Consider the following 52591-nt stretch of genomic DNA (forward strand, 5'->3'; position numbering starts at 1 on the left):
GCCGACTCGATCAAGGACATCTCGATGCGCCTGGGCCCGGCGCAGTTTCAGGCCGCGTCCTTGTGCGGTGCCTCTGCGATGACCTCGCGCTCGACGCGGCCGTCATCGATATCCGTGGCGTCCGCGAGCAAGGTCTGGGCCACCGACAGTTCCTCGGGTGGGCAGCGGACCTCGAAGTGGGTTGGTACGACCTCGGTCGTGATCGCGTCGGGCCGGTTCCGGACGAGTCCCCGGAACAACCCCCACAGCCCGCCGATCAGAACGCCGTACACGAAGCCCCACACGACGACGGCCAGGCCGGTCAGCGTGGTCTCGGCCACGAGCGTGATGAAGACCGCCGCCAGTACGCCGAGCAGCGCGCCCTGGAGCGCCCCGACGCCGGTGAGTCGCGCGACCGGGATGACCTGATGTCTCTCCGCCTGCCGGAGTTCGGCGCCGACCACCTCCAGGCTCCCAGCGTCCATCCCGTAACTTCGCAGGTACCCGACCGTCCGCTGAGCATCCTCGAAGCTGCTCACCGAAGCGATCACACTGCTGGGGACAACGGGCACCTGGCCGGTCCGCATACCAATCTCCTCCTCTGGTCGTCATGGGGTTCTCCCCACAAGTACCAGACGGCCGAAGCTTCTAAACGGTTGGCACTCAGCGGCTGATCGTCACGCGCAGGATCCGGTCGTCGCCATCCCGGGTGTCACCGCGGCCGTCGGTGTTCGACGTGGTCAGCCACAGCGAGCCGTCCGGCGCCACCTCGACGGTGCGCAATCGCCCGTACTGGTTGGTGAAGAACGCCTGCGGCTCACCGACTCGCTTGCCATTGGCAACGGGAATGGCCCAGAGCCGCTGCCCCCGCAGCGACGCCATGAAGACGTGCCCCTGGGCGAACGCGATCCCGGACGGCGAGGCGTCGGAGGTGTGCCACTGGGCGATCGGGTCGGTCATCCCGTCCAGCTCGCTGATCCCCTCGGCGGCCGGCCAGCCGTAGTTCGCGCCGGGCGTGATCGCGTTCAGCTCGTCCCACGTGTTCTGGCCGAACTCGGCGGCGTACAACTGGTTGCCGTCGAACGCGAGGCCCTGCACGTTCCGGTGGCCCTTGGTGATCCAGACACGTCCGTCCGGGTTGCCCGGCGCGGCCTTCCCGTCCGTGGTGATGCGCAGGATCTTCCCGCCCAGCGACCCGTCGTCCTGCGAGTTGGGCCGATCCGCGCCGTCGCCGGTACCGGCGTACAGATAGCCGTCAGGCCCGAACCGCAGCCGGCCGCCGTTGTGGATCGCGGCGGCCGGGATCCCCTCGAGGATCACCTGCTGGTCGGACAACCGACCGTCCTGGTACGTGATCCGGGCGATCCGGTTGTCGTCGCCGCCGGAGTAGTACGCGTAGATGTACGGCCGCCCCGGATACCCAGGATCGACGGCCAACCCCAGCAGCCCACCCTCGGAGGATGCGTTCACGTCATCCACCTCGCCGACGTCACTCACCTGCCCGTCGGCGATCCGCTTCACCTTCCCCGAGTCCCGCTCCGCCACCAGAGCAGTCTTGTCAGGCAGAAACGCCAGCCCCCATGGCACCTCGATCCCCGTCGCCACAGTCGAAGCCACCGCCAGCTTCACCGACACCTGCCCGCCGGCCGTCGTAGAGCTGGCCGGCGCGGACGTAGTCTGCGAAGCCGGCGCGTCGTCGGAGCACCCGGCCACCAACGCCAACGCCGTCAACACGACCGCGGCGCCACCCCGTTGCCTGACCTTGGTCCCGCCCACGCCGTCTCCTCCGGTAGTCCTGTAGGTACTACTACACCGCGGACCGCCAAATGGTTCAGCCGAGCCAGGTGGGGCGGAGGGGGATGTGGGCGTTGGCCTGGTCGTCGAGTTTTACGGCGAGGATCTGGTGAAGTTGGGTGTTGTTGCGTTCGAAGCCGACGCGGCAGGCGGCCAGGTAGAGGCCCCAGATCTTGGCGGTGGCGTGGCCGACCTCGGCGACGGCCTCGTCCCAGTGGGCGACGAGGTTGTCGGACCAGGCGGCCAGGGTGAGGGCGTAGTGCTCGCGAAGGTTCTCCTCGTGGCGGACCTCGAAGCCGGCGTCCTGCGCCTCGGCGATGATGCGGCCGGAGCCGATCAGTTCGCCGTCGGGGAAGATGTAGCGGTCGATGAACGCGCCGGTCGAGCGGTACCGGTTGTCGGGCCGCGTGATGCTGTGGTTCAGCAGCCGGCCGCCGGGCTTCAGCCGGTCGAGCAGGAAACCGAAGTACGACGGGTAGTTGCGGACGCCGATGTGTTCGGTCAGGCCGATCGAGCTGATCGCGTCGAAGTCCCGCTCCGCCACGTCGCGGTAGTCGAGGAACCGCACCTCGGCCCGGTCCTCCAGCCCTTCCCGCCTGATCGCGGCGGCAGCCCACTCGGCCTGCGCCGCCGACAACGTGACGCCGAGCGCGGTCACGCCGTACTCGCGGGCCGCGTGCCGGACCATGCCACCCCAGCCGCAGCCGACGTCGAGCAACCGCATCCCCGGCTTGAGGTCCAGCTTCCGCGCGACCAGGTCGTACTTCTCGTACTGCGCCTGCTCCAGCGACGCGTCCGTGGACGTGTAGACGGCGCAGGTGTAGGTCATCGACGGCCCGAGGATCCACTCGTAGAACGCGTTCGACACGTCGTAGTGGTGGTGGATCGCCGCCTTGTCCCGCGACTTCGAGTGCCGCAGCCCTTCGAACGTACGACGCCACTTCGGCAGGTGCTCCTGCGGCGGGGGAGGCGGGGGCTTCAGGTGACTCCAGCCGAGCCCGCGGACGATCCGGAGCGCCTCCGACGGCGTCGGGCGCTCGAAGTGCAGCTGGTTGAGCATCATCCGCATCAGGTTGTACGGGTTGCCCGGGTGGGCACCGGTGATCTCCAGGTCGCCCATCACGTACGCGCGGACCAGCCCGAGGTCACCGGGCGCCGTGAGTACGTAGGACAGACCACGCTCGGAGGCCAGATGCATGTGGATCGGCGAGTCCTCCGGGCCGGTCGCGCTGCCGTCGTACGCCGTGAACCGGAACGGGAGACCGCCGGGAGTCACGGTCGTCAGTGCGTCAGCGATAGAAACCTGGGTCGCGAGCGTCGTCATCGGCGCGTCACCGCCTTCTCGTAGAGCCCGGTCAGCCGGGCGTTCGGGTCGTAGCGTTTCTTCACCTCGGTCAGGGCCGGGACGTTGTAGAGCCGGTCGAAGGTGGCTCGGTCGTAGTAAGCGTCGGAGTACAGCGATTTGTGCCCGCCGAAATCGGTCACCGCCGTCTCGATGTGCCGGTTCACATCACCGTCCGCGGCGCCGGGAGCGATCGGCACAGTGCCCCAGAAGCCCACATTCACGTAGGTCCGGCCGGGCTGGAGCGGGTACAGCGGCCAGGCTGCCGACCCGCGCAGCCGCAGGGGACACAGCCACACCGGCCGCATTCCCACGTGCGCGTCGAACCAGCGCAGGAACCCCGCCAACCGGTCGACCGGGATCTCCACATCCTGGACAACGCGTTCACGATCCGGCTGGCCGCGGCGCCGGTTGATCCGCGCCGCGAACTGGTGCCGGTTCTCGAAGCCCACGATCTTGTGGAACACGTCACTGCGCCGCCAGCGGCGCGGCCACAGCCGTCGTACCAACGGCTTCTGGGCGCCGAACGCGGCCGAGCACCAGAACCAGTCGGTGTCCCAGCGCCACAGGTAGTCGTGCGCGGTGAGGAAATCCTTCTGCCGGTGCTGGATCGAGCGGTAGTAGATCTGCTGCCCGGTGTAGTCGCTGGTCCGGACGGCGGCGTCGCTGTTGCGGCCGAGGGTCAGGTAGGCCTCCGTCGGGCTGAACGCGACCCCGTCGACGAAGTGCACCGGCTCCCCGTCGTACGTGCCGGAGGCAACGATCTCGTCGATCGCCGGCGCCAGCTGGTCCAGGCCCAGGCGGACGTGCCGCAGAGCGACGTACGGCGAGATGCGGTCGAGCTCGATCTTCAGCCGGGTCGCGTAGCCGAGGGTGCCGTAGGAGTTCGGGAACATCCGGAACAGGTCCGCGTGCTCGCCCTCGGGCCGCGCGGTGACGACGTCGCCCGCGCCGGTGAGGATGTCGAGCTCGAGCACGGACTCGTGCGGCAGGCCGGCCCGGAACGACGACGACTCGATACCGAGCCCGGTCACCGCGCCGCCGAGGGTGATCGTCTTCAGCTGTGGCACGACCATCGGAGTCAGCCCGTGCGGGAGGGTCGCCGCGACCAGGTCCTCGTACGTGCACATGCCCTGCACGTCCGCGGTCCGGGCGGCCGGATCGACGCTGATCACCCCGGTCAGCTTCGACACGTCCAAGCCCGGGCGCTCGACCTCGGCCCGCGGCCGGAAGAGATTCGAACTGCGCTTCGCCAGCCGAACGGGCTCGCCTGCGGGAATGCGCTGATACGACTCCCGCAACCCCCCTACGGCTTGATCATGCTCGAGTGTCGCCGCCAGATCCGATGTCGAAGGCACCAATCCAGAGTACGACGACGCCCACCGTCTGGCACGGGAGTTCAAACTGTCCGCCCAGCCGAGTAGGTTCGGGGCATGGCTGATGTGGTGAAGGCATGGCTGCCCTGGGAGGACCCCGGTACCTTCCTCGACGGGTTGCCCGCGGGCTTCGACGTCGACTTCTTCGACGGTGGCGAGCTGCCGGCGTCGATCGGCGAGGTGGAGTTCTACGTGCCCGGCTACATGGGCGGCCAGAAGGTCGCCGAGGTGGTTCGGGAGATGCCCGCGCTGAAAGTGGTGCAGCTCCAAACAGCCGGCTTCGAGAATGTGCTGCCATACCTGGCCGAGGGCGTGACCTTGTGCAATGCCCGCGGGGTGCACGACGCTTCCACGGCCGAGCTCGCGGTCGGCCTGATCCTCGCGTCGTACCGTCGCCTGCCGCGAGCCGTGCGCAACCAGGAGCGGCAGACCTGGCCCTCGTCGTACGACGAGATCGACGACTCGCTCGCGGATCGCACGGTGCTGATCCTCGGGTACGGGTCGATCGGGGAGGCGCTGGAGCGGCGGCTGAGCGGGTTCGAGTGTGACGTGATCCGGGTCGCGCGGCGGGCGCGGGACGGCGTGCATCCGATCTCTGAGCTGCCGGAGCTGCTGCCGCGGGCGGATGTCGTCGTACTGCTGACGCCGGCGACGCCGGAGACCACGGGGATGGTGGACGCGAAGTTCCTGGCCCGGCTGAAGGACGGCGCCCTGCTGGTGAACGTCGCGCGCGGTGTCGTGGTGGATACCGAGGCGTTGCTGGCCGAGCTGGGCACGGGCCGGATCAGCGCCGCGCTGGATGTGACCGACCCCGAGCCGTTGCCTGCCGGACATCCGCTGTGGTCAGCTCCGAACGTGCTGATCAATCCGCACCGCGGGGGTGCCTCGACGGCGTTCGCGCCGCGGGTGGCCCGGCTGGTGCGCGCACAGCTGGAGCGCTACTCGGCAGGAGAACCGTTGATCAATGTGGTGGCGGGACCGCCACGCTAGGAGGAGGACAAGGATGTCCGAGGCCGTACTGCTGATCGGAACCAAGAAGGGGCTCTGGATCGGCCGGAGCGATGCCGCCCGGCAGAAGTGGGCGCTGGACGGCCCGGTGCCGGAGTTCGAGATGCAGGGTGTGTACGCCGTCGGGATCGACACCCGCGGTGAGCGGCCGCGGGTGTTCGCCGGCGGGACCAGCGAGCACTGGGGTCCGGCGGTCTTCCACTCCGACGACCTCGGGGCGACCTGGGCCGAGCCGCCGGAAGGGTCCATCGGCTTCCCCTCCGACGCCGAAGCCTCGCTCGAGCGGGTCTGGCAGATCCAGCCCGGTCCGGCTGGGCAGCCTGGCGTCGTGTACGCCGGGACCGAGCCGTCGGCGCTGTGGAAGTCGACCGACGGGGGAGTGACGTTCGAGCTGGTCCGCGGGCTGTGGGACCACCCGCACCGCAAGGAGTGGGGCGCCGGGTTCGGCGGGCAGGCGATCCACACCGTGCTGCCGCACCCGACCGATCCCGATCGGGTCAATGTCGCGATGTCGACCGGTGGGGTCTACCGGACCACCGACGGCGGTACGTCGTGGTCGCCGGCGAACCAGGGGATCCAGGCGAAGTTCTTCCCCGACCCGTATCCGGAGTTCGGCCAGTGTGTGCACAAGCTGGCGGCGCATCCCGACCTACCGGAGCGGATGTTCGCGCAGAACCACCACGGCGTCTATCGATCCGACGACGGCGGGGCGATCTGGAAGTCGATCGCGGACGGATTGCCGTCGGACTTCGGATTCCCGATTGCGGTGCATCCGCACGAGCCCGACACCGTGTACGTGTTCCCGCTGGTCGCGGACGCGAACCGGATCCCCACCGAGGGCAAAAGCCGGGTCTACCGTTCCCGTGACGCCGGGGCGACGTGGGAGCCACTGACCACGGGCCTGCCGGACGTGTCGTACGTACCGGTCCTGCGCGACGCCCTCACCACGGACACGGCCGACCCGGCCGGTGTGTACGTCGGCACCCGCGACGGCTGCGTCTACGCCAGTGCGGACGCGGGCGACACCTGGGTCGAGGTCGCGCGCCACCTGCCCGACGTACTCACGGTTCGCGCCGCGGTGGTCGGATGATCGCCGTCCGCCTGCCGACCGTGCTCCAGCCGTTCGCGTCCGGAGCCGATCGGGTGGAGGTCGACGGCACCACGGTCGGCGAGGTCTTCGCCGCCCTGGAACCCGTCCTGCGGCGCCGACTGACCGACGAACAAGGCGGCCTTCGCCGGCACGTCAACATCTACCTGGGCAACGACAACATCCGCGACCTGAACGGCCTGGACACCAAGCTGACCGACGGCGACGAGCTCCTCATCCTTCCCAGCGTCGCCGGCGGCTGACGACCGGCGAAAAGAAAAGACTGCAGTTTGCCGGCGCGCTTGGTTAGCGTTCGGCGGCATGAGCGAAGTACTTCTCCTGACCGGTGCACCCGGCTCGGGCAAGACGACCGTGGCCGCACTCGTCGCCGCAGCCGCGGCCCGCCCGCCGCACGCGCTCGACACCAGCCGGTTGGACGCCGCGAGTACGGCGGAGGCCGTCCGGGAGACGGTGCGGTCCGGGCGGGTTCGCCTGTGAGGACAGGGGGTTGGGCAAACGTTTGAGGGCCGTTGGCAACTGAGTGCGATGGGCCGGTGGCGGAGGGCGTGCACCGGGATCGAAGGGTTGTGACGGGGTCAGGCCCGGCTTACTGTCGGGCGGAGGAGCCGACGGCTCGGCCGTCGCCTGGGGGGCGCCTGGCGGAGGGGGCGCCTTCATGCATGCGTTTCTCGATCGGCTCGGCCGGGGGGCCGCTCGCCATCACTGGTTCGTGATCGCGGGCTGGCTGGTTCTGGTCGTCGGGCTGTTCGTGCTCCGGTCGGCCTTCGGCGGCACCTACGTCAACAACTACACGGTGCCGGGCAGCGAGTCCTCGGCCGGTCTGAACCTGCTGAACAAGGACTTCGCCAAGGCAGGCGGCTACTCGGGCTCGATCGTCTTCCACTCGACGTCCGGAACGGTGTCCGCGCAGGCCGACGCGGTCAAGACCACGATGGCCGATGTCGGCAAACTGCCCGACGTCGTCTCGGCCACCGACCCGCTCGCGACCAACCAGACGGCGTACATCTCCAAGGACGGGACGATCGTCAACGCACCGGTCTCGTTCTCCGTGGTGCCGGCCTCGCTCGACAAGAGCTACCTCGACTCGCTGAACGCCGCGGTCCAGCCGGCCCGGTCCGCCGGGCTCCAGGTCGAGTTCGGTGGCGGCGCGGGCCAGATCGGCAAACAGGCCGACGATGCGCTCTCGGAGGCGATCGGCCTCGCGCTCGCGTTGCTGTTGCTGTTCTTGATGTTCCGCTCGATCGTGGCTTCGGGACTGCCGCTGGTCGCCGCGGTCTTCAGCGTGGGCGGCGGTTTGGCAATCCTCGGCCTGCTCGCGGCCGTGAAGGACTTCCCGGTCTCGGCGCCGACTGTCGCCACCCTGCTCGGCCTCGGCGTGGCGATCGACTACGGCTTGTTCCTGGTGTCGCGCCATCGCGAACAGCTGGACGACGGCATGGGCGTCGAGCAATCGGTCGGCCGCGCCGAGTCGACGTCCGGCGCGGCGATCCTGGTCGCGGGCGGGACGGTCGTCATCGCGATCCTCGGCCTCTACGTCTCCGGCGTACCGTTCGTCGGTGCCCTCGGTCTCTCGTCGGCCATCGTCGTCGCGTTCACCGTCCTCGCCGCCCTGACGCTCATTCCGGCCCTGCTCGGCCTGGCGAAGCTCCTTGTCCTGAACCGGAAGGACCGCCACCACCTGGCCGAGGAGCGCGAGCTCGAGGCCGGACTCCCGGACGAGCAGGCCGTCGCGGAGCACCGAGCCGACGAGCGCGAGCGGCGCGATCTCAAGCACGAGCAGAGCGCCTTCGCCCGGTGGGGACGCAAGGTGAGCGACCGGCCCTGGCCGTACGGCATCGTCGCCACCCTGGTGCTGCTGATTCTCGCCATCCCGCTGTTCTCGATGAATCTGGGCCAGCTCGATGCGGGCACCGATCCGGCCGGGGACTCGAGCCGGAAGGCGTACGACCTGGTCGCGCAAGGGTTCGGACCGGGCGCCAACGGTCCGCTGACGGTCGTCGTACAGCTCCCGTCCGGCAGCGCGAGCGACAACCAGACCCTGCTGACCGGACTCACCTCCACGCTGCAGAAGACCCCCGGCGTTGCGGCCGTACAGCCCGCGAGCACGAACCAAGCCGGTACGACGGCGATCATCACCGTCATTCCGACCACCTCGCCGTCGTCGGCGGACACCGAGGATCTGGTCAACCGGATCCGCGACGACGTACTCGCGGGGCAGAACGAGCCCACGTACGTCGTCGGCACCACCGCCGGGTACGTCGACTTCACCGAGAAGGTGGCCGGCCGGATGCTGTGGCTGATCGGCGCGGTCGTCCTGCTGGCCTTCCTGCTGCTCACGGTCGCCTTCCGCTCGCTGCTGATCGGGGTCAAGGCCGCGGTCCTCAACCTGCTGTCGGTCGGCGCCGCGTACGGCGTGATCGTCGCGGTCTTCCAGTGGGGCTGGGGATCCTCCCTGGTCGGCATCGACGAGAAGGTGCCGATCCCGTCGTTCGTCCCGATGCTGATGTTCGCGATCGTGTTCGGGCTGTCGATGGACTACGAGGTCTTCCTGCTGTCCCGCGTCCACGAGGCCTGGCTGGTGACGAAGGACAGCCATCGCGCCGTGGCCATCGGGATCGGCGCGACGGCCCGGGTGATCACGACCGCGGCGGCGATCATGATCGTGGTGTTCCTGAGCTTCGTCCTCGACGACGACCCGACCGTGAAGATGCTCGCGGTCGGCATGGCCGTCGCGGTCCTGATCGACGCCAGCATCGTCCGGATGATCCTCGTCCCGTCGGTGATGACGCTGCTCGGCGACCGGGCCTGGTGGCTGCCGAAGTGGCTCGACCGGATCGTCCCGGACATCCAACTCGAAGGCGGTCCGGCCCCCGAAGCCAAGCCCCGCGAGACCTCCCCGGTCTAGTGACGAAACAGGCGTACGCCGGTCGGTGACCAGCTGATCCCACGCTCGGCGCACGCCGCCGCGACCTCGTCCGACCGGATCGAGCCGCCGGGCTCGGCGATGTGCGTGACGCCGTGCCGGTGCGCTTCCTCGATGTTGTCGACGAACGGAAGCGCGCCGTCGGACGCCATCGAGACGCCGGTCAACGGTTCCGTCGAGTGCCGGGCCCACCACGCCTGAGCCTTCTCGCCGGCCAGTCGTGTGCAGTCCACGCGCGACTGCTGCCCGGCACCGACGCCAATCGTCATGCCGTCCTTCACCATCACCACAGTGTTCGACTGGGTGTAACGGGCGACGATCAACCCCAGCACCAAGTCCCGCCCCGCGGCCTCCGGCACCGCCGGATCCAGCAGCTCACGAGTCAGCGGTACGTCGTCCCGCCGCTGCGTCAGCCGCAGTCCGTAGAACTCGCGGACCTCCGCCGCCGGCGGCTCGAACGCCGGGTCGGCCTCCAGCACCAGGAAGCTCCCACGCTTCTTCGCCGCCAAGGTCCCGACCACGCCTTCGTCGTACCCAGGCGCGATGATCCCGTCCGACACGACGCGCTTGAGCACCCCGGCGAGCTCCGCGTCGACCGGATGCGAGACCGCGACAAAGTCGCCGTACGACGACTTCGGATCGGGATCGCGAGCGCGGAGATAGGCCGCGCTCACCGACGAGCCCAACGCCGCCCCAGCCGGCGACACATGCTTGTACGACGCAGCCGCCGGCATCCCGAACGCCTCCGCACCCTCGCGCACGAGCTGCCACCCGGTGAGCGCATCCAGCACGTTGATGTACGACGGCTGGCCAGAGACCACCGTGAACGGAGCGCGCGGCCCAGTCGCCACCATGTCCGCGGTCTGATGTGGATTCATCCCATAACGCATCAAGCACCTCCGAGATCGGAGGCGCCCAGGCGGACGACGCCTTGCTGGTTGATTCCGCTCCCCGGTGGTACTCCACCCTCGCCAGTCGCGGTGATCCCAGCCTAGTCCCGCCAGCTGCCGGTCCAGTCGTAGAGCGGTGCGGTGGTCGCGTACTCACGCAGATACACGATCCGATCCCCGTCGAGCCGCGCGACAGTCGAGCCGTCGAACGCCCCCGGCGAGCCCTTCCACGTGCACTCGAAATGCCACTCGACGACCAGCACCTCACCTGCGGTCGCCGACGAGGTGATCTGCCACCCGTCGACCGTCCCGCCGGCTCCGAACCAAGCCTTCATCCACTGCTCGACCCGCGCTCGGCCGCGATAGACAGGTCCGTAGCACTCGATCACAACGCAGTCGTCGGTCAACGTCTCCAGCACGGCCGGGATGTCATGCCGCCGCCATCCGTCGATGTAAGCCTCGAGTCGGTTCACCTGGCACAGCGTAGGCAACCGAATAGAGTGAGCGGCATGGTCGATGTGAAGCCTCGTAGCCGGACAGTGACCGATGGCCTGGAAGCCACCGCCAGCCGAGGGATGCTCCGGGCGGTGGGGATGGGGGACGACGACTGGGCGAAGCCGCAGGTCGGGGTCGCCTCGAGCTGGAACGAGATCACCCCGTGCAACCTGTCCCTGGACCGGCTCGCGAAGGCGGTCAAGGAAGGCGTGCACGCGGCCGGCGGCTATCCGCTCGAGTTCGGCACGATCAGCGTGTCCGACGGCATCTCGATGGGCCACGTCGGCATGCACTACTCACTCGTCAGCCGCGAGATCATCGCCGACTCGGTCGAGACCGTGATGGAGGCCGAGCGACTCGACGGCTCGGTGCTGCTGGCCGGTTGCGACAAGTCGCTGCCCGGCATGCTGATGGCCGCGGCCCGGCTCGACCTGGCGTCGGTGTTCCTGTACGCCGGGTCGATCATGCCGGGCAAGCTCGGCGACAAGGACGTCACGATCATCGACGCGTTCGAGGCGGTCGGCGCGTGTGTTCGCGGCCTGATCACCCAGGACGAGGTCGACGCGGTCGAGCGCGCGATCTGCCCCGGTGAGGGCGCCTGCGGCGGGATGTACACCGCCAACACGATGGCCGCTTCCGCCGAAGCACTCGGGATGTCGCTGCCGGGCTCGGCCGCCCCGCCCGCGGTCGACCGTCGCCGCGATGGCTACGCCCGCAAGTCCGGCGAGGCCGCGGTCGGCCTGCTGCGGAAGGGGATCACGGCCCGCCAGATCCTCACCAAGGAGGCCTTCGAGAACGCCATCGCCGTCGTGATGGCGCTCGGCGGCTCGACGAACGCCGTACTGCATCTGCTCGCGATCGCCCGCGAGGCCGAGGTCGACCTGACGCTGGCCGACTTCAACCGGATCGGCGACCGGGTCCCGCACCTCGGCGACCTGAAACCGTTCGGCCGCTACGTGATGACCGACGTCGACCGCGTCGGCGGTATCCCGGTGGTCATGCGGGCACTCCTCGACGCCGGCCTGCTGCACGGCGACTGCCTGACGGTCACCGGCAAGACGATGGCCGAGAACCTCGCCGACATCGCACCGCCCGACGTCGACGGCACGATCATCCGCGCGCTCGACAAGCCGATCCACGGCACCGGCGGCATCACGATCCTGCACGGCTCGCTCGCGCCGGAGGGCGCGGTGGTGAAGAGCGCCGGCTTCGACTCGGACGTGTTCGAGGGTACGGCGCGAGTCTTCGACGGCGAACGCGCCGCGATGGACGCAGTCCCCGAGTTGAACCCCGGCGACGTCGTCGTGATCCGGTACGAAGGCCCCAAGGGCGGCCCCGGCATGCGCGAGATGCTCGCGGTGACCGGCGCGATCAAGGGCGCGGGCCTCGGCAAGGACGTCCTGCTCCTCACCGACGGCCGCTTCTCCGGCGGTACGACGGGACTCTGCGTGGGACACGTGGCCCCCGAAGCGGTCGACGGCGGCCCGATCGCGTTCGTCCGGGACGGCGACCGGATCACCCTCGACGTGAAGAACCGGACCCTCGATCTCCACGTCACCGAAGAGGAACTCGAACGCCGCAAGCAGGGCTGGACCCCGAAGGCCCCGGCGATCACCAAGGGGGTCCTCGGCAAGTACACCCGCCTGGTCCGTTCGGCCTCCGAAGGTGCGGTCTGCATCTAAAGACAGTCATCTCATCAAATGAGACAGCTTGGTGCTGAACTTGACCCGGTCGCGGGCCGGAGGCGAATAATGCCTACATGCGATCGATTCTCCTCGTACTTGTGCGGCGCGCCGACTGACGCGACCACCGAGTCGAGCGCGCCCCTTCAGCCAACCGGCGGAAGGGGTTTTTTGTTGCCAGGGCGACTATCTGAGACCCAGAGAAGACCTGAAGACAACCACAAGCGAGGATGGATCGGTCGCGACAGTCAAATCGTGACAGGACATAGGGAAGGCACTCATGAGTGAGCAGCTGACCGGGGCACAGGCTCTGATCCGTGCACTGGAACATGCCGGAGTGGACACCGTCTTCGGCATTCCGGGTGGCGCGATCCTCCCGGCGTACGACCCGATGCTCGACTCGACCCAGATCCGCCACATCCTGGTACGTCACGAGCAGGGCGCCGGCCACGCCGCCCAGGGGTATGCCTCCGCGTCCGGCAAGACCGGCGTGTGTATGGCGACCTCCGGCCCCGGCGCGACGAACCTGGTGACGCCGATCGCCGACGCGTACATGGACTCGGTCCCGCTGGTCGCGATCACCGGGCAGGTCGCCAGCGCCGCGATCGGTACGGACGCCTTCCAGGAGGCCGACATCCGCGGCATCACGATGCCGATCACCAAGCACAACTTCCTGGTCAACGACCCGAACGACATCGCCACCACGGTGGCCGAGGCGTTCCACATCGCCTCCACCGGCCGGCCCGGCCCGGTGCTCGTCGACGTGACCAAGGACGCGATGCAGGCCAAGGTCGACTTCCAGTGGCCGACCGAGCTCTCGCTGCCCGGCTACCGGCCGGTGACCCGCCCGCACCCCAAGCAGGTGCGCGAGGCGGCCCGGCTGATCGCGGCCGCCGAGAAGCCGGTGCTGTACGTCGGCGGCGGCGTGATCCGGGCCCGGGCCACCGCCGAGTTGAAGGAGCTCGCGGAACTCCTCGGCATCCCCGTGGTCACCACGCTGATGGCCCGCGGCGCGCTGCCCGACACCCACGAGTTGCACTTCGGCATGCCAGGTATGCACGGCACGGTGTCCGCCGTCGGCGCCCTCCAGAGGTCTGATCTCCTGATTTGTCTCGGTGCCCGCTTCGACGACCGGGTGACCGGCCGCCTCGACTCGTTCGCCCCTGACGCGAAGGTCATCCACGCCGACATCGACCCGGCCGAGATCGGCAAGAACCGCGCCGCCGACGTGCCGATCGTCGGTGACTGCAAGGAGGTCATCACCGACCTGGTCGCCGCAATGCGCACCGAGATCGCGAACGCCGGCCGGACCCCGTCGTACGACGCCTGGCGGCACCAGTTGGAGGCGGTCCGCGCCAAGTACCCGGTCGCGTACGACGAACCCGAGGACGGCACGCTGTCCCCGCAGTACGTGATCGAGCGGATCGGCAAGATCGCCGGCCCGGACGCCGTCTACACCGCGGGCGTCGGCCAGCACCAGATGTGGGCCGCGCACTACCTGCCGTTCGAGAAGCCGGGCCACTGGCTGAACTCCGGCGGCCTCGGCACCATGGGGTACGCCGTGCCGGCCGCGATGGGAGCCAAGGTCGCGCGCCCGGACAAGACCGTGTGGGCGATCGACGGTGACGGCTGCTTCCAGATGACCAACCAGGAGCTGGTCACCTGCGCGCTCGAGGGCATCCCGATCAAGGTCGCCGTGATCAACAACCAGTCGCTGGGAATGGTCCGGCAGTGGCAGACGCTGTTCTACGACAAGCGCTACTCCAACACCGACCTGCACTCGACCCAGATCCCGGACTTCGCCAAGCTGGCCGAGGCGATGGGCGGCGTCGGGCTGCGCTGCTCCGACAAGGATTCGGTCGACGCCACCATCGACAAGGCGATGTCGGTCACCGACCAGCCGGTCGTGGTCGACTTCGTCGTGCACCGCGACGCGATGGTCTGGCCGATGGTCGCGGCCGGCACCAGCAACGACGACATCCAGATCGCCCGCGACATGGCGCCCAAGTGGGACAGCGAGGAACTCTGATGAGCAAGCACACATTGTCGATCTTGGTCGAGAACAAGCATGGTGTGCTGGCCCGCGTCGCGGCGCTGATCTCGCGCCGGGGGTTCAACATCGACTCCCTCGCGGTCGGTCCGACCGAGCACCCCGAGGTTTCCCGGATGACCATCGCGGTCAGCGTGGACGAGCAGCCTTTGGAGCAGATCACCAAGCAGCTCAACAAGCTGGTGAACGTGATCAAGATCGTCGAGCTCGAGCCCAGCCAGACCGTTCAGCGGGAATTGCTGCTGGTGAAGGTCAAGGCCGACACCCTGACCAGGGGACAGGTGCTGGAAACCGTCCAGCTGTTCCGTGCGAAGGTGGTGGACGTGGCTCCGGACGCGATCACGATCGAGGCGACCGGCAATCCCGAGAAACTCGAGGCCATGCTCCGGGTGCTGGAACCCTTCGGCGTCCGCGAGCTGGTGCAGTCCGGCATGGTGGCGATCGGCCGGGGCAGTCGCTCCATCTCCGACCGCACCCTGCGGCCGGTCCCGGTGCCACCGCCGCATGTCGCCTCGGGCACCCCGAACGTGCAGGCGCAACCCGCCGACCGAGCGCACCACCCGGTCCCGGCACCACCGCCGGGCCGACCCGTGGCACCGGCCCGCCACGCCTGAACGCCGTACCGACAACACACAGAATCCGAGGAGAAGAGCCCCAGTGGCAGCAGAAATGTTCTACGACGACAACGCCGACCTGTCGGTGATCCAGGGCCGCCACGTGGCCGTGCTCGGCTACGGCTCCCAGGGCCACGCCCACGCGCTGTCGCTGCGTGACTCCGGCGTCGACGTCCGGGTCGGCCTGCCCGAGGGCTCGAAGAGCCGGGCCAAGGCCGAGGCCCAGGGCCTGCGGGTCCTCACCCCGGCCGAGGCGGTCGAGGAGGCCGACGTCATCGTCGTCCTCGCGCCGGACCCGGCCCAGCGCAAGCTCTACACCGAGGCCATCGAGCCGAACCTGGTCGACGGCGACGCGCTCGTCTTCGGTCACGGCTTCAACATCCGGTTCGGCTACATCAAGCCGCCGGCCGGTGTGGACGTGTTCATGGTCGCCCCGAAGGGCCCGGGCCACCTGGTCCGCCGTGAGTACACCGAGGGTCGCGGCGTACCCGTGCTGGTAGCGGTCGAGCAGGACGCCACCGGCAAGGCGTGGGACCTGGCGCTCTCGTACGCCAAGGGCATCGGTGGCCTGCGGGCCGGCGGGATCAAGACCACCTTCACCGAGGAGACCGAGACCGACCTGTTCGGTGAGCAGGCCGTCCTCTGTGGTGGCGTCTCCGCGCTGATCCAGAACGGGTTCGAGGTGCTGACCGAGGCCGGCTACCAGCCCGAGGTCGCGTACTTCGAGTGCCTGCACGAGCTCAAGCTGATCGTCGACCTGATCTACGAAGGCGGCATCGCCAAGCAGCGCTGGTCGGTCTCCGACACCGCCGAGTACGGCGACTACGTGTCCGGCCCGCGGATCATCGACGCGTCGGTCAAGCAGCGCATGAAGGAGGTCCTCGGCGACATCACCGACGGCACCTTCGCGGCCCGCTTCATCGCCGACCAGGACGCCGGAGCGCCGGAGTTCGCCGAGTTCCGCAAGCAGAGCGAGTCCCACCCGATCGAGGCCGTGGGTAAGGAACTGCGCGGCCTGATGGCGTGGGTCAAGTCCCACGACGACGACTACGTCGAGGGCACCTCAGCCCGCTGACGCGGCAGCACCAGAGGTCCGGGGCACCCAGGTGGGTGGCCCGGACCTCTTCTTTTGGCACAATCGATAACGGTTCCGGTCTGCACTGGGATGGGGGAGGTGGCCGATGGACGGGCGCGACTTGCCCCGGCCGCCCCGGCGCGTCCCTGCGGACGCCGGCACGCTCACCCAGCTCCAGACCACGACACCCCGCACCCCGGACCTCCCGCCCCGGCAACCGTGGGTCTACGGCCGCTTCCTGGCCGGTTTCCTCGTCGTCCTCCTGATCATCGCCGCCGGCGCCACCGCGGGCTGGTTGTTCCGCGCCGAGAGTCTCCGGATCAACACCGGCCAGGTCCTCGAATCGATCGGCCACGGTGTCGTCCGGGTGCTGGCCACGACGTGTGAGGGGTCGGGCGAGGCGTCCGGTGTACTCCTGGAGAACGGGATCGTCCTGACCGCGGCCTCCGCGGTCAAGACGCCGCTGTCGATCGTGATCGTGACGCCGGACAACCAGATCCGGCAGGCGAACCTGCTGGGCACCAGCGCGGACGGCGTCGCCGTACTGCGGATGATCGGGCAACTCGAGGACGAACCGATCCCGCTCGCCACCGCCGATCCCGACCCGAAGTCGGAGCTGGCCCAGATCGGCTACACCGCGGCCGGCCAACAACGCATCCAGCCGGTCGGTACGACTGAGCGCCCGCGCGCACTCAGTGAGGTGATGAACGCGGCCAAACTCGGCGGCCCGGTCGTCGACAAGTATGGCCAGGTGGTCGGCCTCGTCGCCGGCGACACGGTCCAGGCCGCCACGATCATCGGGCTCGCCAAGTTGCGCGCGTACACCGCACCGAAGCCCGTCGGCCTGACCGTCGAAGTCGGCGGTAAATGTGCGCGGTCGCGGGGGCCGCAGAGCCCGGTCGTTCCAGAATTGCAGGTCGCGAGCACCCCTCTGGCGGTCGAAGCCCAGAGGATGCTCGGCGACTATCTGACGCTGGAGAACCGGCACGACTTCACCGCGCTGCAGGCGGTGTACTCCAAGTACCGGAAGAAGTCGATGAGCCCGACCCGGGACCGGGACAGCCACCAGACGTCGTACTTCTTCGATCCCAAGATCACCGGGGTGAGCGCCTACGGTGCGGACGGGGCGTACGCGCGGATGACGTTCAACGTGCTGTTCTCGCCGGACGTCAAGGGTGCGGGCGGGCTGAACTGCCGCCGGTTCGACCAGCGCTACCGCCTGGTCCGGGAAGGCGGAAAGCTTGTGATGGACGGGGTCGAGATGGTGTTGCCGGGGCAGGTCTGCGACTGACCGGCATTCGGGTCCGCGCGCAGGGTCCGGAGGCGACGGGGTACCATCGGAGCAGCGGGCACAGCGCGGTGCTCTGTTCACACGAGCCCCTACCGCTTCTGCAGGAGATTCCTCCATGACTGACGTAACCCGGCCCGTCGTCCTGATTGCCGAAGAGCTCAGCCCGGCCACCGTCGAGGCGCTCGGCCCCGACTTCGAGATCCGGCACACCAACGGCGCCGACCGCGCCGAGCTGATCCCGGCCATCGCCGACGTCGACGCCATCCTGATCCGCAGCGCCACCAAGGTGGACGCCGAAGCCCTTGCCGCCGCCAAGCGGCTGAAGGTCGTCGCCCGGGCCGGTGTCGGCCTGGACAACGTGGACGTGAAGGCCGCCACCCAGGCCGGCGTGATGGTCGTGAACGCGCCGACCTCCAACATCGTCAGCGCCGCCGAGCTGGCGGTCGCGCTGCTGCTGGCCGCCGCGCGCCGCGTCCCGGCCGCCGACCTGTCGCTGAAGAACGGCGAGTGGAAGCGCAGCAAGTACTCCGGGGTCGAGCTGTTCGAGAAGACCGTCGGCATCGTCGGCCTCGGCAAGATCGGCGTCCTGGTCGCGCAGCGGCTGGCCGCCTTCGGCATGAACGTGATCGCCTACGACCCGTACGTGCAGGCCGGCCGGGCCGCGCAGATGGGTGTCCGGCTCGCCTCCCTGGACGAGCTGCTCGGCGCCAGCGACTTCATCTCGGTGCACCTGCCAAAGACCCCGGAGACGATCGGTCTGATCGGCGACGAGGAGCTGCACAAGGTCAAGCCCGAGGTCATCATCGTGAACGCGGCCCGCGGCGGCATCGTCGACGAGCAGGCGCTCTACACCGCGCTCAAGGAGGGCCGCGTCGCCGGCGCCGGCCTCGACGTGTTCGCGAGCGAGCCGTGCACCGACTCGCCGCTGTTCGAGTTCGAGAACGTGGTCGCCACCCCGCACCTCGGTGCGTCGACCGACGAGGCGCAGGAGAAGGCCGGGATCGCGGTCGCCAAGTCGGTCCGGCTCGCGCTGTCCGGCGAACTGGTGCCGGACGCGGTCAACGTCCAGGGCGGCGTGATCGCCGAGGACGTCCGGCCGGGGATCGCCCTGACCGAGAAGCTCGGCCGGATCTTCACCGCGCTGGCCGGCGGCGTCGCGCAGCAGCTCGACGTCGAGGTCCGCGGCGAGATCACGCAGTACGACGTCAAGGTGCTCGAGCTGGCCGCCCTCAAGGGCGTGTTCGCGGATGTCGTCGAGGACAACGTCTCGTACGTGAACGCGCCGCTGCTCGCGGCCGAGCGGGGCCTCGAGGTCCGGCTCGTCACCGACCACGACAGCCCCGAGCACCGCAACCTGATCACCCTGCGCGGCACGCTCGCCGACGGTGCCCAGGTGTCGGTGTCCGGCACGCTGGTCGGCGTCCGGCAGTCGGAGCGGCTCGTCGAGATCGACGGGTTCGACCTCGAGGTCGAGCTGTCGGCGCACCTGGCCTTCCTCACCTACGAGGACCGGCCGGGCATCGTCGGGCAGATCGGCCGCATCCTCGGCGAGGCGGACGTGAACATCGCCGGCATGCAGGTCAGCCGTGACCGCAAGGGCGGCAAGGCGCTGGTCGCGCTGTCGGTCGACTCGGCGATCGCGCCGGCCGTGCTGGACGACATCGCCGGGGCGGTCCAGGCCGACACCGCTCGTACCGTGGACCTGGAGGCGTGAGTCAGTCCAACGACTGATTTACTGGAGGCGGTCAGCCGCCCGCAGGCGCATGGCGGCTGGCAAGGGCCCGAGCTCAATAGCTCGGGCCCGCTCCATGTCCGGGGTCAGTGCCGCGTGGCGAGGAGTACGGCGGCGTCCGGGGCGACCATCACCTCGACGGTGGTGAAGCGCTTGTCCATCAGCCACTCCTGCCGCAGCGTGTCGACGCGCCCCTCGTACATCGGCGGCCACACCGCCGACGGCGTGAAGTCGTCCAGTACGACGAAGCCGCCGGGCTCGATCACGTCCGCGATGATGTCGCGGGCCGACAGCTTGGCCTCGCGCGCGTCGACGAACAGGAGCGCGAACGGGCCGCGTTCGATCAGTGCGGTCCAGTCGGCCGAGACGACCTCGATCCGCTCGTCATCGGCGAACAGCTCCGCCACCACCTGTGCCAGTTGCGGGTCGCTCTCCGCGGTGACGATCCGGGTGCCCTCGCCGGCGCCGCTGCGCAGCCAGGCCGAACCGACACCGCAGCCGGTCCCGAGCTCACCGAGCAGGCCGGTCTTCGACGCCGCGAGCGTGGCGAGCAGCCGGCCGGTCTCGTTCCTGGTGGAGCTGACGAATCCACGCCGGCCGGACAGGCTGAGGGCCGCTGACACCAGCGGCGGCAGTTCTGGAAGAGCACTCACCGGTTGAGAGTTGCACAGCTCTGGTCCAGTACCAGCACCGGCATCTCATATTCCGGGACAACCTGCCCGCATAGTGGTGAAATAGTCGCACGTCAGAGTAAATTCGGGCACACCCTGCCGCCCGCGACCCGTTTCGGGAGGAGCAGCATGTACGAGATGTATCCAGCCAACTGGCCCGCGATCGACGCCCAGGAACGGAAGGCGACGCGCCGTCGCCGCCCGGCCCGCCCGGCGAGTGCGACCGCGTCCGAGGCCAGGGCTGTCCAAGAGGCCATGAACCGCCGCGACAATGGGGGAGAACCCGAGAAGTGAGCGACAAGAAGAACTTCACGCTGGCCGTCGTTCCCGGGGACGGGATCGGACCCGAGGTGACCACCGAGGCCCTGAAGGTGCTCGACGCGGTCGCCGCCCAGCACGGCGTGACGTTCGACCGGACCGAGTACGACCTCGGCGCGCGGCGCTGGCACGCCACGGGGGAGACGCTGCCGGACGCGGAGCTGGAGGAGATTCGCAAGCACGACGCGATCCTGCTCGGCGCGATCGGTGACCCGTCGGTCCCGTCCGGCACGCTGGAGCGCGGCCTGCTGCTGAAGCTCCGCTTCACCCTCGACCACTACGTGAACCTGCGCCCCTCGAAGATCTACCCGTCCGTCGGCTCCCCCCTGGCGAACCCGGGCGACGTCGACTTCGTCGTCGTCCGTGAAGGCACCGAGGGTCCGTACGTCGGCAACGGCGGCGCACTGCGGGTTGGTACGCCGGCCGAGATCGCTACCGAGGTTTCTGTCAACACGGCGTACGGCGTGGAGCGGGTGGTCCGGGACGCGTTCGCCCGGGCCCAGGCGCGCCCGCGCAAGAAGCTGACGCTCGTCCACAAGAACAACGTGCTCGTGTACTCCGGTCACCTGTGGAAGCGCACCGTCGACAAGGTCGCCGAGGAGTTCCCGGAGATCGCGGTCGACTACCTGCACGTGGACGCCGCGACGATCTTCCTGGTCACCGACCCGGCGCGGTTCGACGTGATCGTCACCGACAACCTGTTCGGCGACATCATCACCGACCTGGCGGCCGCGATCAGCGGTGGCATCGGGCTGGCCGCGAGCGCCAACATCAACCCGGACAATACCGCGCCGAGCATGTTCGAGCCGGTGCACGGCTCCGCGCCGGACATCGCCGGCCAGCAGAAGGCCGATCCGACCGCGGCGATCCTGTCCGCCGCGCTGCTGTGCGACCACCTCGGCCTGACCGAGGCCGCGGCCGCGATCGAGGCGGCCGTGACCGCCGATATCGAGGAGCGCACGGGCGCTGCACGGACCACGGCCGAGATCGGCGACGCGATCGCCAAGCGCGCTGCCGGCTGAAAGGCGACACTCGCATGACCACTTGGCCAAGAGGTACGGTGCGGCTATGAGCGCCGATCTGCAGTTCACCGTTGAGCCAACCACCCAACCGGCCAGCGACGACCAGCGCGCCACGATCCTGGCGAACCCGGGATTCGGGCAGTATTTCTCCGACCACATGGCGATCGCCACGTGGACCAAGGAGAACGGCTGGCACGACGCGAGGATCACCGCCTTCGGTCCGCTGGAGCTGTCTCCGGCCACCGCGGTGTTCCACTACGCCCAGACCATCTTCGAGGGGATGAAGGCCTACCGGCATCCCGACGACTCGATCCACATGTTCCGCCCCGAGGCGAACGCGGCCCGCTTCGCGCGTTCCGCCCGCCGGCTGGCTCTTCCGGAGCTGCCCGAGGCGGCCTTCCTGGACTCGCTGCGCAAGCTGGTCGAGCTGGACAAGGCCTGGGTGCCCGGCGGTGGCGAGACGTCGCTCTACCTGCGGCCGTTCATGTTCGGCTCGGATCCGTTCCTCGGCGTCCGCCCGTCGGCGCAGGTCACGTACTGCGCGATCGCGTCGCCGGCCGGGTCGTACTTCTCCGGCGGTGTGAAGCCGGTCCGGATCTGGCTGAGCGAGGAGTACACCCGGGCTGCCCCCGGTGGCACCGGCGCGGCCAAGACCGGCGGCAACTACGCCTCCTCGCTGCTCGCGCAGGCCGAGGCGATCGAGCAGGGCTGCGACCAGGTCGCCTTCCTCGACGCGGTCGAGAAGAAGTGGGTCGAGGAGCTCGGCGGGATGAACCTGTACTTCGTTCTCGACGACAACTCCGTGGTCACCCCGGAGCTGTCCGGCACCATCCTCGAGGGCGTCACCCGGGACTCGATCCTGAAGCTCGTCACCGACCTCGGCTACACCGTCACCGAGCGCAAGATCTCGATCGACGAGTGGCGTGACGGTGCGGCGTCCGGCAAGGTCCGCGAGGTCTTCGCCTGCGGCACCGCCGCGGTGGTCACCCCGGTCGCGTCCCTGAAGTGGAAGGACGGCGAGACCCAGGTCGGCGACGGCAACGGCGGCCCGGTCACCGCCGCGGTCCGCAGCGCCCTCCTCGACGTCCAGTACGGCCGCACTCCCGACACCCACAACTGGATGACCCGCATCTCCTGAACTAGTTGCCCATGACGACGACCCGCTCCGTTCGGAGCGGGTCGTTTTCATAGGATCTTTTCAGGTCTGGGGTGTGGACGGACGGTCGCTGTTCGCGGCCGGGGTTCGATAGGGTCGGGCGGCATGAGCAGCTTCCCGGACGATGTCGAGGCCTACTACGCGGAGCTGGCCGAGCGGCGCTCATGGTCGCCCGAGACGGCCGGCGCGATCCGTGCCACCGTCGAGCTGATCCGGGATCTGGACCGGGGCACCGCGCCACGCACCTACGGCGCGCTGGCTGACGAGGAAGGCACCGACTGGCTGTACGAGGCGGTCTGGCACGAGCGCGAGTGGGTCGTGGTCCGCCAGCTCGGCGCGGCCGAGGACGGCACCATCACCCGGTACTGGTGGCAGCGCCTCGAGGACGACGAGGGCATCCTCACCGACCAGGCCCTGGACCGCGACGAATGGGGCCTGCGGCCCCTGTCCCGCGAAGACTTCTACACCGCCTGGGACGACCCCGGCTGGTCCCTCACCAGCCTCACCGCCTGAACTCCTTCGTACGCCGTAGTACTGCTGTGCGTACTGGATGTTCGTGATGCGAGACGGTCTCGCCACGCTGTGGACTTTGTGTGGCAGACTGCAAACGTCATGAAGATCAGCCGGGTCATTATTACCTAGGCGCGCTCAGCCAGCTGTACCTGAGCGCGCAGACCTCTCGCACCTTGCGGGAGGTTTTTTGTTTGCCCCGCCACCCCCTCGGAAGGCCGATCATGAGCATCTCGGACGAGTTCCACGTCTACGACACGACTCTGCGCGACGGCGCGCAGCAAGAGGGACTGGCGCTGTCCGTGGCCGACAAGATCGCCATTGCGCAGCATCTGGACGACCTGGGGGTGGGCTTCATCGAGGGCGGCTGGCCGGGAGCCGTGCCCAAGGACACCGAGTTCTTCGAGCGCGCCCGGACCGAGCTGCACCTCAAGAACGCGACCTTCGCCGCGTTCGGCGCGACCCGCAAGCCCGAGACCACCGCGGCCGACGACCCGCAGGTCGCCGCGCTCCGCGAGTCCGGCGCCGGCGTGGTCACACTCGTTGCCAAGAGCCACGACGCGCACGTCGAGCGCGCCTTGCGTACGACGCTCGACGAGAACCTCCGCATGGTCGCCGACACCGTCCGCCACCTGCACGAGAACGGCCAGCGGGTGTTCCTCGACACCGAGCACTTCTTCGACGGCTACCGCGCCAACCGCGCGTACGCCCTGGAAGTCGTCCGGGTAGCGGTCGAGGCCGGCGCCGACGTGGTCGCGTTGTGCGACACCAACGGCGGGACGCTGCCGAGAGAACTGCAGGACATCGTCCGCGACGTCCTCGACTCCACCGGCGCCCGGCTCGGCATCCACTGTCACAACGACGCCGGCTGCGCGGTGGCGAACTCGATCGCCGCCGTCGAGGCCGGCGTCACGCACGTCCAGGGCACCATCAACGGGTACGGCGAACGCACCGGCAACGCCGACCTGCTCGCGATCGTGGCCAACCTCGAGCTCAAGCGGGAGATGGAACTGCTCCCGGCCGGCAAGCTCGCCGAGTCGTTCCGGATCGCCCACGCGATCGCCGAAGTGACGAACGTGCCGCCGTCGACCCGGCAGCCGTACGTCGGTGTGTCCGCGTTCGCCCACAAGGCGGGCCTGCACGCCAGTGCCATCAAGGTGGATCCGGATCTCTACCAGCACACGGATCCGGCCCAGGTGGGCAACGACATGCGGATGCTCGTCTCCGAGATGGCCGGCCGCGCGAGCATCGAGCTGAAGGGCCGCGAGCTCGGCTTCGACCTCGGCAACGACCGCGACCTGGTCAGCCGGGTCGCCGACCGGGTGAAGGAGATGGAGGCCCGCGGGTACACGTTCGAGGCCGCGGACGCGTCGTTCGAGCTGCTGCTGACCGAGGAGGTCACCGGGAAGCGGCCGAGCTTCTTCGACGTCGAGTCGTGGCGCGTGATCACCGAGTCCCGGGCCGACGGCGAGGCGGTCTCGGAGTCGACGGTGAAGCTGGTCGCGGGCGGCGAACGGGAGATCGTCACCGGCGAGGGCAACGGCCCGGTGAACGCTCTCGACCATGCGCTCCGCACCGCGATCGAACGCGCGTACCCGGTGGTGAACAAGTTCGAGCTGGTCGACTACAAGGTCCGGATCCTCGACCAAGGGCACGGGACGGACGCGGTGATCAGAGTGCTGATCGAGACCGCCGACGGCGAGGGCTCGTGGGTGACGGTCGGTGTCGGTCACAACATCGTCGAGGCGTCGTGGGAGGCACTCGTCGACGGCTTCACGTTCGGGCTGCTGCGGCACAAGGAGGTCGTGCGATGACCCTGCTCGCGGTCGAACGCACCGTCACCGTCTTCACCGCCGAGGTGGTCGAGACCGAGGGGATGCTCGCGCGGATCGCCGTCCAGCTGAATCCGTACGACGTCCGCGAGCTCGCGCTGTCGCTGGACAAGGGCGAGCTGCGGGTGGTCGTCGAGGGTGAGGGCTTCGACGCCGGCCGGGTCGCGGCCCGGCTCGCGAAGGTCATCGGCGTGCTCGAGGTCACCGTCGCCTGAGATAGTCAGTCCAAACTGTTCAGTTGCTACTGACCAGTCTATGCTGGCGATATGGGTCAGCAGATCTCCGCGTCGGCGGTGCGGGCGGCCGGTGAGGTGCGGGTCGTGTTCGGGCGGGTCAAGCGGCGGCTGAAGGAGCTCGCGACGCAGGACGACCTGACCCCGTCACAGTCCTCGGTGCTCAGCCGGCTCGACAAGGACGGACCGGCGTCGGCCAGCGAACTCGCGGCCGCGGAGCGGGTTCGGCCGCAGTCGATGGCTGCAATTCTGGCAGCTCTCCGTGCGGCCGATCTGATCGAGCGCCACCCCGACCCCGGGGACGGTCGCCGTCAGGTCGTCTCGCTGACCACGGCCGGTCGGCACCGGATCCAGGGCGACCGGAAGGTCCGGCAGGAGTGGCTGGCCGACACCCTGGAGGAGCGCTGCACCGAGTCCGAACGCCAAACCATCCTCAAGGCCCTCGCCCTGCTCGACCACGCCATCGAGGCGGCGACCACCCGGTGACCCCCGACCCGGCCGCCTGGCCGAACTCTTCGGTCCCCGCCCGCTCTACCTGATCAGCCGGACCGCGGAGCTCGCCGACGCCTTCCGCAAGCACGGCCTTCCGGTGGTCCTGGTCCGCGTCAGCTTCAGCGCCGACGGTTCGGACCGCCCGACCCGCCGCGTCGAGCTGCAGCGGCACTCAACCCGGTACGCCGCCCGCCGGTGCCGACCAGATCGTCGACCGGTTGGCCGGGCACCCGGAAGACATCATCGTCACCAAGCGGAACTGGGGCGCATTCCACGGCACCGACCTCGACGTGCACCTGCGACGTCGCGGCGTCACCCAGGTCGTACTGACCGGGGTCGCGACCAGCATCGGCGTCGAGTCGACCGCCCGCGCCTCCTACGAACACGGCTACCACGTCACCCTCGCCATCGACGCGATGACTGACCTCGCCGCCGAATCTCACCAGCACGCCCTCACCCGCATCTTCCCCCGCCTAGGCGAAACCGGCACCACCGCCGAGATCCTCACCCTGCTCGGCTGACCAAAGGACCGCGGGGGAGTACACGCCTGCTCGGGTGACCGAAGCACCGCGGGGAGTACACCCCCGCGGTGCTTGCGCCGGCTCAGTCCCAGCTCAGGCCGCTGGAGGACTGGTACTCGATGACGCGGGTTTCGAAGAAGTTCTTCTCCTTCTTCAGGTCCATCACCTCCGACATCCAGCCGAACGGGTTGCGGGTCTCGCCGAAGATGGGGGCGAGGCCGATCTGCTCGGCGCGGCGGTCGGTGATGAAGTGCATGTACTGCTCGCACAACTCCGCGGTCAGCCCGAGTATGCCGTTCGGCATCGTGGAACGCCCGTACGCGACTTCCAGCTCACACGCGTCGGTGAGCATCTGCCGGACCTCGGCCTGGAACTCGGCCGTCCAGAGGTGCGGGTTCTCCTGCTTGATCTGGTTGATGCAGTCGATGCCGAAGTTCAGGTGGATCGACTCGTCCCGCAGGATGTACTGGTACTGCTCGGCGATGCCGACCATCTTGTTCCGCCGGCCGAGCGACAGGATCTGCGCGAAGCCGGTGTAGAACCACATCCCCTCGAACACCACGTAGAACGCGATCAGGTCGCGCAGGAACGCGGTGTCGGCCTCCGGCGTCCCGGTCCGGAAGTCCGGGTCCTCCAGGTGCTGGGTGTACTTGAGCGCCCAGGCGTCCTTGTCCGAGATCGACGGCACCTCGCGGTACATGTTGAACAGCTCGCCCTCGTCCAGGCCGAGCGACGTACAGATGTACTGGAAGGTGTGCGTGTGCACGGCCTCCTCGAACGCCTGGCGCAGCAGGTACTGCCGGCACTCGGGGTTGGTCAGCTGCCGGTAGACGGCCAGGACGATGTTGTTCGCGACCAGCGACTCCGCGGTCGCGAAGAAGCCGAGGTTGCGCTTCAGCATCAGCCGCTCGTCCTCGGTCAGGCCGTCCTTGGACTTCCAGAGTGAGATGTCGGCCTGCATCGAGACCTCGGTCGGCATCCAGTGGTTGTTGCACGCGGCAAGGTATTTATCCCAGGCCCACTGATATTTCAACGGCAGCAACTGGTTGACGTCGGCCCGCGCGTTGATCATCGCCTTGTCGGCAACCTCGACCCGGGATGCCCCGACGGCGACCGCGCCCAGCCCGGTGGAGTTGTTCGTGGTGGTCACTGGCAGGCCTCGCAGTCGGGGTCGTCGATGGAGCAGACGGCTCCGGTGGGTTCAGGAATGGCAACAGGCACTGCGTTGAGACGCCCGTCGGTGCCCTTCAGCGTGGACTTCTCCACGTGGGTCGCTGACTGGGAACGCAGGTAATAAGTCGTCTTGAGGCCATAGCGCCAAGCCGACCTGTACAACTCGTCCAGCGCTCGACCCGACGGCGCGGCCATGTAGAGATTCAGCGACTGTGCCTGGTCGATCCACTTCTGCCGACGGGAGGCGGCCTTGATCAGCCACAGCGGCTCGATCTCGAACGCGGTCGCATACAGCTCGCGCAGGTCGGCCGGGATCCGCTCGATCCCGGTCAGGATGCCGTCGTGGTACTTGAGGTCCGACACCATCACCTGGTCCCACAGACCCCGTGCCTTCAGGTCGGCGACGAGGTAGGGGTTTGCGACGGTGAACTCACCGGACATGTTCGACTTCACGAACAGGTTGCTGTACACCGGCTCGATCGACTGGCTCACGCCACAGATGTTGGAGATCGTCGCGGTCGGCGCGATCGCCATCACGTTCGAGTTGCGCATCCCGTCGCGCAGCACCTTCTGGCGCAACGCGTCCCAGTCCAGCTGCTTGCTCTCGTCAACGATCACGTCGCCGTCACGAGCGGTCTTGAGCAGCTCGAGCGAGTCGATCGGCAGGATTCCCTTGCTCCACAGAGATCCGTCGTACGTCGAGTAGCGGCCACGCTCGGCGGCCAGATCGCTGGACGCCTCGATCGCGTGGTAGCTGATCTGCTCCATCGAGCTGTCGGCGAACGCGACCGCGGCCTCGGAGGAGTACGGGATCCGCAGCGAGAACAGTGCGTCGGCGAAGCCCATCAGGCCGAGACCGACCGGACGGTGCCGCTGGTTGGCCCGCTCCGACTCCGGGGTCGTGTAGAAGTTCACGTCGATGACGTTGTCGAGCATCCGGACCGCCGTCTTCACGGTGTCGCGGAGCAGGTCGGCGTCCAGGCCGTCAGGGGTCAGGTGCGCGACCAGGTTGACCGAGCCGAGGTTGCAGACCGCGGTCTCCTCGACGGTCGTGTTGAGCGTGATCTCGGTGCACAGGTTCGACGAGTGGACGACGCCGTCATGCTGCTGCGGCGAGCGCAGGTTGCAGGCGTCCTTGAACGTGATCCACGGGTGACCGGTCTCGAACAGCACGGTCAGCATCCGGCGCCACAGGTCGACGGCCTTGACCCGCTTGAACACGTGGATCTCACCACGGTCGGCGGCTTCCTCGTACCCGACGTAGGCCTCGGCGAACGCGGCGCCGTACAGGTCGTGCAGATCCGGGACCTCGTTGGGGGAGAACAACGTCCACTCGCCACCCGCCTCGACGCGCTGCAGGAACAGGTCCGGCACCCAGTTCGCCGTGTTCATGTCGTGCGTACGCCGACGCTCGTCACCGGTGTTCTTCCGGAGATCGAGGAACTCCTCGACATCGATGTGCCACGTCTCCAGATACGCACACACCGCGCCCTTCCGTTTTCCGCCCTGATTCACGGCTACGGCGGTGTCGTTGGCGATCTTCAGGAACGGTACGACGCCTTGCGACTCACCGTTGGTGCCGCGGATCTTGGCGCCGATGCCGCGTATCGGGGTCCAGTCGTTGCCGAGACCGCCGGAGTACTTCGCGAGCAGCGCGTTGTTGCGGATGCCGTGGAAGATGCCGGCCAGGTCGTCGTCGACCGTGGTCAGGAAGCACGACGACAGCTGCGGCCGGGTGGTGCCGGAGTTGAACAGGGTCGGCGTGGACGACATGAAGCGGAACGAGCTGAGCAGCTCGTAGAACTGGATCGCGCGCGCCTCCCGGTCGTCCTCGCGCAGCGCCATCCCCATCGCAACCCGGAGGAAGAACGCCTGCGGCAGCTCGAAGCGGGCCTTGTCGATGTGCAGCAGATACCGGTCGTACAGCGTCTGCAGGCCGAGGAAGGTGAAGTCCAGATCGCGCTCGGGCTGGATCGCGGCGGCGAGCCGGGCCAGGTCGAAGGTGGCCAGCGCGGGGTCGAGCTGTCCGGCCTCGATGCCGACCTGGATGTAGCGCGGGAAATAGTCCGCGTACGCCTCGGTCATGTCGGCCTGGCTGGCCTGCCGGGGCTCGCCGTGGACGCGGCCGAGTGCCTCGCGCCGGATCTGGTCCAGCAGCAGCCGGGACGCGGCGAAGCTGTACTGCGGCTCGGTCTCGACGTAGGACCGGGCGGCCATCACCAGCGCGAGCTCGACCTCGTGCTGCGCGATGCCGTCGTAGCAGGAGCCGAGGGTTTCGTCGAGGATCAACTCGGGGTCGACCGCGTCGAGCCCCTCGGCCGCCTCGGCGACGACCACCCGCAGTCGGTCGGTGTCGAGCGGCGCCCGGCTGCCGTCGGCCGCGCGGACCGTCAGAGTGGGCTTCTCGGTGACCCCGGCCGGGTCCGCGGGCGTGCGGGCCTTGGTCCGTTCCTCCCGATAGAGGACGTACGCGCGGGCGACCTGGTGCTCACCGGCGCGCATCAGCGCCAGCTCGACCTGGTCCTGGATGTCTTCGACCTGGACGCTGCGCCGGGCGTCACCGCGGCTGGTCAGGGCGCCTACGACCCGGCCGGTCAGGTCGGCCACCAGGTCACGGACCCGGTGGGTGGCGCCGGCCTCGGCGCCCTCGACCGCGAGGAAGGCCTTGCTCACGGCAACCGAGATCTTGCTGGGGTCGAAGGCGGTGCTACTCCCGTCGCGGCGGACGACGGTGAGTTGGTGGTGCTGATCGGCCGAGCCGTCCGGTCCGGTCTGATCAGCGGTCCGGGATGAGGAAGCGATAGTCACAGATGCTCTCTCCACGCGAGAATCGGAGGCCCTCGACCATTGCGCGGGCAGGCGCACGACGACACGGCCGCACCGGCCGGGAACACTGCCGTCACGCCCTGCGACCCACCCGCGAGGTCTCGGACCGCGTGCACCGGCGGTGCACGCGCCGGTGGCAGGTATCCGGACTCGCGGAAGGTCTCCGCTCACCGTTGCGGGGCAGCTCCGGACTTGCACCGGATTCCCCTGTTGCCTCGGCGTGACCCACATCTTGTGGTGCCGACCACTCCGAACCACCAGCAGTAGTGATGCTAGGCGGCGGGATCTAGATCTTGTGGTAGCGCCACGCCGCGTGTCGCACATCTTGTGGTTCTCAGGCCGCGACCGCATACAGATCCTGAAGCGTCATGATCTCCGAGCCGTGGTGGATGAGCTCGCGGTTGAGCCGGAGCACGACGTGGCCGAACGGCTCACCCGCGTCCAGCTCGGTCGCCTGGCTCAGGCCGACCGTCATCACCTGCTCCTCGTCCAGCGCGGCGATCGACTCCTGCCAGGCGTCCACCCAATGCGTCAGCCAGGCCACCGCATCCCGCGCGTTGCCGTGCAGCGTGATGTCGGCCCGGCCTTGCCGGCTCTCGCCGAACGTCCACTCCCAACGCTCGAAGAAGGTCTCGGTCAGATGGGCGATCAGCCAGGCGATCGTGCGTGGGCCGCGATGGTCCGGCTCGTCCTGCCACTGCGCCACCCACTCCCCGGATCCGAGTGATCGGAACCGGCCGGCGTAGTGCCGCCGGACGACGGTCAGGGCCTCGCTGCTCGGTCGCCAGAAGTACTGCTCGTCGGTCAGCTGGGCGAGCCGGCCGGACAACACCATCCAGCTGAAGCCGAGCTGGCCTCGCACCATCGCCATCGCTGATGGGCGGTGCAGGATGTCCCAGTCGAACGGCTCCGGCATCACGGTTCTCACGCTCCCCGTCAGGCGCCTCGATTTGAGACGCGATCGAACATGTGTTCGAATTGTGTCTCGACGGGGAGGAGAAAGTCAATGCGGATGGTGTGTTGGTTCTGGCCTCGACGGAACGGGTCTGCTAGGCGGTTCGATCCGGGTATCGGCCGCCGGGCTGGCGAAGCGCCGCTCGAGCAACGTGAAGGCGTCGATCAGTTCCGGGGCTTCGTAGACACGGTTCCGGCGGCCGTCGGTGACCTCGCGGAGGACCTTCGCCTCGACCAGCTTCGCCAGTCCCTGGTTGGCGGCCTGCTGAGACCGATCGATGAGCTGCGCGGCCGCGGCGAGGGTGAGGACCGGGGCCGCCGGCAGTGCTTCGATCAACAGGTCGGTCGCAGATCCCGCGCGGACGGGTGTCGCCCGCTCGCGCCACGCGGTCTTGAGGTCCGTGGCGGTCTGCTCGAAGCGAGCAGCCTCCGCGGTCGCATGACTGCACGCCATCGCGAACATGCTCAGCCATGGGTTCGCCGCCGACCGCGCCTTGGCGGTGGTCGCCCGCCCGACGTAGCGGAAGTCGGTCAGGGCCTCGATGTACTGCCCCGCGTGCGTGGCGAGCGACAACGACACCGGTGGCACGGTCCGCGAGACCAGGCCGTCGGCCCGCAGGATCAAGTGAATCAATGCACGGCCGGTCCGACCGTTGCCATCGGCAAATGGATGGATGGTCTCGAACTGGGCGTGGGCGATCGCGGTCTTGGCCAGCACCGGCAGGCGGGACTCGCGGACGAACGTCATGAGGTCGGCGAGGAGGTCAGGGATCAGATGGGCCGGCGGCGGGACGTAGTACGCCTCGGCGGGGGAGCGGCCGCCGATCCAGTTCTGCAGGTAGCGGATCTCCCCGCCGACGTCGGGGGTGGGGGACTGGGCCATCAGTCGCCGGTGTGCTTGCAGCAGGTGGTCGACCTCGAGATTGTCGCCGGCCTGGACGGATTCGGTCACCCAGGTCATCGCGTCGACTGCCCCGAGCACCTCCTCGGCGGTGACGTCACCGGGTCCGCTGCCGGCGCGATCACGGAGTACGTCGGCCTTGAGCAGGCGGCGCGCGCCGACCACCAGTCCTTCGATCTGGGAGGACCCGACAGCTTCGGCCCGCAGCAGCAGCCGGGCGAGCGCCTCACTGTTGGTGAGCACGGCGGCCGTTGCGTCGAGCCGGGCGAGGTCGCCGGCGGCGTCCTCGAGGACGGCGAGCACGTCGTCGCTCAGGTCGAACTCGCGCCCGACCAGCGGATCCGGGAAGTACAACTCGTAGGACCCGCCCAACCGCTCCGCCCGGGTGAACCCGTCCGGGTGCCCAGGCCACCGATGCAACTCGACCCGTGCCATACCTCTTATTCAAGCTTATCCACAAACCTTGAACAAGAGTCCACAGCCTGTGGATGGTGGTGACTTTGAGTGGCGAGGTGTGGACCCGGTTGTGGGCAGACTGGACGGCGGCCGAACGGAGACGGACGGAGACGCCGGTGACGTTGGACGTGGAGACTCAGGAGATGGTGGCCGCCAACGAGGCGGACTGGGACGCGCGGGCGCCGCTGCATGCGGCCAGCCAGTTCTACAGTCAGCCCGCGGAGGACTGGTTCGCCGACTACGAGTGGGACGACCTCGGTTCACTGCGCGGGCGCGACGTACTCCATCTGCAGTGCCACCTCGGGACCGAGACCATCGCGTTCGCCCAGCGCGGCGCGCGGACCACCGGTCTCGACCTGTCGGCGAAGTCGCTGGAGGAAGCACGCCGGATCGCTGCCAACGCCGATCAGGACGTCGAGTACGTGCACGCCGATGTCTACGACGCGGTCGATGCGGTCCAGGGTCGTCGATTCGACGTCGTCTACACCGGCAAGGGCGCGCTCTGCTATCTCCCGGATCTGCAGCACTGGGCGAAGGTCGTCCACGCGCTCCTGAAACCCGGCGGCGCGTTGTACGTCGTCGAGTTCCACCCACTGCTGAACGCGCTCCGCGAGGTGTCGCTGCCGGGTGAGACCGATGAGCTGGTCCTCCGCGCCGACTACCTCGAAGGTCGCGGGGCGATCGCTCACGATTCCACCGTCACGTACACGGGCGACGAGGTTCCCGGTCGGCAGCGCAGCTACGAATGGCGGCACGGGATCGGCGAGCTCGTGACCACTCTCGCCGGCGCCGGCTTCCGCCTCACCTCTCTCCGTGAGTCCGGGGTCCTGCCGTGGCCGCGGTGGCCCTCGATGCAGCAAACGCCGGAAGGCTGGTGGCGGCTGCCGGACGAGGCGCCCCGCATTCCTTTGCTCTTCGCGCTGAAGGCCATTCGGACGGATTGACTCAACCTTTCGTCGCCGGGATCGTCATTCAGGTATGGGGCTGATCCTGGGAGACGCGGTGAGCGGCGACGAGGCGGGGCCCACGCCGGGGCGTCCGGCGGGGTCAACGCCCACGCTGACGTCTGGGTTCGAGGCGTTGTTCCGGGCGCAGGCGGCGCGGCTGGTTAGGTTGGCGCATCTGCTCGGCGCGGAGGATGCGGAGGACGTGGTCCAGGAGGCGTTCTGCCGGCTGTACGCCGTCCGCCGGCACCGCGAGATCGCGAACCTCCCCGGGTACCTGAACCGGATCGTGGTCAACGAGGTGCGGTCGCGACGCCGGCGCAAGCTCATCGCCGACCGCAAGATCCTGCATCCCGTCACGGCCGCCCCGGCCGACGAGCAGGTCGAGCTGGCCGAGTCGGTGCTCGGGCTGCTGCGGGCGCTCGACCGCCTGGCGCCGCGGCAGCGCGAGGCGCTCGTGCTGCGCTACTGGCTCGATCTACCCCTGGCCGACATCGCCGACGCGATGCAAGTGCGCGTCGGCACGGTCAAATCACTCGTCAGCCGCGGCCTGGCCAGGCTCGCGGTAGAACTCGAGGAACACCGATGAACGAACCCGAGCGCCGGCTGACGCAAGACCTCGATCGGGCCGCCACACAGGTGCAGGTCGACGTCGACCAGCTGTGGCAGGCCTTCCACGAGCGCTCTGCGGAGTCACCAACCGGCGCCCCGGTCAGCCACCCAGCAGGCTGGCGCCGGCGACTCACGCCGTACCTGGCTGCTGCCTCGGTGGCTAGCGTCCTGGTCGTCGCCGCGCTATTTGCCAACGGCAACAAGCCGTCGGCGATCACGACGACACCGGAACCCGTGATCTCGACGAGCACTCCGTCGAGCGGACCGCTGCCGAGCGCGATCGGCGCCTGGGCGTGCAAGAACCGGAGGGTGATCGAACCGGGCATCAACTCCGTCACGGGCAACCGGGTTCGCGCCGTCCTCGATCCCACCGAGACACCACCGGAAGCGATCGTGTACGGCGTACCGCGGTATCAGTTCACGCTCAACGGCACGACCGGTGTGCTCGATTACGGTGATTCCTCCGGCCGGCGCATCGCCCGGACCGAGCTGACGTACACGATGAACGGTTGGCTGGTCGGCCGGCGCACAACCTGCTCGGGGCCGGCGGGACGACAGTCACCGGACCCGGCCGCGCTCGGCCAGTACACGTCGTCGCCGTTGCCGCTGGATCCGCAGTCGGCGCAGGTCAAGGCGACCCCGCCGATCGGAGATCCGGTCCTGCTCGACGACCGCACGTACTACGACTCGACGGGGATGCCGCACCATCGGACCCTGTATGCCTTCGCGGTCGAGGGTGGCTACCAGTTCGCCAGCGTGCCGGCCGACGGCTCGTACCGGACCGGTGCGGAGACCGAGGACACCATTGGAGCGGCCGGCATGTCGCCACCGGTAGTAACCAGTGACACCTACATTTTCGGCGGCAGCGACAGCCTGGGTCTGGTCCTCACACTCCTCACCACGAACAAGACCGTGGAAGGTCTCACCTCACGCGACGCCACAACCGGAGCCGCCGGCGCAGCCCAGCAGTTCACGTTCCCGAACGGACGCACGCTCTACACGGTCGTCCCCGCCCCTGCCCGCCAAGGCGCAACCCTCGTCACCATCCACCGCACCACCGGCAACGACCCGCCCCGACGCTTCTAGGGCTGAGTATTCAGTCGAAGCCCGAGCCCGATCCTTCTACCATCGGCCTGTGACGGACGATGGGCGGACACAGCGCGAGAGCGACCTGATCGCGTACTACAACAACGAGGTCGAGGCTCGCGTTGGCCGGGATCTCCCCGACGCACGCGTCGTACGGCGTACGGCGTACATCGAGCAACTGGAGCGTGAGGGGCGCCGGACCGTTCTGGAGATCGGCTGCGGTCCTGGGCGCGACGGACAGGCGATCGCCGATGCTGGGTTCGACTACACCGGCGTCGATCTCGCGCCGGCGAGCGTCGAGACGTGCCGCTCGCTCGGCCTGAAAGCACAGGTTGCCTCGGTGCTGGACCTTCCGTTCGAGGACGCGACCTTCGACGCGGGCTGGACGATGAGCACCCTCCTGCACGTGGCCGACGAGGATCTCGACCAGGCGCTCGCGGAGATCGTGCGAGTCCTCCGGCCCGGCGCGCCACTCGCGATCGGCCTCTGGGGCGACACCACCGGCGGCGAGCACGTCTGGCAAGACGACTCCGGCTTCGGCCCGGGCCGCTTCTTCAGCATCCGCACCGACGCCGGCCTCCGTGAAACCCTCCACCGCCACGCAACCGTCGAGGAATGGCTCACCTGGGACGACGGCCGCAACATGCACTACCAATGGGCAGTCGTCCGCAAGGCGACCTGAATCCGTCAGCGTTTCCGGGGCCCTCGGAGGGCGACGTACACCAGGGACACTCCGGCGGCAGCCACGACGGGGCCGACGATGGCCCAGAACGAGCTGCCTGTCATCGAGCTGCCCTTGAGGTAGCCGAGGCCTTGGAGGGTCCAGATCGCGCCGATGGCTAGGAGTAGGGCACCCAAGGCGATGGCGACGATCTTTCCCATGGAGTGAGGTTAGCGGAGGAGCGCGTCGCAGAGGTCGACGAGTTGCCGGCGGAGCGGGCGGGCGCGGTCGGCGAAGCCGCGTTGGGCGGCGGCGTACTCGGCTTTGCCCGCCGGGGTTTCGATGAGCACGGGCTCGTAATCCAAGGCGGACAGGTCGTACGGCGACGCGCGCATGTCGAGGGTGCGGATGTCGCGGGCCAGCTCGAAGCAGTCCAGCAACAACGCGCTCGGCGTGAAGGGCATGAGCTTGGAGGCCCATTTGTAGAGGTCCATGTTGGCGTGGAGACAGCCGCCTTGTTCGAGCGAAGGCTGGGACTCGCGGGTCGGCTGCAGCACGTTCAGCGGTCGTGCGGGCGACGTGAAGAAGCGGAACGCGTCGAAGTGCGAGCAGGCGATCTTGTGGGACTCGACCACCTGGTCGGTGCCGGCGGCGCCCAGCCGGAGCGGCCATTTCTCATGACGTACGGCGGATGTCCGATAGACCATCGCCCATTCGTGCAGCCCGAAACAGCCGAACTGTGGTTGCCGATCGAGAGTCGCGGCGAGCAGCCGGCGGATCCACCGGATGCTGTCCGAGCGGCGCGAGATCTCCGCCGGATCCAGGCCGGCGGCGCCGTCGACGTACGTGTACCCGCGGCGCCCGTCGTACTCGGACGCCTCGAGCAACCGGATGCCGGGGCCGGGGTGCCAGACGCGGAGCTGGTTCGGCCGCGTGGGGTAGTAGGTGAAGAGGAAGTCCTCGACCGGGTGGGGTTCGCGGCGGCGCCGGCGTTCGAGGTGATCCGCGACCAGGCAGTCGACCCGGCGATGGTGGGCCGCCTCAAGAGGCGTCCACTCGGCAAACGTCAGCGTGGCAGTCACAGGTCCAGGGCGAACGCCCACAGGTCCACACCGGCGATGGGGGACCAGTCGCGGTCCGGCAGCCGGACGAAGCCGAGGCGCTCGTACACGCGGTGCGCGGTGGTCATGTAGATGGCGCTGCACATCACCAGCCGGGCCAGGCACAGCTCTCGGGTGCGTTCGACGCAGCGCTCGGTCAGAGCGGTCCCGATGCCCAGTCCACGCGCCCGACCCGCCACTCCGAGCATCCGGAACTCGCCCTCGCCGTCCTGGCCGATCTCCCGGTAGACCGAGCCCGGCGGACAGTAAGTCACCGTGCCGAGCAGCCCGGTGGCGTCCGTCGCGACCCACAGCTCCGCCTTGGCCGCCCGGTCGGCGGCCGCACGCAGCGTCATCGCGTAGTCGCCCCGGACGAAACCGTCGTGCGTGTAGGCCTCCACGGTCAGCTCGCCGACCGCGTCGTACTCGCCCGGAAGCGCCGGGCGGATATCAACAGTCACCGGATAACTGTCTCATTCCGTTGCGACGGTAGGCTCAGGCCGTGCGTATCGCCAGATTCTCCGTCGACGACGAACCGAAGTACGGCGTCGTCGAGACCGACGACCCCGAAGGACTCGTGGGCACCGTTGCGGTGCTCGACTCGGACCCGCTCTACCGGCCGGTCCAGTTCACCGGGGAGAAGCTGCAACTGGCCGACGTCCGGCTGCTCGCGCCGGTGATCCCGCGGAGCAAGGTGGTGTGTGTCGGGCGCAACTACGCCGCGCACGCGCAGGAGCTCGGCAACGAGGTGCCCAAGGAGCCGCTGATCTTCCTGAAGCCGAACACGAGTGTGATCGGCCCGCGGGACGGCATCATCTACCCCGAGCAGACCAACGACCTGCACTTCGAGGGCGAGCTGGCGATCGTGATCGGCCGGATCTGCCGGGACCTGCCCAAGGAGCGGGTCAACGAGGTGATCTTCGGCTACACGGTGGCCAACGACGTCACCGCCCGCGACCTGCAGAAGTCCGACGGGCAGTGGGCCCGGGCGAAGGGGTACGACACGTTCTGCCCGCTCGGCCCGTGGATCACCACCGAGCTGGACGTCTCCGACGTACGCGTCACGACGGAGGTGAACGGCGAGCCCAAGCAGGACGGGCGGACCTCGCAGTTCATCTTCGACATCCCGGAGGTGCTGGCCTACATCACCTCCTTCACCACGCTGCTGCCCGGCGACGTGGTGCTCACGGGCACCCCGGCGGGGGTCGGCCCGATGCTGCCCGGCGACGAGGTCTCGATCAGCATCGAAGGAATCGGAACTCTGACGAACAAGGTGATCGTGCGTGACTGACCGGCCTGCCGCTGCTTCCTTTGCCGACGACGGCGATGTCCTGGGCGGCCTGGAACCGAACCAGGTCCGGGTGCGGTTCCCACCGTCGCCGACCGGACTGCTGACGGTCGGCAACATCCGCAGCGCGCTGTTCAACTGGGCCTTCGCCCGGCACTACGGCGGCACGCTGGTGCTCCGGATCGAGGACACCGACCAGGCGCGGAACACCCCCGAAGCCTTGGGCTACACGCTCGAGTCGCTCCGCTGGCTCGGCCTGACCTGGGACGAAGGCCCCGAGGTCGGCGGCGAGTACGGCCCCTACAAGCAGTCCGAGCGGATGGACATCTACGCCGATGTCGTCGCCAAGCTGCTCGCGGCGGGCAGGGCATACCACTGCTACTGCTCGCAGGAGGAGCTCGACCAGCGCCGCGAGGCCGCCCGCACCGCCGGCCAGCACAGCGGGTACGACGGCCACTGCCGCGTCCTGACCGACGAGCAGGTCAAGGCGTACGTCGACGAAGGCCGCCGGCCCGTGGTCCGGCTCCGGATGCCCGACCGGCCGATCGTGTTCGACGACCTGGTCCGCGGCGAGATCACCTTCCTGCCGGAGAACCTGGGCGACTACGTCCTGGTCCGGGCGAACGGTTACCCGCTCTACCCGCTGGTGAACCCGGTCGACGACGCGCTGATGGAGATCACCCACGTCCTGCGTGGCGAGGACCTGCTCCCGTCGACGCCGCGGCAGATCGCCCTCTACGAGGCGCTCGCCGAGATCGGTATCGGCGGCGGCCGGACGCCGCGGTTCGGGCACCTGCCGTTCGTGATGGGCACCGAGGGCAACAAGAAGCTGTCCAAGCGCGACCCGGGCGCGGGGCTCGGCGAGTACATGGAGCGCGGCTTCCTGCCCGAGGGCCTGCTCAACTACCTGGCCCTGCTCGGCTGGTCGATCGCCGATGACCGTGACGTGTTCACGATGGCGGAGATGATCGAGGCGTTCGACATCCGCAAGGTGAACGCGAACGCGGCCCGGTTCGACCCGAAGAAGTGCGAGGCGATCAACGCCGCGCACATGCGGATGCTGTCGCCCGACGACTTCGGGGCCAGGATGATCCCGTTCCTGGCCAAGGCGGGGGTGCTCCCGGCCGAGCCGTCGGCGGACCAGCTCGCCTTGCTGCAGGCCGCCGTACCGCTGGTGCAGGAGCGGATGAACTCGCTGTCGGAGTCCGTCGACATGCTCGGGTTCCTGTTCGTCGACGAGGAGGCGTTCACGATCGACCCGGATGCCGCCGCGAAGGTGCTCACCGGTGACGCGGGCGCGGTCCTGGAAGCGTCGGCCAAGGCGCTCGCAGATGTCGACTGGACCACCGAGGCGATCGAGGCGGCGCTGCGCGCATCGCTGATCGAAGGGCTCGGGTTGAAGCCGAAGAACGCGTTCGGCCCGGTCCGGGTGGCGATCTCCGGTCGCCGGATCTCCCCGCCGCTGTTCGAGTCGCTGGAACTGCTCGGCCGGGAGAAGTCGCTGCACCGGCTCGAGCAGGCCCGTCGTACGACGTCATGACCGCAAGCGAACCGGTCGAGACGCAAGCCCCGACCTACCTGCGGCTGCTGCGGAACCCGTACGCGCCGCGGGGGTTCGTTGTGCTCGGCGCGCTCGCGATCCTCGTCGGCTGGATGATCGCGAGCGTCATCATCCTGAGCTTCCAGCAGGTCATCCGGAAGGACCCCGAGGGCACGGTCTCGTGGTTCGGGCTGCTGGCGACGAACCTGTCGCTGATCGTCCTGATCCCGCTCTGCATGCTGGTCGCGCGGGTGCTCAACCGGCAGACCCCGGGGCTGCTGTCCTCGGTGGTCGGCCGGCTGCGCTGGAAGCCGCTGGCCTGGTTCGCGGTGGCGGCGGTCGCACTCGAACTGGTGATGCTCGCGGTCATCCAGTTCGGCGGCATCGAGCTCGCCGGTGGTGAGCGCCACGGCGGTGGTGCCGCGCCGGACGCGATCGCGGTGATCGCGGTCACCTTGCTGACGTCGGCGTTCCAGGCGGCGGGGGAGGAGTACTTCTTCCGCGGCTACCTGCTGCAGGCGGTCGGCGCGCTGGTCCGGAGTGCCGTGATCGCGATCCTGGTCACGACCGTCCTGTTCACGGTCGCGCACGGGATCTGGCCGTGGCAGAGTCCGGCGCTGTTCCTGGACCGGTTCGCGTTCGGTCTGGTCGCGGGCCTGCTCGTCGTACGCACGGGTGGGCTGGAGGCCTCGATCGCGGCGCACGCGGCGAACAACGTGGTGACGTTCATCTTTGCGGCAATGACGGACAGCGTGGGCGCCAGCCTCGGTGTTCAGGACGCGCCGTGGTCGCTGGTGACGGTCGACGTGGTGAAGTTCGCGGCCTTCGGTGCGATCGCGCTGTGGCTGGCCCGGCGGATGAAGCTGGACAGCGTCTGCGCGTTGCCGCTGACCGCTGCACCGGGACCTGGCAAGCGACTGGTGTGACGGGAGTGACAACCCGGCGGAGGGGACCCGTTTTGGTGTCCGGGCCCTTGCTCGGGTACTCTCTTCGAGCCAGGTTGTGAGGGCGGAAACAAGCTCACAACGGTAGTGAAATGCCTTTGGGGTATGGGGTAATTGGCAGCCCGTCTGATTCTGGTTCAGTTAGTCTAGGTTCGAGTCCTAGTACCCCAGCGGATTGGACCGCACCGATGGAAATCGGTAGAGTTCAACCTCGTTGCCCGGCCCGCAAGGACCGGTCGACATCGCTCTGGCCCCGTTGTGTAGCGGCCTAGCACGCCGCCCTCTCAAGGCGGTAGCGCGGGTTCGAATCCCGTCGGGGCTACCAGAGAATCGAAGGCCCGGACCTCACGGTCCGGGCCTTCGTCTGTTGTCGGGATCTCAGTCCGCGACCACCGCCTTCAAGACATCGACCTTCGCGGCGGACCTGGCCGGTCCGACGGCCGCCAGAACACCGGCGACCGCGGCCAGCACCACGTACAGCGCCACCTGCAGGCCGGGGATCGAGATGGCCTTGATGCCCTCGTCCGCGAGTGCCTGCGACAGTGCGAGCCCCAGACCGATGCCGAGGGCGGCTCCGGCCAGCGCACCGATCAGGCTGATCACCACGGACTCCCAGCGCACCATCGCCCGGACCTGAGCCCGCGTCATGCCGACCGCCCGGAGCAGGCCCAGTTCACGGGTCCGCTCGAAGACCGACAGCACCAGGGTGTTGACGATGCCCAGCAGGGCGATGATGACCGCCAGCAGCAACATCACCGTGACGAACGTGAGCAGCTTGTCGATGAAGCCGCTGGCCTCCTTCTCGAACCCCTTGCGATCGAGCACCTTCGCGTCGGGGTGGTTGGCCAGGGCCGCGGTGATGGCCTTCTGGACGGTCGACCGGTCGGCGCCGGGCACGAGCGTGACCAGGCCGGAGGTGATCAGCTGCGGACCGGCCGCGGCGGTCTGAGCGGCGATGCTGATGACGAAGTCGTCGCTGATCCAGCCCTTGCTGTCGTAGATGCCGACGACCAACATGTCGTGCTTGCCGGTCTCGGCGAACTCGGTCCCGATGGTGTCGCCGATCTTCCACCCGTGCGTCGTCGCGGCGGACTGCGCCACCACGATCCCGGTAGTGCCGAGGTCGGACACGGAGCCGGCCGACAACCGCAGGTTCAGGCCCGCCGTCGCGGTGGCCGGGTCGACGGCGGAGTAGCTCGAATCCGCGCCGTCGAACCGGGCTTGACCCCAGCCGCTGGCGGAAACCTTGTCGACTCCGGACACGCCTTGGACCGCCTTGATCGCCTCCGGGCTGTAGCCCGGGCCCTGGGAACTCGACGGGGTGACGAACAGGGAAGCGTTGGTCGAGTCCCCGATGATGTCCCCGAACGAGGCCTTCAGCGACGAGGCGAACACGCCCATGCTGACGACCAGGGTCAGGCCGACCATCAGCGCGGCGGCCGTGGACGACGTACGGCGGGGATTGCGCATCGCGTTCTGCCGGGCCAGTTCGCCGGGCAGGCCACGCATCCGCAGCGGTACGCCGATTAGTGACGCCAGCGGACGGGCGGCGGCCGGCAGCAGCATGAGGACACCGACGATGATGGCCAGCAGGCTGGGGCCGAACAGCTTCATGCTCAGGTCGGCGTACAAGGTCATGAACAGTCCGGTCAGACCGATGACGGTGACGACGGCCCCGCTGATCACCCGCTTCTTCGTCGGGTTGCCGGAGCCTGGCACTGCCTCACGCAGAGCCTCGACCGGCAGCACCTTCGTGGCCCGGTAGGCCGGGACGAGTGCCGCCACTACGGTGACCACGGTGCCGACCAGCAGGGATACCACGATGGTGCGGGGCTCCACCTGCATCGACGTACTGGGCAGGCTGAAGCCGACCGCGCCCATCAGCAGGTTCAGGCCCTTGGCGACGAGGAGGCCGAGACCGATTCCGACGGCCGACGCGACGAGGCCGAGCAACAGCGCCTCGAGCACCAGGCTCCGGTTCACCTGGCGCCGGGTGGCTCCGATGGCCCGGAGCAGGGCGATCTCCCGGGACCGCTGGGTGATCGTCATGGTGAAGGTGTTCCAGATGATGAACGAGCCGACGAACAAGGCGATACCGGCGAAGATCGTGAACATCACGGTGACGACCTTCAGGTCCTTGTTCACCGCGTCCGTGGACTCCTGCACCACGGTCGCACCGGTGACCGCCTCGGCGCCGTCGGGCAGCACCGTGCTGATCCGTTGCACCAGGTCGGCCAGTGCCACGCCGGGATCGGCGCTGACGCCGATCGAGTCGAAGAACCCGGGCGCTCCCAGCACCTGTTGCGCGGTGGCGGAGTCGAAATAGGCCCCGGTCGTACCGCCCAGGTTCTTCTCGCCGCCGAACCCGACGGTGCCGACCACGGTGAACTCCTGAGTCGGGCCGCGGAACAGCACCTTGATCGTGGAGCCGAGGGCGATGTGGTGCTCCTCGGCGCTGGTGGCGTCGATCGCCACCTGGTGTGCACCTGAAGGCGCGGTGCCGGTGAGCAGCTTGACGTCGCCTCGCAGCGCCGGATCGGCCGGAAGGCTGTAGCCCATGGTGGGAGCTCCGCCGCTGGTCAGGACGGCCCGGCCGCTGTTGTCGGTCAGCAGCGCGTAGCCGCTCACCGAACCCTCGGCGGTCCGGACCCCGTCGGCCTGGCGGACCTGGGTGAGGACGGAGGCGGGGATGGGCGCCCGGCTGGTGCTGATGCCTTCGGACTGGCTGTAGGCAGCCTCGGCGCGGACGACCGCGTCGGTGCCGGCGGAGACCTTGCCGAACAACTGGCCGAAGGCCAGGTGCATGGTGTCGGTCAGGACGAAGGTGCCGGCCAGGAACGCGACCCCGAGCGCGATCGAGGCCACGGTCAGGGCGAGTCGCACCTTGTGTGCGAGCATGCCGCGCAGCGTTGCAGTGAACATGGCTCAGGCTCCTAGATGCTTCATGAAGTCGAGTACGGCGTCGGCCGTCGGCTCGAACATCTCGTCGACGACGTGCCCGTCGGCCAGGAAAAGGACCCGGTCGGCGTAGCTGGCGGCGGTCGGGTCGTGGGTGACCATGACGACCGTCTGGCCGAGTTCCTTGACGGCCTTGCGCAGGAAGCCGAGTAGTTCGGTTCCCGAGGCGGAGTCGAGCGCACCGGTGGGCTCGTCCGCGAACACGATCTGCGGACGCGAGGCGAGCGCGCGGGCGGCGGCGACCCGCTGCTGCTGCCCACCGGACAGTTCTGTCGGGCGATGGGTCAGCCGGTCGGCGAGGCCCAGCTTGTCGACGATCGACTTGACCCAGACGTCGTCCGGCTTGCGGCCGGCGATGCGGATCGGAAGGACGATGTTCTCCGCGGCGGTCATCGTCGGAAGCAGGTTGAATGACTGGAAGATGAAGCCGATCTGGTCCCGGCGCAGCAGCGTCAGCGCCTTGTCGTTGAGCGCGGTGATCCGGGTGTCCCCGAGGAACACCTCACCCGACGTGGGCCGGTCGAGACCGGCGAGCATGTGCAGCAAGGTCGACTTGCCGGAGCCGGACGGCCCCATGATCGCGGTGAACCTACCGGCCTCGAGGCTGACGGTGACGTCCTTGAGCGCGGCGATGGTCGCGTCGCCGCTGCCGTAGAACTTGCTGACGCCCTCGGCCCGGGCCGCGGTCGTCGTCGGAGCGATGGTGGTGGCAGACATGTGATTCTCCCTGTGTCGGCTTGCGATGTGCCCTGGTTCGACCCCCCGGTCGAGCGGCGTAGTCCAAGCAAAGGCGTTCCCGGCACCCGATCCCATCGGGCTGGGCGCACGGCGCCGGGGCGCTGGCCGTGGGCAATCGGCGGACGATCGTGCGGCTGACCCCACCCCTGGGGTTCGGGCACTCCCATCCCGCCACCGCTGGGCGCAGACTGCAGAGGTGAAGTTGTGGGGGCGACGGCGGACCCGCCGTGAACAACTCGCTGCGCTGCTGGTGCTGGGCGGGCTCGTGGTGTTCGTGGTGCTGGTGTACGTCGTCATCGTGCTGGGCGGCGGTGCGCTCATCGACCACACCTCGTCGCCGGATGCGGGACTTTCCGTCCTGGCGACCGCGGTGGTGGCCCTGTCCCTCGGGCGGGTGCAGTCACAGCTCGAGGTCGTTATGTCGCGATTGGTGCACGGCGGATCGCAATCGCCGTACGAGGTCTTGAGCCGGTTCTCGCCGGCAGTGACCGGCGGCCCGGCGACCGATGACCTGCCGGCCCGGATGGCCGAGGTCCTGGCCGCCGGGACAGGTGCGAAGGCAGCGCAGGTGTGGCTGATGGTCGACGGCAGGTTGTGGCTTGCCGCAACCTGGCCCACGGACGGAGCGGCAGTCCGTGAATTTCCCGGCCGACGGCAGTTGCCGGTGCGTCAGGCCGGCGAACTGCTGGGCGTTCTGGTCGTGCAGGAACACGAGAGCGTACCGCTGACGCCGGTCGAGGAACGGCTCTTCGCGGGGCTGGCCGACCAGGCCGGGCTGGTACTGCGCGGCGTGCGGTTGCGGGCCGAGCTGGTTCATCGGCTCGCGGAGCTGTCCAGGCTCGCGGCGGAACTGCGAAGGTCGAGGCAACGACTCGTCGACGCGCAGGACGCCGAGCGGAAGCGGCTTGAGCGCGACATCCACGACGGCGCTCAACAGCATCTGGTCGCGCTCGCGGTGAACCTGAGACTGGCCCACACCTTGGCCGGACGGTCGCCCGAACGGGCCGACCGGCTGCTCGTGGAGCAGCGCGAGGCGGCTGCCGCGACCATCGAGACGATCACCAGCCTCTCGCGGGGCATCTACCCGACTCTGCTCGTCGACGAAGGGCTTGCGGTCGCACTGCGGTCGGCGGCCTCCCGGAGCCCGCTGCCGGCCGAACTGGTCGCGGCTGACATCGGCCGGTACCCGGCCGGCGTCGAGGCCGCGGCGTACTTCTGTGCGCTGGAGGCGATGCAGAACTCGGCCAAGCACTCGTCGGCGACGGCGATCCGGCTGGATCTGCGGGGCGGTCCGACCGTCCTGGAGGTGACCGTCCGGGACGACGGTGCCGGGTTCGATCTCGGGGCGGCGCATCCGGGCGAAGGTCTGGCCAACATGCGTGATCGGGTCGAGTCGGCCGGCGGCACCTTGACCATCGAGACGGCACCCTCGCGCGGCACCCTCGTGGCAGCGAGACTGCCTGCCGCACATCGGCCGGTGGCCTGACATGTACGCGCGGGTGGCCTGGGTACTGACGGCGCTCACCGTGCTCATCGCCGGCGCCGACGTCTGGGTCACCTCGGCCTACCGTGGGCTGCTGTCCGAGGAAGCCGTCGCCGTGCACGGTTTCCCGTTCGTCACCGGCGCGGTCGTGGGGTGCTCGGCGATGGGCGCACTGATCGTGGCACGCTGGGCGCGGCACCCGATCGGCTGGCTGCTCCTCCTGATCGGCTTCAGCGCGTCGATCTCGTTGCTGACCGAGGCCTACAGCGTCTGGGTGGCCACGGCCGACGGGCCGGGGTCCGCGAGCCTCGGCGGGATCGCAGGCTGGATCTCCGCGCTGCTGGGCGGACAGCTCGCACTGGCTGCGCTGGCGATCGTCTTCCTGGTCGCGCCGGACGGCCGGCTGCTGTCCCGCCGTTGGCGCACCGCGGTCGTCGTGACGTTGGTGGGGTACGCCGGGTACGCCGGAAGCCTGCTCACCCTGCCGCCGGCCCAATTCGACATCGACCGGCAGGAGCTCGGGGCGACCGGCAGTGTGCTGTCCATCCTGGGGTTGCCTTTCATCACCGCGGGACTGGTCGCCGCGATGGTGTCCATCATCCTCCGGCTGCGTCGTAGCCAGGGAGTTCTGCGGCAGCAGTTGCGGCTGATCGCGCTGTCGGCGGTGTTCGTCGCCCTGAGCTTCGTCTACCTGATCGTCGCCCAACTGCTCAACGGCGGAAGGCAGACCTGGATCTCGAGCCTCCCGCTGTTCGCCTCCTTCTTCTGCCTGCCGCTGCTGTTCGCGACCGCGGTACTGCGCTACCGGTTGTTCGATCTGGACCTGATCATCAACCGCGCCGTCGTACTTGCCCTGGGCACCATCTTTGCCGGGGTCGGCTACGTCGGTCTGGTCCTGGCGGTCGCAGCCCTGCTCAACACCCGGACCAGTGGATTCTGGCTGTCGCTGCTCGCCACCGTGCTGGTCGCGATCGCCTTCCAGCCACTCCGCCAGCGGGTTGTCAGGTTCGCCAACCGGCTGGCCTACGGGGCCAGGGCGTTGCCCTACGAGGCACTCTCGGAGTTCAGCCGCCGCCTCACGGAGCCGCCGTCACCGGACGCGTTGCTGCCTGCTGTCGCCGAAGCGGCCGGGCGCGCGGTGTCCGCGGAGTCGTCCACCGCGGCCCTGCAGGTTCCCGGCCTGGTAGGAATCTCCGTTGCCTGGCCCACGCCGGGCAACGGATCGCCGGAGTACCAGGTCCCCGTCCGCCAGGATGGCGACACGCTCGGCAGCATCGGCGTCACGATGCCGAAGGGGCACGGGCTCCGGGCCGCGGACGAGCGACTGCTGCACGATCTGGCCGACCAGACCGCGCTCGCCTTCCGCAACGCCGCGATGGAGACCGAGCTGGCGGGGCACGTGGCTGCCCTTGATCACACCACCGAGGCGCTGGCGGAGTCCCGGCGAAGGATCATCGCGGCCGACGACGCCGCTCGCCGCCGCCTGGAGTCTGCGATCTCCCGCGACGTGCTGTCCCATCTGCAGCCGATGGCCGAGCGGTTGAGCCGCCTCAGCGTGGTGAGATCGGGAAGTACGGCGGCCGACGAGCTCGAGCAACTCGTTGACGAGACGAATGCGGCACTCGACTCGTTGCGCGAACTGACCCGAGGGCTGTTCCCCACCCAGCTAGGCCGGGCAGGTCTGGCCCGCGCACTCAGTTCACACCTGGCGCGCACCAATCAGGCGGTCGCTCTGCACGTCGAGCCTTCGGCCGACCGGCGGTTCCCCTCCAGGGTCGAGGCGGCCGTCTACTTCTGCTGCGTCGAGGCGGTGCGCGCCGGGTCCGTGACGACCCGGATCGACCTCCGGGTGGTGGCTGCGGAGCTCGAGGTGCAGATCCGTGGCCTGGCCGGCCATCAGATCGACGTACAGGCGCTCGTCGACCGGGTGGAGGCGGCGGGCGGACGGCTCGGGCTCGATGAGGCCGGTCTGCTGACGATCAGCATTCCGGTCGGTCCCGGCGAGCCCACGCAGCCGTGAGCAGGTCCGGACCGAACGTGGCCTTGGCCAGGTACGAAGCGGCCCCACACCCGGAGAGGTCGAACTCCTCCCGGTCATAGGTCGAGAGCAGTACGACGACCGGTGGAGCGGCGTACCGGGTGATCTGCCGGGTGGCCTCGATGCCGTCGATACCGGGCAGGTTGACGTCCATCAGCACGAGACCCGGACGCAGCCTGGTGACGGCGAGCAGCGCCTCCTCGCCGGACGAGGTGGACGCGACGACGACGAAACCGTCCGTCTCCGACACGACTGCGGCGATCGCGCGCCGGAACGGCTCCTGGTCATCCACGATCAGTACGCGTACCTCGGACACTTGCCCACCTCCTGACAGCCATCGTGGGGGACAAGTCGTCGAGCCGACATGGTGCTGTCCGCCCGGCCTGGTGCGGTTGACCCCCACCGACGTCAGCGGCCGGCCGGCCCACCGGTCGCTTCGAGGTAGGCGAGGACGGCCATCACGCGCCGGTTGACGTCGGACTCGTCGGCCAGGCCGAGTTTCTGGAAGAGCGAGCTGATGTGTTTCTCCACGGCCCTGGTGCTCATGAAGAGGGCCTTCGCCGTGGCCTCGTTGCTGCGACCTGCGGCGAGTTCCTGGAGCACCTCGCGCTCGCGGTCGGTCAGGCCGGGCAAAGGTGACCGCGAATCCCGCGCCTTGCGCGCCAGCAGACCCTCGACGACCCGGGCATCGAGGACGGAGCCGCCGCGCGCGACGTCGTACAGGGCTCGCAGCAGCTCGTCGCGCTGCGACACCCGTTCCTTCAGCAGGTACCCGAGGCCGGCGACGCCGTCGGACAGCAGGTCGAACGCGTAGTCCTCCTCGACGTACTGCGACAGCACGACGACCCCGATCGACGGGTGGTCGGCGCGGATCCGCTTGGCGGCGTCGATGCCCTCGGTCGTGAAGGTCGGGGGCATCCGGATGTCGGTCAGGACGGCGTCCGGCCGGTGCCGGGCCACCGACTCCAGCAGCGCGGCCGGATCGGTGACCACGTCGACGAGCTCGATGTCCTCGGTCTCAGTGAGCAGCGCGGAGATGCCTTCGCGCACGAGGAAGTTGTCATCCGCAAAGACAACTCGCAACGCCACGGCACTCACTCTAGGCCCGCTGTCCAGGCCGGGCCGTGGTTGTCAGGCCGGGGATGGGCTGGTGTGCGCTGGGCCGGTCAGTTCGCGGCGTACGGACAGTCCGACGCCGATCAGGACGACACCCCAGATGAGAGCGGTGATCCCGAGCAGGACTGCGATGCCGACCGCGCCGGCACCCGGATTCACGGCGAACAGGATGCCCAGCAGGATCGAGAGGGCGGCGCTCAGCACCAGCAGCCAGCGCGGGGTCACCCGGTTGCTGCTGAACGCTCCGAACAGTTCGAAGATCCCACGGATGATCAGCCAGATGCCGAGGATCCAGGTCAGCGCCTTCGCGGTCAGGCCCGGGCTGGTGATCGCGAAGAACGCCGCGATCAGTGCGATCACGCCGAGCGTGATCAGCCAGAGCCGGCTGCCGCGTGATTCCGGCTGGAACGCCTGGACGACCGAGCTGATGCCGTCCATCAAGGCCCACAAGCCCCAGATGAACGCCAGCGCGATCGCTGTGTTGATCGGCCAGGCGATGGCGAAAATACCGAACACGATACCGATGACGCCCCGGACGATCAGCATCTTCCAGCCGAGAGTGAACCAGTCCCGCTCCATGTAGACCTCCTAGAGGCTTCTCAACCTCATGGTGATCCCAGCGTGACCGGTTGACAACTACCGTGAGCGGATACGACTACTCAGAGGCGCGACGGAGCGCTTCGGAGAGGCGTTCGGCGGCCGCCATGACCGCGGGAGCGTGCATCCGGCCGGGCTGGCGGGACAGCCGCTCGATCGGGCCGGAGACCGAGACCGCCGCGATCACCTTGCCGCTGGGCGACCGGACCGGAGCGGAGACGGACGCGACACCTTGCTCGCGTTCGCCGACCGAGTGCGCCCAGCCACGACGCCGTACGCCGGCCAGTGCCGCAGCGTTGAAGGTCGAGTTGTGGAGGCCGCGGTGCATCCGCTCCGGGTCCTCCCAGGCAAGCAGTATTTGGGCTGCCGACCCGGCCGCCATCGTCAACTGGCTACCGACCGGCACGGTGTCGCGCAGGCCGGACGGACGCTCCGCGGCGGCGACGCAGACCCGGTACTCACCCTGGCGGCGGAACAGCTGCGCCGACTCACCGGTGATGTCCCGCAGCCGCGCCAGCACGGGGCCGGCGGTGGCGAGCAGCCGGTCCTCGCCGGCGGCGGAGGCCAACTCACTCAGTCGCGGACCGAGCACGAACCGTCCCTGCATGTCGCGTCCGACCAGACGGTGGTGCTCCAGCGCCACCGCCAGGCGGTGCGCCGTCGGGCGGGCCAGTCCCGTGGCCGCCACCAGGCCGGCCAGGGTCGCCGGCCCGGACTCGAGGGCGGACAGAACGAGAGCTGCTTTGTCGAGAACGCCGACTCCGCTAGAGTTGTCCATGAAACGATATTGCCGTCTCGAATCGTGGAACGCAAGTCGCTTCTGCCCTGGGTTCCGGAGCACTGTGAGCGATAGCACCTCACCACAAGCCTCACTCGGGGCGCCGGGGCGGGACAAGTATCAAGGAGGAGAAGTCTGATGGGTAGGACGTTGTCGGAAAAGGTCTGGGATGCGCACGTCGTGCGCCATGCCGACGGAGAGCCCGACCTCCTCTACATCGACCTCCACCTGGTGCACGAGGTGACCAGCCCGCAGGCCTTCGACGGACTCCGGCTGGCCGGCCGGCAGGTCCGGCGGCCCGACCTGACCATCGCCACCGAGGACCACAACGTCCCGACGTACGACGTGGACAAGCCGATCGCCGACCCGGTGTCGCGCACGCAGGTCGACACGCTGCGCAAGAACGCCGAGGAGTTCGGCATCCGGATCCACACCCTCGGCGACCCGGACCAGGGCGTCGTGCACGTGATCGGCCCGCAGCTCGGCCTGACCCAGCCCGGCATGACCGTGGTCTGCGGTGACAGCCACACCTCTACTCATGGCGCGTTCGGGGCGATTGCCTTCGGCATCGGTACGAGCGAGGTCGAGCACGTGCTCGCCACCCAGACCCTGATGCAGGCCCGGCCGAAGACGATGGCCGTCACGGTCGACGGCGCGCTGCCCGACGGGGTTTCGGCCAAGGACCTGGTGCTCGCGCTGATCGCGCAGGTCGGCACCGGCGGCGGCCAGGGCTACATCGTGGAGTACCGCGGCGAGGCGATCCGGGCGCTGAGCATGGAAGCCCGGATGACGATCTGCAACATGTCGATCGAGTGGGGCGCGAAGGCCGGCATGATCGCGCCGGACGAGACCACGTTCGCCTACCTGCAGGACAAGCCGCACGCGCCGCAGGGCGTCGACTGGGAAGCGGCCGTCGAGTACTGGAAGAGCCTGGCCACCGACGCGGACGCCACGTTCGACCGCGAGGTCGTGCTGCGGGCAGAGGACATCGCGCCGTTCGTCACCTGGGGCACCAACCCCGGCCAGGGCATCCCGCTGTCGGAGAACGTCCCGTCGCCGGCCGACTTCGACAACGAGAACGACAAGGTCGCGGCCGAGCGCGCGCTGGAGTACATGGGCCTCACCGCCGGTACGCCGATGCGCGAGATCCACGTGGACACGGTGTTCCTGGGCTCGTGCACCAACGGCCGGATCGAGGACCTGCGGGCCGCGGCCGGTGTGCTGGCCGGCCGGAAGGTTGCCGAGGGCACCCGGATGCTCGTGGTTCCCGGCTCCGGCCGGGTCCGGCTGCAGGCCGAGGCCGAGGGCCTGGACGCGATCTTCAAGGACGCCGGCGCCGAGTGGCGTGGGGCCGGTTGCTCGATGTGCCTGGGCATGAACCCGGACCAGCTGGCTCCGGGGGAGCGCAGCGCCTCCACGTCGAACCGCAACTTCGAAGGCCGTCAGGGCAAGGGCGGGCGCACCCACCTGGTGTCGCCGCTGGTCGCCGCCGCCACCGCGGTCACCGGGACCCTCGCGGCCCCCGCGGACCTTCCGCCCGTCGACGTCGCCGTACCCGAGAACGTCTGAGGAGCAGCAGAATCATGGAAGCCTTCACCCAGCACATCGGTACTGCGGCCCCGCTGCGCCGGAGCAACGTCGACACCGACCAGATCATCCCCGCGGTCTACCTGAAGCGGGTCACCCGGACCGGCTTCGAGGACGGGCTGTTCGCGGCCTGGCGCAACGATCCGGCGTTCGTCCTCAACCAGCCCGAGTACGACGGGGTCTCGGTGCTCGTGGCCGGACCGGACTTCGGTACCGGATCGTCCCGGGAGCACGCGGTCTGGGCCCTGCTCGACTACGGGTTCCGTGTGGTCGTGTCGTCGCGGTTCGGCGACATCTTCCGCGGCAACTCGGGCAAGGCCGGACTGCTGGCGGCCCTGGTGGACCAGGACGTCGTCGAGCAGTTGTGGACGACGGTCGAGGCCGACCCGGGCACCAAGGTCACGGTCGACCTGGAGAACAAGACGATCTCGGCCGGTGACGTCGCGGCGACGTTCGAGATCGACGACTACACCCGCTACCGGCTGCTGAACGGCCTCGACGACGTCAGCATCACCTTGTCCCACGAGGCCGACATCGCGACGTACGAAGCAACCCGGCCGTCCTTCAAGCCGGCCACCCTTCCCGCCAAGGCCTGATACTCGGCCAGACTGGGTCATGGGGCCTCCCGGCCTGGACTGAGGAGCGCAGGGAGCGAAGCGACCGGAGCGACGAGGGAAGGCCGGGAGCCAAGGCCCCC

49 protein-coding genes, 2 tRNA genes, 1 pseudogene and 2 riboswitches are annotated in these 52591 nt (G+C 68.8%); of the genes and pseudogenes, 32 read left to right on the forward strand and 20 right to left on the reverse strand.

The annotated features are described in order from the left end of the window. Nucleotides 1–47 precede the first annotated feature (47 nt). The 4 genes from AB0E63_RS36255 to AB0E63_RS36270 form a co-directional block, all read right to left on the reverse strand. A complete protein-coding gene (locus tag AB0E63_RS36255) occupies nucleotides 48–566 on the reverse strand; it encodes a general stress protein (protein WP_360376253.1) in 519 nt (172 codons plus the stop codon). A gap of 76 nt (nucleotides 567–642) precedes the next feature. Further along, a complete protein-coding gene (locus tag AB0E63_RS36260) occupies nucleotides 643–1755 on the reverse strand; it encodes a PQQ-dependent sugar dehydrogenase (protein ID WP_360376255.1) in 1113 nt (370 codons plus the stop codon). Nucleotides 1756–1810: 55 nt separating this feature from the next. Then, entirely contained in the window at nucleotides 1811–3097 is a 1287-nt protein-coding gene (locus AB0E63_RS36265) for a cyclopropane-fatty-acyl-phospholipid synthase family protein (protein ID WP_360376257.1), read from the reverse strand. Further along, a complete protein-coding gene (locus tag AB0E63_RS36270) occupies nucleotides 3094–4473 on the reverse strand; it encodes an FAD-binding oxidoreductase (protein WP_360376260.1) in 1380 nt (459 codons plus the stop codon). Before AB0E63_RS36270 ends, AB0E63_RS36265 begins: the two co-directional genes overlap by 4 nt. Before the next feature lie 75 nt (nucleotides 4474–4548). Between AB0E63_RS36270 and AB0E63_RS36275 the strand changes: the two genes are divergently transcribed. The 5 genes from AB0E63_RS36275 (at nucleotide 4549) to AB0E63_RS36295 (ending at nucleotide 9512) form a co-directional block, all read left to right on the forward strand. After that, on the forward strand, nucleotides 4549–5481 hold the full coding sequence (locus AB0E63_RS36275) for a 2-hydroxyacid dehydrogenase (protein WP_360376262.1): 933 nt from the start codon (nucleotides 4549–4551) through the stop codon (nucleotides 5479–5481). A 13-nt stretch (nucleotides 5482–5494) separates the two neighbouring features. Next, nucleotides 5495–6589, forward strand: coding sequence for an exo-alpha-sialidase (locus AB0E63_RS36280; protein WP_360376265.1), 1095 nt, complete (start codon nucleotides 5495–5497; stop codon nucleotides 6587–6589). Further along, nucleotides 6586–6849 (forward strand): MoaD/ThiS family protein, encoded by a 264-nt coding sequence (locus AB0E63_RS36285; protein WP_360376267.1) that lies wholly within the window; start codon nucleotides 6586–6588, stop codon nucleotides 6847–6849. Before AB0E63_RS36280 ends, AB0E63_RS36285 begins: the two co-directional genes overlap by 4 nt. 58 nt (nucleotides 6850–6907) lie before the next feature. Continuing rightward, complete coding sequence (locus AB0E63_RS36290) at nucleotides 6908–7084, forward strand: AAA family ATPase (RefSeq protein ID WP_360376269.1); 177 nt, start codon at nucleotides 6908–6910, stop codon at nucleotides 7082–7084. A gap of 178 nt (nucleotides 7085–7262) precedes the next feature. After that, entirely contained in the window at nucleotides 7263–9512 is a 2250-nt protein-coding gene (locus AB0E63_RS36295) for an MMPL family transporter (protein ID WP_360376272.1), read from the forward strand. Here the strand turns inward: AB0E63_RS36295 and AB0E63_RS36300 are convergent. Together AB0E63_RS36300 and AB0E63_RS36305 are read right to left on the reverse strand one after the other, a co-directional pair. Continuing rightward, nucleotides 9509–10420, reverse strand: coding sequence for a 5-aminoimidazole-4-carboxamide ribonucleotide transformylase (locus tag AB0E63_RS36300; RefSeq protein ID WP_360376275.1), 912 nt, complete (start codon nucleotides 10418–10420; stop codon nucleotides 9509–9511). The two genes, AB0E63_RS36295 and AB0E63_RS36300, sit on opposite strands and share 4 nt — an antisense overlap. A 16-nt stretch (nucleotides 10421–10436) precedes the next feature. After that, nucleotides 10437–10519: riboswitch (ZMP/ZTP riboswitch) on the reverse strand. A gap of 2 nt (nucleotides 10520–10521) precedes the next feature. Then, complete coding sequence (locus AB0E63_RS36305; protein ID WP_360376277.1) at nucleotides 10522–10893, reverse strand: nuclear transport factor 2 family protein; 372 nt, start codon at nucleotides 10891–10893, stop codon at nucleotides 10522–10524. Between the two features lie 36 nt (nucleotides 10894–10929). Between AB0E63_RS36305 and ilvD the strand changes: the two genes are divergently transcribed. From ilvD to serA, 6 genes and pseudogenes are all read left to right on the forward strand, one after another. Then, nucleotides 10930–12597 carry a dihydroxy-acid dehydratase gene (ilvD, locus tag AB0E63_RS36310; protein WP_360376280.1) on the forward strand — a complete coding sequence of 556 codons (1668 nt, stop codon included), beginning with the start codon at nucleotides 10930–10932 and terminating at the stop codon, nucleotides 12595–12597. 280 nt (nucleotides 12598–12877) lie between these two features. After that, on the forward strand, nucleotides 12878–14626 hold the full coding sequence (locus AB0E63_RS36315; protein WP_360376282.1) for an acetolactate synthase large subunit: 1749 nt from the start codon (nucleotides 12878–12880) through the stop codon (nucleotides 14624–14626). Further along, a pseudogene (gene ilvN, locus AB0E63_RS36320) lies at nucleotides 14626–15129 on the forward strand (acetolactate synthase small subunit); the annotation flags it as partial. The gene AB0E63_RS36315 and the pseudogene ilvN, both read left to right, overlap by 1 nt. Before the next feature lie 187 nt (nucleotides 15130–15316). Then, complete coding sequence (ilvC, locus tag AB0E63_RS36325; protein ID WP_360376372.1) at nucleotides 15317–16336, forward strand: ketol-acid reductoisomerase; 1020 nt, start codon at nucleotides 15317–15319, stop codon at nucleotides 16334–16336. Nucleotides 16337–16442: 106 nt separating this feature from the next. Then, a complete protein-coding gene (locus tag AB0E63_RS36330) occupies nucleotides 16443–17627 on the forward strand; it encodes a serine protease (RefSeq protein ID WP_360376285.1) in 1185 nt (394 codons plus the stop codon). Between the two features lie 115 nt (nucleotides 17628–17742). Then, complete coding sequence (serA, locus tag AB0E63_RS36335) at nucleotides 17743–19341, forward strand: phosphoglycerate dehydrogenase (protein ID WP_360376287.1); 1599 nt, start codon at nucleotides 17743–17745, stop codon at nucleotides 19339–19341. Between the two features lie 104 nt (nucleotides 19342–19445). Here serA and AB0E63_RS36340 read toward each other — a convergent pair whose 3' ends face one another. Then, nucleotides 19446–20012 (reverse strand): class I SAM-dependent methyltransferase, encoded by a 567-nt coding sequence (locus tag AB0E63_RS36340; protein WP_360376290.1) that lies wholly within the window; start codon nucleotides 20010–20012, stop codon nucleotides 19446–19448. A 147-nt stretch (nucleotides 20013–20159) separates the two neighbouring features. Here AB0E63_RS36340 and AB0E63_RS36345 point away from each other — a divergent pair, with 147 nt between their 5' ends. The 8 genes from AB0E63_RS36345 to AB0E63_RS36380 all read left to right on the forward strand — a co-directional run bounded on the left by AB0E63_RS36345 (nucleotide 20160) and on the right by AB0E63_RS36380 (nucleotide 26114). Then, nucleotides 20160–20324 carry a hypothetical protein gene (locus AB0E63_RS36345; protein ID WP_360376293.1) on the forward strand — a complete coding sequence of 55 codons (165 nt, stop codon included), beginning with the start codon at nucleotides 20160–20162 and terminating at the stop codon, nucleotides 20322–20324. Then, entirely contained in the window at nucleotides 20321–21370 is a 1050-nt protein-coding gene (locus AB0E63_RS36350) for a 3-isopropylmalate dehydrogenase (protein WP_360376295.1), read from the forward strand. Before AB0E63_RS36345 ends, AB0E63_RS36350 begins: the two co-directional genes overlap by 4 nt. A 46-nt stretch (nucleotides 21371–21416) precedes the next feature. Next, nucleotides 21417–22508 carry a branched-chain amino acid aminotransferase gene (locus AB0E63_RS36355; protein ID WP_360376298.1) on the forward strand — a complete coding sequence of 364 codons (1092 nt, stop codon included), beginning with the start codon at nucleotides 21417–21419 and terminating at the stop codon, nucleotides 22506–22508. Between the two features lie 123 nt (nucleotides 22509–22631). Then, complete coding sequence (locus AB0E63_RS36360; protein WP_360376300.1) at nucleotides 22632–23039, forward strand: hypothetical protein; 408 nt, start codon at nucleotides 22632–22634, stop codon at nucleotides 23037–23039. Nucleotides 23040–23260: 221 nt separating this feature from the next. Beyond that, entirely contained in the window at nucleotides 23261–24850 is a 1590-nt protein-coding gene (cimA, locus tag AB0E63_RS36365; RefSeq protein ID WP_360376303.1) for a citramalate synthase, read from the forward strand. After that, nucleotides 24847–25083, forward strand: coding sequence for a hypothetical protein (locus AB0E63_RS36370; RefSeq protein WP_360376305.1), 237 nt, complete (start codon nucleotides 24847–24849; stop codon nucleotides 25081–25083). Before cimA ends, AB0E63_RS36370 begins: the two co-directional genes overlap by 4 nt. A gap of 51 nt (nucleotides 25084–25134) precedes the next feature. Further along, entirely contained in the window at nucleotides 25135–25587 is a 453-nt protein-coding gene (locus tag AB0E63_RS36375; RefSeq protein WP_360376308.1) for a MarR family winged helix-turn-helix transcriptional regulator, read from the forward strand. Nucleotides 25588–25799: 212 nt separating this feature from the next. Then, nucleotides 25800–26114 carry an isochorismatase family protein gene (locus AB0E63_RS36380; RefSeq protein WP_360376374.1) on the forward strand — a complete coding sequence of 105 codons (315 nt, stop codon included), beginning with the start codon at nucleotides 25800–25802 and terminating at the stop codon, nucleotides 26112–26114. Nucleotides 26115–26196: 82 nt separating this feature from the next. Here the strand turns inward: AB0E63_RS36380 and AB0E63_RS36385 are convergent, their stop codons facing one another. From AB0E63_RS36385 to AB0E63_RS36400, 4 genes are all read right to left on the reverse strand, one after another. Beyond that, on the reverse strand, nucleotides 26197–27264 hold the full coding sequence (locus AB0E63_RS36385; RefSeq protein WP_360376311.1) for a ribonucleotide-diphosphate reductase subunit beta: 1068 nt from the start codon (nucleotides 27262–27264) through the stop codon (nucleotides 26197–26199). Then, nucleotides 27261–30095: a ribonucleoside-diphosphate reductase subunit alpha gene (locus AB0E63_RS36390; protein WP_360376313.1), complete on the reverse strand. Its 2835-nt coding sequence runs from the start codon at nucleotides 30093–30095 to the stop codon at nucleotides 27261–27263. The genes AB0E63_RS36385 and AB0E63_RS36390 overlap by 4 nt, the downstream gene beginning before the upstream one ends. A gap of 135 nt (nucleotides 30096–30230) precedes the next feature. Continuing rightward, nucleotides 30231–30387, reverse strand: a riboswitch (cobalamin riboswitch). Between the two features lie 60 nt (nucleotides 30388–30447). Next, the gene (locus AB0E63_RS36395) at nucleotides 30448–31041 is read right to left on the reverse strand and encodes a DinB family protein (protein ID WP_360376316.1); all 594 of its coding nucleotides are present in this window, start codon (nucleotides 31039–31041) and stop codon (nucleotides 30448–30450) included. A 75-nt stretch (nucleotides 31042–31116) separates the two neighbouring features. Beyond that, entirely contained in the window at nucleotides 31117–32403 is a 1287-nt protein-coding gene (locus tag AB0E63_RS36400; RefSeq protein ID WP_360376318.1) for a Fic family protein, read from the reverse strand. 137 nt (nucleotides 32404–32540) lie between these two features. Between AB0E63_RS36400 and AB0E63_RS36405 the strand changes: the two genes are divergently transcribed. The 4 genes from AB0E63_RS36405 to AB0E63_RS36420 are packed head-to-tail and all read left to right on the forward strand — an operon-like array spanning nucleotide 32541 to nucleotide 35748. Beyond that, nucleotides 32541–33368, forward strand: coding sequence for a class I SAM-dependent methyltransferase (locus AB0E63_RS36405; RefSeq protein WP_360376321.1), 828 nt, complete (start codon nucleotides 32541–32543; stop codon nucleotides 33366–33368). Nucleotides 33369–33402: 34 nt separating this feature from the next. After that, a complete protein-coding gene (locus AB0E63_RS36410; RefSeq protein ID WP_360376323.1) occupies nucleotides 33403–33957 on the forward strand; it encodes a sigma-70 family RNA polymerase sigma factor in 555 nt (184 codons plus the stop codon). Continuing rightward, on the forward strand, nucleotides 33954–35066 hold the full coding sequence (locus tag AB0E63_RS36415; RefSeq protein ID WP_360376326.1) for a hypothetical protein: 1113 nt from the start codon (nucleotides 33954–33956) through the stop codon (nucleotides 35064–35066). The genes AB0E63_RS36410 and AB0E63_RS36415 overlap by 4 nt, the downstream gene beginning before the upstream one ends. Before the next feature lie 49 nt (nucleotides 35067–35115). Beyond that, nucleotides 35116–35748: a class I SAM-dependent methyltransferase gene (locus AB0E63_RS36420; RefSeq protein WP_360376329.1), complete on the forward strand. Its 633-nt coding sequence runs from the start codon at nucleotides 35116–35118 to the stop codon at nucleotides 35746–35748. A 5-nt stretch (nucleotides 35749–35753) separates the two neighbouring features. Here AB0E63_RS36420 and AB0E63_RS36425 read toward each other — a convergent pair whose 3' ends face one another. From AB0E63_RS36425 to AB0E63_RS36435, 3 genes are read right to left on the reverse strand one after another with little or no spacing between them, the layout of a single operon-like run. After that, a complete protein-coding gene (locus AB0E63_RS36425) occupies nucleotides 35754–35948 on the reverse strand; it encodes a hypothetical protein (RefSeq protein ID WP_360376332.1) in 195 nt (64 codons plus the stop codon). A gap of 9 nt (nucleotides 35949–35957) precedes the next feature. Next, nucleotides 35958–36809 carry a 3-methyladenine DNA glycosylase gene (locus AB0E63_RS36430; RefSeq protein ID WP_360376334.1) on the reverse strand — a complete coding sequence of 284 codons (852 nt, stop codon included), beginning with the start codon at nucleotides 36807–36809 and terminating at the stop codon, nucleotides 35958–35960. Then, a complete protein-coding gene (locus tag AB0E63_RS36435) occupies nucleotides 36806–37288 on the reverse strand; it encodes a GNAT family N-acetyltransferase (RefSeq protein WP_360376336.1) in 483 nt (160 codons plus the stop codon). Before AB0E63_RS36435 ends, AB0E63_RS36430 begins: the two co-directional genes overlap by 4 nt. Nucleotides 37289–37329: 41 nt before the next feature. On the opposite strand from AB0E63_RS36435, the gene AB0E63_RS36440 reads away from it, so the two are divergent. The 5 genes from AB0E63_RS36440 (at nucleotide 37330) to AB0E63_RS36460 (ending at nucleotide 40924) form a co-directional block, all read left to right on the forward strand. After that, nucleotides 37330–38118, forward strand: a complete 789-nt coding sequence (locus AB0E63_RS36440) for a fumarylacetoacetate hydrolase family protein (RefSeq protein WP_360376339.1) — start codon at nucleotides 37330–37332, stop codon at nucleotides 38116–38118. Then, nucleotides 38111–39655: a glutamate--tRNA ligase gene (gene gltX, locus AB0E63_RS36445; protein ID WP_360376341.1), complete on the forward strand. Its 1545-nt coding sequence runs from the start codon at nucleotides 38111–38113 to the stop codon at nucleotides 39653–39655. Before AB0E63_RS36440 ends, gltX begins: the two co-directional genes overlap by 8 nt. Continuing rightward, nucleotides 39652–40581, forward strand: a complete 930-nt coding sequence (locus tag AB0E63_RS36450; RefSeq protein ID WP_360376344.1) for a CPBP family intramembrane glutamic endopeptidase — start codon at nucleotides 39652–39654, stop codon at nucleotides 40579–40581. Before gltX ends, AB0E63_RS36450 begins: the two co-directional genes overlap by 4 nt. 117 nt (nucleotides 40582–40698) lie before the next feature. Next, nucleotides 40699–40770 (forward strand) — tRNA-Gln (locus AB0E63_RS36455). Between the two features lie 78 nt (nucleotides 40771–40848). After that, nucleotides 40849–40924 (forward strand) — tRNA-Glu (locus tag AB0E63_RS36460). 53 nt (nucleotides 40925–40977) lie between these two features. On the opposite strand, the gene AB0E63_RS36465 is transcribed toward AB0E63_RS36460, so the two are convergent. Next, nucleotides 40978–43521, reverse strand: a complete 2544-nt coding sequence (locus tag AB0E63_RS36465; protein WP_360376347.1) for an FtsX-like permease family protein — start codon at nucleotides 43519–43521, stop codon at nucleotides 40978–40980. Nucleotides 43522–43524: 3 nt separating this feature from the next. After that, nucleotides 43525–44274 (reverse strand): ABC transporter ATP-binding protein, encoded by a 750-nt coding sequence (locus AB0E63_RS36470; RefSeq protein ID WP_360376349.1) that lies wholly within the window; start codon nucleotides 44272–44274, stop codon nucleotides 43525–43527. A 217-nt stretch (nucleotides 44275–44491) separates the two neighbouring features. On the opposite strand from AB0E63_RS36470, the gene AB0E63_RS36475 reads away from it, so the two are divergent. Next, complete coding sequence (locus tag AB0E63_RS36475; protein WP_360376351.1) at nucleotides 44492–45781, forward strand: histidine kinase; 1290 nt, start codon at nucleotides 44492–44494, stop codon at nucleotides 45779–45781. Between the two features lies 1 nt (nucleotide 45782). After that, nucleotides 45783–47798: a hypothetical protein gene (locus tag AB0E63_RS36480; protein ID WP_360376353.1), complete on the forward strand. Its 2016-nt coding sequence runs from the start codon at nucleotides 45783–45785 to the stop codon at nucleotides 47796–47798. Here the strand turns inward: AB0E63_RS36480 and AB0E63_RS36485 are convergent. The 4 genes from AB0E63_RS36485 to AB0E63_RS36500 form a co-directional block, all read right to left on the reverse strand. Then, a complete protein-coding gene (locus AB0E63_RS36485) occupies nucleotides 47758–48132 on the reverse strand; it encodes a response regulator transcription factor (RefSeq protein WP_360376355.1) in 375 nt (124 codons plus the stop codon). The two genes, AB0E63_RS36480 and AB0E63_RS36485, sit on opposite strands and share 41 nt — an antisense overlap. A gap of 92 nt (nucleotides 48133–48224) precedes the next feature. Then, nucleotides 48225–48905: a response regulator transcription factor gene (locus AB0E63_RS36490; protein ID WP_360376357.1), complete on the reverse strand. Its 681-nt coding sequence runs from the start codon at nucleotides 48903–48905 to the stop codon at nucleotides 48225–48227. Between the two features lie 42 nt (nucleotides 48906–48947). After that, nucleotides 48948–49511 carry an HdeD family acid-resistance protein gene (locus tag AB0E63_RS36495; RefSeq protein WP_360376360.1) on the reverse strand — a complete coding sequence of 188 codons (564 nt, stop codon included), beginning with the start codon at nucleotides 49509–49511 and terminating at the stop codon, nucleotides 48948–48950. A 76-nt stretch (nucleotides 49512–49587) separates the two neighbouring features. Then, nucleotides 49588–50307 carry an IclR family transcriptional regulator gene (locus tag AB0E63_RS36500; protein ID WP_360376363.1) on the reverse strand — a complete coding sequence of 240 codons (720 nt, stop codon included), beginning with the start codon at nucleotides 50305–50307 and terminating at the stop codon, nucleotides 49588–49590. 138 nt (nucleotides 50308–50445) lie between these two features. Between AB0E63_RS36500 and leuC the strand changes: the two genes are divergently transcribed. Continuing rightward, nucleotides 50446–51876: a 3-isopropylmalate dehydratase large subunit gene (gene leuC / locus AB0E63_RS36505; RefSeq protein WP_360376366.1), complete on the forward strand. Its 1431-nt coding sequence runs from the start codon at nucleotides 50446–50448 to the stop codon at nucleotides 51874–51876. A 14-nt stretch (nucleotides 51877–51890) separates the two neighbouring features. After that, nucleotides 51891–52490 (forward strand): 3-isopropylmalate dehydratase small subunit, encoded by a 600-nt coding sequence (gene leuD / locus AB0E63_RS36510; protein ID WP_360376369.1) that lies wholly within the window; start codon nucleotides 51891–51893, stop codon nucleotides 52488–52490. Nucleotides 52491–52591 lie beyond the last annotated feature (101 nt).

Source organism: Kribbella sp. NPDC026596 (genome assembly GCF_040638415.1).
Lineage (GTDB): Bacteria > Actinomycetota > Actinomycetes > Propionibacteriales > Kribbellaceae > Kribbella.

What these genes read in the sequence shown, in the direction of transcription:
- AB0E63_RS36450 (WP_360376344.1), top strand. Translation starts at nt 39,652, where the DNA reads ATGACCGCAAGCGAACCGGTCGAGACGCAAGCCCCGACCTACCTGCGG.
- AB0E63_RS36400 (WP_360376318.1), bottom strand. Translation starts at nt 32,403, where the DNA reads ATGGCACGGGTCGAGTTGCATCGGTGGCCTGGGCACCCGGACGGGTTC.
- AB0E63_RS36370 (WP_360376305.1), top strand. Translation starts at nt 24,847, where the DNA reads ATGACCCTGCTCGCGGTCGAACGCACCGTCACCGTCTTCACCGCCGAG.
- AB0E63_RS36375 (WP_360376308.1), top strand. Translation starts at nt 25,135, where the DNA reads ATGGGTCAGCAGATCTCCGCGTCGGCGGTGCGGGCGGCCGGTGAGGTG.
- ilvC (WP_360376372.1), top strand. Translation starts at nt 15,317, where the DNA reads ATGTTCTACGACGACAACGCCGACCTGTCGGTGATCCAGGGCCGCCAC.
- AB0E63_RS36315 (WP_360376282.1), top strand. Translation starts at nt 12,878, where the DNA reads ATGAGTGAGCAGCTGACCGGGGCACAGGCTCTGATCCGTGCACTGGAA.
- AB0E63_RS36275 (WP_360376262.1), top strand. Translation starts at nt 4,549, where the DNA reads ATGGCTGATGTGGTGAAGGCATGGCTGCCCTGGGAGGACCCCGGTACC.
- AB0E63_RS36425 (WP_360376332.1), bottom strand. Translation starts at nt 35,948, where the DNA reads ATGGGAAAGATCGTCGCCATCGCCTTGGGTGCCCTACTCCTAGCCATC.
- AB0E63_RS36295 (WP_360376272.1), top strand. Translation starts at nt 7,263, where the DNA reads ATGCATGCGTTTCTCGATCGGCTCGGCCGGGGGGCCGCTCGCCATCAC.
- AB0E63_RS36330 (WP_360376285.1), top strand. Translation starts at nt 16,443, where the DNA reads ATGGACGGGCGCGACTTGCCCCGGCCGCCCCGGCGCGTCCCTGCGGAC.
- cimA (WP_360376303.1), top strand. Translation starts at nt 23,261, where the DNA reads ATGAGCATCTCGGACGAGTTCCACGTCTACGACACGACTCTGCGCGAC.
- AB0E63_RS36355 (WP_360376298.1), top strand. Translation starts at nt 21,417, where the DNA reads ATGAGCGCCGATCTGCAGTTCACCGTTGAGCCAACCACCCAACCGGCC.
- AB0E63_RS36285 (WP_360376267.1), top strand. Translation starts at nt 6,586, where the DNA reads ATGATCGCCGTCCGCCTGCCGACCGTGCTCCAGCCGTTCGCGTCCGGA.
- AB0E63_RS36300 (WP_360376275.1), bottom strand. Translation starts at nt 10,420, where the DNA reads ATGCGTTATGGGATGAATCCACATCAGACCGCGGACATGGTGGCGACT.
- AB0E63_RS36465 (WP_360376347.1), bottom strand. Translation starts at nt 43,521, where the DNA reads ATGTTCACTGCAACGCTGCGCGGCATGCTCGCACACAAGGTGCGACTC.
- AB0E63_RS36480 (WP_360376353.1), top strand. Translation starts at nt 45,783, where the DNA reads ATGTACGCGCGGGTGGCCTGGGTACTGACGGCGCTCACCGTGCTCATC.
- AB0E63_RS36415 (WP_360376326.1), top strand. Translation starts at nt 33,954, where the DNA reads ATGAACGAACCCGAGCGCCGGCTGACGCAAGACCTCGATCGGGCCGCC.
- AB0E63_RS36290 (WP_360376269.1), top strand. Translation starts at nt 6,908, where the DNA reads ATGAGCGAAGTACTTCTCCTGACCGGTGCACCCGGCTCGGGCAAGACG.
- leuD (WP_360376369.1), top strand. Translation starts at nt 51,891, where the DNA reads ATGGAAGCCTTCACCCAGCACATCGGTACTGCGGCCCCGCTGCGCCGG.
- AB0E63_RS36495 (WP_360376360.1), bottom strand. Translation starts at nt 49,511, where the DNA reads ATGGAGCGGGACTGGTTCACTCTCGGCTGGAAGATGCTGATCGTCCGG.
- AB0E63_RS36280 (WP_360376265.1), top strand. Translation starts at nt 5,495, where the DNA reads ATGTCCGAGGCCGTACTGCTGATCGGAACCAAGAAGGGGCTCTGGATC.
- AB0E63_RS36265 (WP_360376257.1), bottom strand. Translation starts at nt 3,097, where the DNA reads ATGACGACGCTCGCGACCCAGGTTTCTATCGCTGACGCACTGACGACC.
- serA (WP_360376287.1), top strand. Translation starts at nt 17,743, where the DNA reads ATGACTGACGTAACCCGGCCCGTCGTCCTGATTGCCGAAGAGCTCAGC.
- AB0E63_RS36255 (WP_360376253.1), bottom strand. Translation starts at nt 566, where the DNA reads ATGCGGACCGGCCAGGTGCCCGTTGTCCCCAGCAGTGTGATCGCTTCG.
- leuC (WP_360376366.1), top strand. Translation starts at nt 50,446, where the DNA reads ATGGGTAGGACGTTGTCGGAAAAGGTCTGGGATGCGCACGTCGTGCGC.
- AB0E63_RS36345 (WP_360376293.1), top strand. Translation starts at nt 20,160, where the DNA reads ATGTACGAGATGTATCCAGCCAACTGGCCCGCGATCGACGCCCAGGAA.
- AB0E63_RS36410 (WP_360376323.1), top strand. Translation starts at nt 33,403, where the DNA reads ATGGGGCTGATCCTGGGAGACGCGGTGAGCGGCGACGAGGCGGGGCCC.
- ilvD (WP_360376280.1), top strand. Translation starts at nt 10,930, where the DNA reads ATGGTCGATGTGAAGCCTCGTAGCCGGACAGTGACCGATGGCCTGGAA.
- AB0E63_RS36500 (WP_360376363.1), bottom strand. Translation starts at nt 50,307, where the DNA reads ATGGACAACTCTAGCGGAGTCGGCGTTCTCGACAAAGCAGCTCTCGTT.
- AB0E63_RS36470 (WP_360376349.1), bottom strand. Translation starts at nt 44,274, where the DNA reads ATGTCTGCCACCACCATCGCTCCGACGACGACCGCGGCCCGGGCCGAG.
- AB0E63_RS36360 (WP_360376300.1), top strand. Translation starts at nt 22,632, where the DNA reads ATGAGCAGCTTCCCGGACGATGTCGAGGCCTACTACGCGGAGCTGGCC.